The 55,776-nt window shown below is 70.8% G+C and carries 54 protein-coding genes and 1 pseudogene (1 of these 55 only partly in view); 29 read left to right on the top strand and 26 right to left on the bottom strand.

Going from position 1 to position 55,776, the window contains the following annotated elements:
* Both AC07FA_RS18590 and AC07FA_RS18585 read left to right on the top strand, forming a co-directional pair.
* Nucleotides 1–1,347: the 3' portion of a basic amino acid/polyamine antiporter gene (locus AC07FA_RS18590; RefSeq protein WP_479076697.1), read on the top strand. 108 nt of this gene lie to the left of the window's left edge; 1,347 of the gene's 1,455 nt are visible here — the last part of the coding sequence; the start codon falls outside the window, past its left edge; the stop codon is at nucleotides 1,345–1,347.
* Between the two features lie 53 nt (nucleotides 1,348–1,400).
* Complete coding sequence (locus AC07FA_RS18585) at nucleotides 1,401–2,666, top strand: arginine deiminase (protein WP_479076695.1); 1,266 nt, start codon at nucleotides 1,401–1,403, stop codon at nucleotides 2,664–2,666.
* Here AC07FA_RS18585 and AC07FA_RS18580 read toward each other — a convergent pair.
* Nucleotides 2,663–3,529 (bottom strand): phosphotransferase enzyme family protein, encoded by an 867-nt coding sequence (locus tag AC07FA_RS18580; RefSeq protein ID WP_479076694.1) that lies wholly within the window; start codon nucleotides 3,527–3,529, stop codon nucleotides 2,663–2,665. The genes AC07FA_RS18585 and AC07FA_RS18580 overlap by 4 nt on opposite strands.
* A 99-nt stretch (nucleotides 3,530–3,628) precedes the next feature.
* On the opposite strand from AC07FA_RS18580, the gene AC07FA_RS18575 reads away from it, so the two are divergent.
* The 8 genes from AC07FA_RS18575 to AC07FA_RS18540 all read left to right on the top strand — a co-directional run bounded on the left by AC07FA_RS18575 (nucleotide 3,629) and on the right by AC07FA_RS18540 (nucleotide 11,434).
* Nucleotides 3,629–4,603, top strand: a complete 975-nt coding sequence (locus AC07FA_RS18575; RefSeq protein ID WP_479076692.1) for a carbohydrate ABC transporter permease — start codon at nucleotides 3,629–3,631, stop codon at nucleotides 4,601–4,603.
* Complete coding sequence (locus AC07FA_RS18570; protein ID WP_479076691.1) at nucleotides 4,600–5,439, top strand: carbohydrate ABC transporter permease; 840 nt, start codon at nucleotides 4,600–4,602, stop codon at nucleotides 5,437–5,439. Before AC07FA_RS18575 ends, AC07FA_RS18570 begins: the two co-directional genes overlap by 4 nt.
* Nucleotides 5,439–6,734, top strand: coding sequence for an ABC transporter substrate-binding protein (locus tag AC07FA_RS18565; RefSeq protein ID WP_479076689.1), 1,296 nt, complete (start codon nucleotides 5,439–5,441; stop codon nucleotides 6,732–6,734). Before AC07FA_RS18570 ends, AC07FA_RS18565 begins: the two co-directional genes overlap by 1 nt.
* Before the next feature lie 53 nt (nucleotides 6,735–6,787).
* Nucleotides 6,788–7,987, top strand: a complete 1,200-nt coding sequence (gene mgt, locus AC07FA_RS18560; RefSeq protein ID WP_479076687.1) for a macrolide-inactivating glycosyltransferase — start codon at nucleotides 6,788–6,790, stop codon at nucleotides 7,985–7,987.
* Nucleotides 7,988–8,303: 316 nt separating this feature from the next.
* Nucleotides 8,304–9,506: a S8 family peptidase gene (locus tag AC07FA_RS18555; RefSeq protein WP_479076685.1), complete on the top strand. Its 1,203-nt coding sequence runs from the start codon at nucleotides 8,304–8,306 to the stop codon at nucleotides 9,504–9,506.
* 201 nt (nucleotides 9,507–9,707) lie between these two features.
* On the top strand, nucleotides 9,708–10,091 hold the full coding sequence (locus AC07FA_RS18550; protein ID WP_479076683.1) for a nuclear transport factor 2 family protein: 384 nt from the start codon (nucleotides 9,708–9,710) through the stop codon (nucleotides 10,089–10,091).
* A gap of 62 nt (nucleotides 10,092–10,153) precedes the next feature.
* The gene (locus AC07FA_RS18545) at nucleotides 10,154–10,738 is read left to right on the top strand and encodes a TIGR03086 family metal-binding protein (protein ID WP_479076682.1); all 585 of its coding nucleotides are present in this window, start codon (nucleotides 10,154–10,156) and stop codon (nucleotides 10,736–10,738) included.
* 69 nt (nucleotides 10,739–10,807) lie between these two features.
* Nucleotides 10,808–11,434, top strand: coding sequence for a mycothiol-dependent nitroreductase Rv2466c family protein (locus AC07FA_RS18540; RefSeq protein WP_479076680.1), 627 nt, complete (start codon nucleotides 10,808–10,810; stop codon nucleotides 11,432–11,434).
* A 12-nt stretch (nucleotides 11,435–11,446) separates the two neighbouring features.
* Here the strand turns inward: AC07FA_RS18540 and AC07FA_RS18535 are convergent, their stop codons facing one another.
* The 15 genes from AC07FA_RS18535 to AC07FA_RS18465 form a co-directional block, all read right to left on the bottom strand.
* Nucleotides 11,447–12,193, bottom strand: a complete 747-nt coding sequence (locus AC07FA_RS18535; protein ID WP_479076678.1) for a sirohydrochlorin chelatase — start codon at nucleotides 12,191–12,193, stop codon at nucleotides 11,447–11,449.
* 8 nt (nucleotides 12,194–12,201) lie between these two features.
* Complete coding sequence (locus tag AC07FA_RS18530; RefSeq protein WP_479076676.1) at nucleotides 12,202–13,080, bottom strand: ABC transporter permease; 879 nt, start codon at nucleotides 13,078–13,080, stop codon at nucleotides 12,202–12,204.
* The gene (locus AC07FA_RS18525) at nucleotides 13,067–13,858 is read right to left on the bottom strand and encodes an ABC transporter ATP-binding protein (protein WP_479076675.1); all 792 of its coding nucleotides are present in this window, start codon (nucleotides 13,856–13,858) and stop codon (nucleotides 13,067–13,069) included. The genes AC07FA_RS18530 and AC07FA_RS18525 overlap by 14 nt, the downstream gene beginning before the upstream one ends.
* Before the next feature lie 43 nt (nucleotides 13,859–13,901).
* Nucleotides 13,902–15,017, bottom strand: coding sequence for an aliphatic sulfonate ABC transporter substrate-binding protein (locus tag AC07FA_RS18520; RefSeq protein ID WP_479076674.1), 1,116 nt, complete (start codon nucleotides 15,015–15,017; stop codon nucleotides 13,902–13,904).
* Nucleotides 15,018–15,251: 234 nt separating this feature from the next.
* Nucleotides 15,252–16,604 carry a sulfate adenylyltransferase subunit 1 gene (locus tag AC07FA_RS18515; protein WP_479076673.1) on the bottom strand — a complete coding sequence of 451 codons (1,353 nt, stop codon included), beginning with the start codon at nucleotides 16,602–16,604 and terminating at the stop codon, nucleotides 15,252–15,254.
* Nucleotide 16,605: 1 nt separating this feature from the next.
* Nucleotides 16,606–17,541, bottom strand: coding sequence for a sulfate adenylyltransferase subunit CysD (gene cysD, locus AC07FA_RS18510; RefSeq protein WP_479076672.1), 936 nt, complete (start codon nucleotides 17,539–17,541; stop codon nucleotides 16,606–16,608).
* Nucleotides 17,538–18,107: an adenylyl-sulfate kinase gene (gene cysC / locus AC07FA_RS18505; RefSeq protein WP_479076670.1), complete on the bottom strand. Its 570-nt coding sequence runs from the start codon at nucleotides 18,105–18,107 to the stop codon at nucleotides 17,538–17,540. The genes cysD and cysC overlap by 4 nt, the downstream gene beginning before the upstream one ends.
* Nucleotides 18,107–18,823 carry a phosphoadenylyl-sulfate reductase gene (locus tag AC07FA_RS18500; RefSeq protein ID WP_479076669.1) on the bottom strand — a complete coding sequence of 239 codons (717 nt, stop codon included), beginning with the start codon at nucleotides 18,821–18,823 and terminating at the stop codon, nucleotides 18,107–18,109. The genes cysC and AC07FA_RS18500 overlap by 1 nt, the downstream gene beginning before the upstream one ends.
* Nucleotides 18,820–18,999: a hypothetical protein gene (locus AC07FA_RS18495; protein WP_328906565.1), complete on the bottom strand. Its 180-nt coding sequence runs from the start codon at nucleotides 18,997–18,999 to the stop codon at nucleotides 18,820–18,822. Before AC07FA_RS18495 ends, AC07FA_RS18500 begins: the two co-directional genes overlap by 4 nt.
* Nucleotides 18,996–20,693: a nitrite/sulfite reductase gene (locus AC07FA_RS18490; protein WP_479076667.1), complete on the bottom strand. Its 1,698-nt coding sequence runs from the start codon at nucleotides 20,691–20,693 to the stop codon at nucleotides 18,996–18,998. The genes AC07FA_RS18495 and AC07FA_RS18490 overlap by 4 nt, the downstream gene beginning before the upstream one ends.
* 114 nt (nucleotides 20,694–20,807) lie before the next feature.
* Nucleotides 20,808–20,891 carry a putative leader peptide gene (locus AC07FA_RS18485; protein ID WP_309486338.1) on the bottom strand — a complete coding sequence of 28 codons (84 nt, stop codon included), beginning with the start codon at nucleotides 20,889–20,891 and terminating at the stop codon, nucleotides 20,808–20,810.
* 119 nt (nucleotides 20,892–21,010) lie between these two features.
* Complete coding sequence (locus tag AC07FA_RS18480; protein ID WP_479076665.1) at nucleotides 21,011–21,607, bottom strand: GNAT family N-acetyltransferase; 597 nt, start codon at nucleotides 21,605–21,607, stop codon at nucleotides 21,011–21,013.
* Nucleotides 21,608–21,694: 87 nt separating this feature from the next.
* On the bottom strand, nucleotides 21,695–22,924 hold the full coding sequence (locus tag AC07FA_RS18475; protein ID WP_479076663.1) for a M23 family metallopeptidase: 1,230 nt from the start codon (nucleotides 22,922–22,924) through the stop codon (nucleotides 21,695–21,697).
* A 144-nt stretch (nucleotides 22,925–23,068) separates the two neighbouring features.
* Nucleotides 23,069–24,280, bottom strand: a complete 1,212-nt coding sequence (locus tag AC07FA_RS18470) for a helix-turn-helix domain-containing protein (RefSeq protein ID WP_479076662.1) — start codon at nucleotides 24,278–24,280, stop codon at nucleotides 23,069–23,071.
* A 279-nt stretch (nucleotides 24,281–24,559) separates the two neighbouring features.
* Nucleotides 24,560–26,197: an acyl-CoA dehydrogenase family protein gene (locus AC07FA_RS18465; protein ID WP_479076660.1), complete on the bottom strand. Its 1,638-nt coding sequence runs from the start codon at nucleotides 26,195–26,197 to the stop codon at nucleotides 24,560–24,562.
* 104 nt (nucleotides 26,198–26,301) lie between these two features.
* On the opposite strand from AC07FA_RS18465, the gene AC07FA_RS18460 reads away from it, so the two are divergent.
* Together AC07FA_RS18460 and AC07FA_RS18455 are read left to right on the top strand one after the other, a co-directional pair.
* Nucleotides 26,302–27,360, top strand: coding sequence for a YihY/virulence factor BrkB family protein (locus AC07FA_RS18460; RefSeq protein ID WP_479076659.1), 1,059 nt, complete (start codon nucleotides 26,302–26,304; stop codon nucleotides 27,358–27,360).
* Between the two features lie 13 nt (nucleotides 27,361–27,373).
* A complete protein-coding gene (locus AC07FA_RS18455; RefSeq protein ID WP_479076657.1) occupies nucleotides 27,374–28,123 on the top strand; it encodes a helix-turn-helix domain-containing protein in 750 nt (249 codons plus the stop codon).
* On the opposite strand, the gene AC07FA_RS18450 is transcribed toward AC07FA_RS18455, so the two are convergent.
* The 4 genes from AC07FA_RS18450 to AC07FA_RS18435 all read right to left on the bottom strand — a co-directional run bounded on the left by AC07FA_RS18450 (nucleotide 28,063) and on the right by AC07FA_RS18435 (nucleotide 31,868).
* Entirely contained in the window at nucleotides 28,063–28,455 is a 393-nt protein-coding gene (locus AC07FA_RS18450; protein WP_479076656.1) for a VOC family protein, read from the bottom strand. The two genes, AC07FA_RS18455 and AC07FA_RS18450, sit on opposite strands and share 61 nt — an antisense overlap.
* Nucleotides 28,456–28,560: 105 nt before the next feature.
* Nucleotides 28,561–30,099 carry a 3-hydroxyacyl-CoA dehydrogenase gene (locus tag AC07FA_RS18445; protein WP_479076655.1) on the bottom strand — a complete coding sequence of 513 codons (1,539 nt, stop codon included), beginning with the start codon at nucleotides 30,097–30,099 and terminating at the stop codon, nucleotides 28,561–28,563.
* Between the two features lie 36 nt (nucleotides 30,100–30,135).
* Nucleotides 30,136–30,915, bottom strand: a complete 780-nt coding sequence (locus tag AC07FA_RS18440; RefSeq protein WP_479076653.1) for a CoA-transferase subunit beta — start codon at nucleotides 30,913–30,915, stop codon at nucleotides 30,136–30,138.
* Between the two features lie 35 nt (nucleotides 30,916–30,950).
* A complete protein-coding gene (locus AC07FA_RS18435; RefSeq protein ID WP_479077224.1) occupies nucleotides 30,951–31,868 on the bottom strand; it encodes a CoA transferase subunit A in 918 nt (305 codons plus the stop codon).
* A 179-nt stretch (nucleotides 31,869–32,047) separates the two neighbouring features.
* Here AC07FA_RS18435 and AC07FA_RS18430 point away from each other — a divergent pair, with 179 nt between their 5' ends.
* From AC07FA_RS18430 to AC07FA_RS18415, 4 genes are all read left to right on the top strand, one after another.
* Nucleotides 32,048–32,971, top strand: a complete 924-nt coding sequence (locus tag AC07FA_RS18430; RefSeq protein ID WP_479076651.1) for a LysR substrate-binding domain-containing protein — start codon at nucleotides 32,048–32,050, stop codon at nucleotides 32,969–32,971.
* A gap of 148 nt (nucleotides 32,972–33,119) precedes the next feature.
* Entirely contained in the window at nucleotides 33,120–34,343 is a 1,224-nt protein-coding gene (locus tag AC07FA_RS18425; protein ID WP_479076650.1) for an acetyl-CoA C-acetyltransferase, read from the top strand.
* Nucleotides 34,344–34,477: 134 nt separating this feature from the next.
* Nucleotides 34,478–35,815, top strand: coding sequence for an MFS transporter (locus AC07FA_RS18420; protein ID WP_479076649.1), 1,338 nt, complete (start codon nucleotides 34,478–34,480; stop codon nucleotides 35,813–35,815).
* A gap of 29 nt (nucleotides 35,816–35,844) precedes the next feature.
* Nucleotides 35,845–36,312 carry a MaoC family dehydratase gene (locus tag AC07FA_RS18415; RefSeq protein WP_479076647.1) on the top strand — a complete coding sequence of 156 codons (468 nt, stop codon included), beginning with the start codon at nucleotides 35,845–35,847 and terminating at the stop codon, nucleotides 36,310–36,312.
* On the opposite strand, the gene AC07FA_RS18410 is transcribed toward AC07FA_RS18415, so the two are convergent.
* Both AC07FA_RS18410 and AC07FA_RS18405 read right to left on the bottom strand, forming a co-directional pair.
* Complete coding sequence (locus tag AC07FA_RS18410; protein WP_479076646.1) at nucleotides 36,289–37,506, bottom strand: FAD-dependent monooxygenase; 1,218 nt, start codon at nucleotides 37,504–37,506, stop codon at nucleotides 36,289–36,291. The genes AC07FA_RS18415 and AC07FA_RS18410 overlap by 24 nt on opposite strands.
* 164 nt (nucleotides 37,507–37,670) lie before the next feature.
* A complete protein-coding gene (locus tag AC07FA_RS18405; RefSeq protein ID WP_479076645.1) occupies nucleotides 37,671–38,435 on the bottom strand; it encodes a chaplin in 765 nt (254 codons plus the stop codon).
* A gap of 312 nt (nucleotides 38,436–38,747) precedes the next feature.
* Between AC07FA_RS18405 and AC07FA_RS18400 the strand changes: the two genes are divergently transcribed.
* The 6 genes from AC07FA_RS18400 to AC07FA_RS18375 all read left to right on the top strand — a co-directional run bounded on the left by AC07FA_RS18400 (nucleotide 38,748) and on the right by AC07FA_RS18375 (nucleotide 41,718).
* Complete coding sequence (locus tag AC07FA_RS18400; RefSeq protein WP_479076644.1) at nucleotides 38,748–39,149, top strand: rodlin; 402 nt, start codon at nucleotides 38,748–38,750, stop codon at nucleotides 39,147–39,149.
* A 227-nt stretch (nucleotides 39,150–39,376) separates the two neighbouring features.
* Entirely contained in the window at nucleotides 39,377–39,610 is a 234-nt protein-coding gene (locus AC07FA_RS18395; RefSeq protein WP_479076642.1) for a chaplin, read from the top strand.
* Between the two features lie 250 nt (nucleotides 39,611–39,860).
* Entirely contained in the window at nucleotides 39,861–40,151 is a 291-nt protein-coding gene (locus AC07FA_RS18390) for a hypothetical protein (protein WP_479076641.1), read from the top strand.
* 187 nt (nucleotides 40,152–40,338) lie between these two features.
* Entirely contained in the window at nucleotides 40,339–40,749 is a 411-nt protein-coding gene (locus AC07FA_RS18385; RefSeq protein ID WP_479076640.1) for a rodlin, read from the top strand.
* Nucleotides 40,750–40,987: 238 nt separating this feature from the next.
* Nucleotides 40,988–41,188: a hypothetical protein gene (locus tag AC07FA_RS18380; protein WP_479076638.1), complete on the top strand. Its 201-nt coding sequence runs from the start codon at nucleotides 40,988–40,990 to the stop codon at nucleotides 41,186–41,188.
* Between the two features lie 119 nt (nucleotides 41,189–41,307).
* Nucleotides 41,308–41,718: a rodlin gene (locus tag AC07FA_RS18375; RefSeq protein WP_479076636.1), complete on the top strand. Its 411-nt coding sequence runs from the start codon at nucleotides 41,308–41,310 to the stop codon at nucleotides 41,716–41,718.
* A gap of 134 nt (nucleotides 41,719–41,852) precedes the next feature.
* Here the strand turns inward: AC07FA_RS18375 and AC07FA_RS18370 are convergent, their stop codons facing one another.
* The gene (locus AC07FA_RS18370) at nucleotides 41,853–42,353 is read right to left on the bottom strand and encodes a DUF5949 family protein (RefSeq protein WP_479076634.1); all 501 of its coding nucleotides are present in this window, start codon (nucleotides 42,351–42,353) and stop codon (nucleotides 41,853–41,855) included.
* Between the two features lie 360 nt (nucleotides 42,354–42,713).
* Here AC07FA_RS18370 and rsgA point away from each other — a divergent pair, with 360 nt between their 5' ends.
* Both rsgA and AC07FA_RS18360 read left to right on the top strand, forming a co-directional pair.
* The gene (gene rsgA, locus AC07FA_RS18365; protein WP_479076633.1) at nucleotides 42,714–43,868 is read left to right on the top strand and encodes a ribosome small subunit-dependent GTPase A; all 1,155 of its coding nucleotides are present in this window, start codon (nucleotides 42,714–42,716) and stop codon (nucleotides 43,866–43,868) included.
* A gap of 74 nt (nucleotides 43,869–43,942) precedes the next feature.
* Nucleotides 43,943–45,385, top strand: a complete 1,443-nt coding sequence (locus AC07FA_RS18360) for a DNA-3-methyladenine glycosylase 2 family protein (RefSeq protein ID WP_479077223.1) — start codon at nucleotides 43,943–43,945, stop codon at nucleotides 45,383–45,385.
* Here AC07FA_RS18360 and AC07FA_RS18355 read toward each other — a convergent pair.
* Complete coding sequence (locus AC07FA_RS18355; protein WP_479076632.1) at nucleotides 45,310–45,792, bottom strand: DUF456 domain-containing protein; 483 nt, start codon at nucleotides 45,790–45,792, stop codon at nucleotides 45,310–45,312. The genes AC07FA_RS18360 and AC07FA_RS18355 overlap by 76 nt on opposite strands.
* Nucleotides 45,793–45,863: 71 nt before the next feature.
* Complete coding sequence (locus AC07FA_RS18350; RefSeq protein ID WP_479076631.1) at nucleotides 45,864–46,853, bottom strand: helix-turn-helix domain-containing protein; 990 nt, start codon at nucleotides 46,851–46,853, stop codon at nucleotides 45,864–45,866.
* 204 nt (nucleotides 46,854–47,057) lie between these two features.
* Between AC07FA_RS18350 and AC07FA_RS18345 the strand changes: the two genes are divergently transcribed.
* The 4 genes from AC07FA_RS18345 (at nucleotide 47,058) to AC07FA_RS18330 (ending at nucleotide 55,257) form a co-directional block, all read left to right on the top strand.
* Complete coding sequence (locus AC07FA_RS18345) at nucleotides 47,058–50,825, top strand: S8 family peptidase (protein WP_479076629.1); 3,768 nt, start codon at nucleotides 47,058–47,060, stop codon at nucleotides 50,823–50,825.
* 114 nt (nucleotides 50,826–50,939) lie between these two features.
* Nucleotides 50,940–52,589: a protein phosphatase 2C domain-containing protein gene (locus tag AC07FA_RS18340; protein WP_479076628.1), complete on the top strand. Its 1,650-nt coding sequence runs from the start codon at nucleotides 50,940–50,942 to the stop codon at nucleotides 52,587–52,589.
* Nucleotides 52,590–52,654: 65 nt separating this feature from the next.
* Nucleotides 52,655–54,397, top strand: a complete 1,743-nt coding sequence (locus AC07FA_RS18335) for a pyruvate dehydrogenase (RefSeq protein ID WP_479076626.1) — start codon at nucleotides 52,655–52,657, stop codon at nucleotides 54,395–54,397.
* A 39-nt stretch (nucleotides 54,398–54,436) separates the two neighbouring features.
* Nucleotides 54,437–55,257, top strand: a protein-coding gene (locus tag AC07FA_RS18330) for an IS5 family transposase (RefSeq protein WP_479077222.1) whose coding sequence is annotated in 2 segments (ribosomal slippage) — nucleotides 54,437–54,784 and nucleotides 54,787–55,257 — 819 coding nt in all. Because the reading frame shifts where the segments join, the coding sequence is not laid out codon by codon here.
* Here the strand turns inward: AC07FA_RS18330 and AC07FA_RS18325 are convergent.
* Nucleotides 55,247–55,603: a hypothetical protein gene (locus tag AC07FA_RS18325; RefSeq protein WP_479076625.1), complete on the bottom strand. Its 357-nt coding sequence runs from the start codon at nucleotides 55,601–55,603 to the stop codon at nucleotides 55,247–55,249. The two genes, AC07FA_RS18330 and AC07FA_RS18325, sit on opposite strands and share 11 nt — an antisense overlap.
* Before the next feature lie 89 nt (nucleotides 55,604–55,692).
* On the opposite strand from AC07FA_RS18325, the pseudogene AC07FA_RS18320 reads away from it, so the two are divergent.
* Nucleotides 55,693–55,776 (top strand): annotated as a pseudogene (locus AC07FA_RS18320) (IS5/IS1182 family transposase); the annotation flags it as partial.

The raw sequence follows: 55,776 nt of genomic DNA, 5'->3' as shown, positions 1-55,776 counted from the left end.
GGCGTGTTCTCGCTGCCACGGCGCTTCGCCCAGGAGACCGGCGTCGCCGGCGCCCTCATCGCCTGGGCCATCGCGGGCACCGGCATGCTGATGCTCGCCTTCGTCTTCCAGGCGCTCGCGATCCGCAGGCCCCGGCTCGACGCGGGCGTGTACGCCTACGCCAAGGCCGGATTCGGCGAGTACCTCGGCTTCTTCGCCGCGTTCGGATACTGGGCGAGCGCCTGCGTCGGCAACGTCACCTACTGGGTCCTCATCATGTCGACGGTCGGGGCGGTCTGGCCGGCGCTCGGCGAGGGCGACACCCTGCTCGCGGCGGCGCTGTCCTCGGTGGGGCTGTGGTGCTTCTACTTCCTCATCCGGCGGGGCATCAAGGAGGCAGCGGCGATCAACAGGATCGTGACGGTCGCCAAGGTCGTGCCGATCCTGGTCTTCGTCCTCCTGGCCCTGTTCTCCTTCGAGGCCGACGTCTTCGCGGACAACTTCGCCGGCGCCGACTACGCGGGCTCCCTCTTCGACCAGGTGCGCGGCACGATGCTGGCCACGGTGTTCGTCTTCCTCGGTGTCGAGGGCGCCAGCGTCTACTCACGCCACGCCAGACGGCGGGAGGACGTCGGACGGGCGACGGTCCTCGGCTTCCTCAGCGTCTTCGCCGTCTTCGCCTCGGTCACGATCGTCTCGTACGGCATCATGCCGATGAGCGAGATGGCCGAACTGCGACAGCCGTCCATGGCCGCCGTCCTGGAATCCGCCGTCGGCGCCTGGGGCAGCGTCTTCGTCAGCGTCGGCCTGATCGTCTCCGTACTCGGGGCCTACCTCGCCTGGACGCTGATGGCCGCCGAGGTGCTGTTCGTCGCCGCGAAGGACGACGACATGCCCCGGTTCCTGCGCCGCGCCACCGCTGCCGACGTTCCCCTGCCCGCGCTCCTGATGACGACGGTGCTGACGCAGGTCGTACTGGTCATCACGTTGTTCTCCGACGACGCGTTCAACTTCGCGCTCGATCTGACCAGTGCCCTGACCCTGATCCCGTTCCTGCTCGCCGCGGGTTTCGCGGTCAGGATCATGCTGAGGCCCCAGGAGGACGACGCGAGCGCCGGCCGCCGGCGCGACCTCACCGTGAGCGTGATCGCGACGCTCTACACCGCGTTCCTGCTCTACGCGGCAGGTCTGAAGTTCGTCCTCGTCTCCTTCATCGTCTACGCCCCGGCCACGATCCTCTTCGTCATGGCCAGGCGGGAGCAGGGCAAGCAGCTGTTCTCCCCGCGCGAGCTCGTCATCCTCGCCGTCTCCGTCGCCGGAGCGGTCCTCGGTGTCGTCGCCCTCGCCGCGGGCTGGATCAGCCTCTGACCGCTCAGGCCACCGGCCGCGCCGCCACCCGAGCCACTCCGGAAAGGCACACCGTGACAAGCCCCGACACCACCACCGCCACCACACCGTACGGCGTCCACTCGGAGGTCGGCCGGCTCCGCAAGGTCCTGGTCTGCGAGCCCGGGATGGCGCACCGGCGCCTCACCCCCACCAACGCCGACGACCTGCTGTTCGACGACGTCATGTGGGTCGAGAACGCCCAGCGCGACCACGCGGACTTCGTCAACAAGCTCCGGCACCGGGGCGTCGACGTCGTCGAGCTGCACGATCTGCTCGCGCAGACCATGGCGGTCCCCGAGGCCAGGGACTGGCTGCTCGACCGGAAGATCACCGCCAACGAGGTCGGCGTCGGGCTCATCGACGACACCCGCGCCTTCCTGGAGACGCTCACCCCGCGCCAGTTGGCCGAGCACCTGATCGGCGGCCTCGCCACCACCGACCTGCCGGACGAATTCCGCTCCGGCTACGTGGCGCTGGTCCGGGAGTCCACCGGTGTCCGCGAATACCTCATGCCGCCGCTGCCGAACACCCTCTACACCCGGGACACGACCTGCTGGCTGTACGGCGGTGTGACCCTCAATCCGCTGTACTGGCCCGCCCGGCACGACGAGACGCTCCTGATGAAGGCCGTCTACCTCTTCCACCCCGACTTCATGGACTCCACCGTGTGGTGGGGCGATCCGGAACGGGACTGGGGCCAGGCCACGTTCGAGGGCGGCGACATCATGCCGGTGGGCAACGGCGTCGTCCTCATGGGCATGAGCGAGCGCACCTCTCGCCAGGCCATCACCCAGGTCGCCCAGTCCCTGTTCGCGAACGGGGCGGCCGAGCACGTCGTCGTGGCGGGCATGCCCAAGCTGCGGTCCGCGATGCATCTCGACACCGTCTTCACCTTCGCCGACCGCGACATCGTCACGCTCTACCCGGCGATCATGGACGCCGTCCACACCTTCTCGCTGCGACCGGGCGACAAGGCCCCCGGACTCGACATCACCGACGAGGGATCACGCCCCTTCGTCGACGTGGTCGCCAAGGCGCTCGGGCTGCCGGAGCTGCGGATCATCGAGACGGGCGGCGATGTGTACGCCTCCGAACGCCAGCAGTGGGACAGCGGCAACAACGCGGTCGCCCTGGAGCCCGGCGTGGTCTTCACGTACGACCGCAACACCCAGACCAACACGCTGCTGCGCAAGGCGGGTGTCGAGGTCATCACCATCGTCGGCGCCGAGCTCGGCCGGGGCCGCGGGGGCGGGCACTGCATGACCTGCCCCCTGATCCGCGACGCGGTGACCTTCTAGAACGGGTACCAGCGGACCTCGGCGTCGCCGTCGCGGAGCGAGGCCACTCTCCGGCGGAACTCCGCCAGCGCCTTCGGGTTCGCCGGGGCGTGCTGCGCGACCCAGGCGCAGCTCGCCGTCTCCCGGGCGCCGCGCAGGAGCGCACAGCCGTCCCACTCCCGCACGTCCCAGCCGTACGCAGCCGTGAACGCGTCGTACGCCGGGGCGGGCAGGCCGTAGCGGTCGCGGGACAGGGCCAGCACCACCAGGTCGTGCTCCCGGAGATCCGTGGAGAACGTCTCCAGATCGACCAGGACCGGTCCGTCCGGACCGACGTGGACATTGCGCGGGAGCGCGTCGCCGTGGATCGGGCCCGGCGGCAGACGCGGGGTCAGGGCGGCGGCCGCCGCCGCGAAGGCGTCGCGGCGCTCGCGCAGGAAGTCGGCGTCGGCCTGATCGATGGCGTCGCCCGCCAGCATCAGCCAGCGCTCGACACCACCGAGCAGTTCACGGCGCGGCAGCACGAAACCCTCCGGTGCGCCCAGCGCGTGCACGCGGGTCAGGAGCGGCGCCAGATCGCGCGGCTCGGCGGGGCGGACGGCAGGCAGGAGCCGGTGCCACAGCGTCACCGGGTGGCCGTCGACCAGCCGCGCCCCGGGCTCGGCGGCCCGTACGGCGGGGACGCCCGACGCGGCGAGCCACTGGGCGACGGCCAGTTCGCGTTCGGCCCGCTCCCGCAGCTCCGGGTGGAGCACGGCGTCCCGGCCGACCTTGGCCACCAGGTCGCCGGCGGCGAACACCGCGTTCTCGCCCAGCGCGATCAGTTCCGCGTCGCCGGGCAGCCCTGCGGCGCTCAGTACCTCGCGCGCACCCATTTCGTCCATGCTCACGATTTTCGCATCTCCGCAGGCCACCTTGACGAACGGAGGGCCCGTCAGCACGATGGCGGAGGCCACCTGGGCGGCCAGACCGGAATGAATCCGATGCAATGGAGCAAAGGGGTCGAATCCGTGACACTGGCGACCGCAACGGAGCGGTCCGGGCACAAGGGTCCACGCGGGAGACAGCCCGGCCGGGACCGGCGGGCCGGACGGGACGGAGCCGCCTGGTTCCTGGTGCTCCCGGCCCTGATCCCGATCCTGGTCCTCAGCGTCGGACCGCTGCTCTACGGCATCGCGCTGGCCTTCACCGACGCGCAGTCCGGGCGCACCCGCTCCACCCAGTGGATCGGCGGCCTCAACTTCCAGGACCTGCTGCACGACACACTGTTCTGGGACTCGTTCCGGATCGGCCTGCTGTGGGCGGTCGGGGTGACCGTCCCGCAGTTCGTGCTCGCGCTGGGCCTCGCCCTGCTGCTCAACCAGGAACTCCGGATGCGCTGGCTGGCACGAGCACTGGCGATCATCCCGTGGGCGATGCCCGAAGTGGTCGTCGGCATCATGTGGCGGCTCGTCTACAACCCCGACGCGGGCATCCTCAACGAGACCATCCGCGACCTCGGACTCGGGGACGGCCGGGACTGGCTCACCGGCCTCGCCACCGCGCTGCCCGCCGTCATCGTCGTGGGCGTCTGGGCCGGCATGCCCCAGACCACGGTCGCCCTGCTCGCCGGCCTCCAGAACACCCCGCACGAACTCCACGAGGCGGCGGCTCTCGACGGCGCGGGGGCCTGGCGCCGCTTCCGTACGGTGACCTGGCCGGCCCTCAAGCCGGTCGCCCTCTCCATCACCGCACTCAACTTCATCTGGAACTTCAACTCCTTCGCGCTGGTCTACGTCCTGACCAGCGGCGGCCCCGGTGGCCGCACCCGCCTGCCGATGCTCTTCGCGTACGAAGAGGCGTTCCGCTACGGCCAGTTCGGCTACGCCGCCGCGATGGGCTGTGTGATGGTCGCGGTGATCTCCGTGATCCTCGCCTGCTATCTCGTCGGCCGTCTCAGGGGAGGCGAGGACACGTGAGCCTCCGTACCAGCAGATCCGCCCGTGCCGGGCAGTACGCCGCCCTCCTGTGCTACCTCGTGTTCCTGGCGTTTCCGTTCGCCTGGCTGGTCTCCACCGCCCTCAAACCCGCCCGCGAACTGGGCTCACTGCACCCCACCTGGATTCCCGGCCAGCCGACCCTGGACAACTTCCGCCAGGCGTTCGACGAACAGCCCCTGCTCCAGGCCGCGGGCAACTCCCTGATCGCGGCCGTCTCCGCCGCCCTGATCGCGGTGGTGATCGCCACCCCCATGGCGTACGTGATGGCCCGCGACCGGGGCAGGCTGTCGACCGCCGCGACCGGCTGGGTCGTGGTCAGCCAGGCGTTCCCGTTCGTCCTGTTGATCATCCCGCTGTTCCTGATCCTCAAGAACCTGCATCTGATCAACTCGCTGTGGGGGCTGATCCTGGTGTACGTGGTGTGGTCGCTGCCGTTCGCGCTGTGGATGCTGGCGGGGTACGTACGCGCCGTGCCGCCCGAACTGGAAGAGGCGGCCTCGGTCGACGGGGCCGGAAGGCTGCGGACCCTGGTCTCCGTCGTCGCCCCGCTGCTCGCGCCCGGGATCGTCGCCACCGCGCTGTTCGCCTTCGTCACCGCGTGGAACGAGTTCTTCTTCGCCCTCGTCCTGCTCAAGGCCCCGGAGAAGCAGACCTTGCCGGTCGTACTCACCCACTTCCTCGGCGCGGAGGGTGTGGCCGACCTCGGCCCGCTCGCGGCCGCCGCCTTCCTCGCCACCCTCCCCTCCCTCGTACTCTTCGCCGTCATCCAGCGGCGGATCACCGGTGGCATGACGGCCGGGGCGGTGAAGAGCTGATGCGCGCACTCACCCGGGCCGCCGCAGCGGCGGCCACCGCGTTCACCCTGCTGCTCAGCGGCTGTGCCGACGACCGGGACGGCCGGGACGCGAACGGCACCATCAGGCTGAGCTTCCAGTCCCTCGCCTGGCAGAAGGAGTCCGTTGACGCCAACAAGCAGCTGGTGAAGGAGTGGAACGCCGCCCACCCCGACATCCAGGTGGACTACGTCCAGGGCAGCTGGGACAACGTCCACGACCAGTTGCTCACCTCCTTCGAGGGCGGCGAGGCGCCCGACGTCATCCACGACGCGTCCGACGACCTCGCCGACTTCGCGTACGGCGGCTACCTCGCCGACCTGCGCACCCTCCTGCCGGACCGGCTCATCGCGGACATCCCGGAGCAGTCCTGGCGCACCACCACGTTCGACGGCGGTGTCTACGGCGTCCCGTTCCTCCAGGAGCCCCGCGTCCTGATCGCCAACACCAGGATCCTCAAGGCGTCCGGGGTCCGCGTCCCGACCCCGGAGAAGCCGTGGAGCTGGCCGGAGTTCCGCCGGGTCACCGAGCAGCTGACGGAGAAGGGGAGGTACGGGGTCGCCTGGCCGCTCAAGGAACCGGTCTCCGTCACCCTCAACCTCGGCCTCTCCGCGGGCGGCCAGCTCTTTCACCGGGACGCGGACGGCAAGGTGACCATCCGCTTCGACGAGGGCGACCAGGTGGTCCCCGCAACCATCCACGACCAGGTCGGCACCGACCACAGCGCCGCCCGTACGGCCCTGGGCATGGGCGGCTCCGACACCCTTCCCGGATTCTTCGGCGGCACGTACGCCATGGTCCCGCTGGGCTTCGCCTACCGTCAGCAGATCGTCGAGCAGGCGCCCGAGGGCTTCGAGTGGACGGTCCTGCCCGCCCCGGCCGGCTCGGCCGGACTCGCCCAGGGCGTGAGCCCGCAGACCCTCTCCGTCGCCGAGGACAGCCCGTACAAGAAGGAAGCGATGCGGTTCATCGACTTCCTGCTGCGCCCCCCGAACATGGTCCGGCTGGCCAAGGGCGACTGGATGCTCCCGACCGGAACCGAAGCCCTTGCCGACCCCGCCCTGCACACCACCGAGAACGGCTGGGCGACCGGCACCGCGCTGGCGAAGGCGCTGCGCCCGGCGCCCGCCCAGTCCGTGCGCGGCTACCCCGAATGGAAGGACAAGGTCGCGACCCCGGCTCTCCAGGAGTTCTACAACGGGGCGATCGGCATCGAGGAGCTGAGGAAACGCCTGGTCGACGACGGCAACCGGGTCCTGGCCCGCTACCAGCGCTGAGCGGCCCACGCAATACCGTAGACGAGACGTCTCGTCTCACCTAAGGTGAGCACATGACGGAATCGCCGCGTGCCCACATCGCCATGTTCTCCATCGCCGCCCACGGGCACGTGAACCCGAGCCTCGAAGTCATCCGGGAGCTCGTCGCCCGTGGGTACCGCGTCAGTTACGCCATCCCCGCCGCCTTCGCCGAGAAGGTCGCGGCCGCCGGAGCCGAGCCGGTGCTCTACACCTCGGTGCTGCCCACCGACGACGACCCGGATGCCTGGGGCACCGAACCGATCGACCACGTCGAACCGTTCCTGAACGACGCCGTCCAGGCGCTGCCCCAGCTCGCCGCCGCATTCGACGGGGACGAGCCGGACCTCGTCCTGCACGACATCACCTCCTATCCCGCCCGCGTCCTCGCCCACCGCTGGAGCGTCCCCGCCGTCTCCCTCTGGCCCAACCTGGTCCCCTGGGACGGATACGAGGAGGAGGTCGGCGAGCCCATGGCCGCCGCGCTCAGGCGGACGGAGCGGGGCCGGGCCTACTACGCGCGCTTCGCGGCCTGGCTCGACGGGAACGACCTGGGTGACGTGTCGTCGGACGACTTCGTGGCCAGGCCGCGCCGCGCGCTCGTCCTCATCCCCGAGGCGCTCCAGCCGCACGCCGACCGGGTGGACCGCACGGTTTACACCTTCGTCGGCGCGTGTCAGGGCGACCGCGCCGACCAGGGGGAGTGGCATCGCCCGGCCGGGGCCGAGAAGGTGCTGCTGGTCTCCCTCGGCTCCTCGTTCACGAAGCAGCCCGTCTTCTACCGCGACTGCGTCGAGGCCTTCGGTGATCTGCCGGGCTGGCACGTCGTGCTCCAGATCGGCGCCCATGTCGACCCGGCCGAACTCGGGGACGTTCCCGCCAACGTGGAGGTGTGCTCCTGGGTGCCGCAGCTCGCGGTGCTCAGGCAGGCGGACGTGTTCGTCACCCACGCGGGCGCGGGCGGCAGTCAGGAGGGGCTCGCCACCGGCACGCCGATGGTCGCCGTTCCGCAGGCCGTCGACCAGTTCGGCAACGCCGACATGCTCCAGGCGCTCGGCGTCGCCCGGCACCTCCCGATGGAGGAGGCGAACGCGGTGACCCTGCGCGAGGCCGTGCTCGCGATCGTCGACGATCCGAGCGTGACGGACCGGGCCGCCGCCATACGGGCACAGATGGCGCAGGAGGGCGGGACCGGGCGGGCGGCCGACCTCATCGAGGCCGAACTGCCCGTGTGACTCCCATGCATGGGCGTGATCAAGCCGTCTCCTGATGCCCCGCGCCGAGGCCGTGGGTGCGCCCTCTCCGCGGGAGCGGAGGGGGCACACCCCGCCTTCGCTGTACAAGCCCCCTACACATAGCGCTAGTTGGCGGCCGTGTCCGACTTGGTCGGGCGTGGCCGATTTTTTATTACGAAACCTTGTTGAGTAAGTCACAGCTGCATGAAGGTCTTGATCTGAGCGTGTCAATCGGTCAGGGTTTCGAGCCAGCCCCCGGAGATCTTCCGGCCGAGGGCCAATCCCCCCACAAAGAATGACGAGGAGCTCCCTCTTCATGGCAATTCACAAGCGCGCACGCCGGACCAAGCTGACCGCCGCGATCACCGCAGTGGCAGCGGCAGCCGGAGTCACCCTTCTCTCCACCTCGTTCGCGGGAGCCTCACCGGCCCCGGCGACGGGCACGGTCTACGGCGCGGACGCGGCAACCGCCGTCTCCGGCAGCTACATCGTGATGCTGGACGAGAAGGCGGACAAGGCGGAGCTGGCCGAGGAGTACGGCGGCACGCTCAAGCGGAACTACAAGTCCGCCCTCAACGGCTTCTCCGCCAGCGGCCTTTCGGAGACCGAGGCCAAGCGCCTCGCCGCCGACCCGGCCGTCGCCAAGGTCGTCCAGAACAAGAAGTTCACCATCAACGCCACTCAGGAGAACCCGCCGTCCTGGGGGCTCGACCGGATCGACCAGGCCGCGACCGCCGGTGACAAGGCGTACACCTACCCGGACGCCGCGGGCGAGGGCGTCACCGCGTACGTCATCGACACCGGTGTCCGCGTCACGCACGGCGACTTCGAGGGCCGCGCCACCTCCGGCTTCGACGCCGTGGACAACGACGGCAACGCCGACGACGGCAACGGCCACGGCACGCACGTGGCCGGCACCATAGCGGGGGCCGCCCACGGAGTCGCCAAGAAGGCGAAGATCGTGGCCGTCCGCGTGCTCGACGACGCAGGCTCCGGCACCACCGAGCAGGTCGTCGCGGGCATCGACTGGGTCACCGCCAACCACAAGGGCCCGTCCGTCGCCAACATGAGCCTCGGCGGCAGCGCGGACCCGGCACTCGACGCCGCGGTGCAGAAGGCCATCGCCTCCGGTGTCACCTTCGGGGTGGCCGCCGGGAACGAGTCCAGCGACGCGGGCGAGGGCTCGCCCTCCCGTGTCCCGGAGGCCATCACGGTCGCCTCGTCCACGGTGGACGACGAGCAGTCGTCGTTCTCCAACTTCGGTTCCGTCGTGGACATCTACGCCCCCGGCTCCGACATCACGTCGGCGTGGAACGACAGCGACAACGGTACGAAGACCATCTCCGGTACGTCCATGGCGACCCCCCACGTCGTCGGCGCCGCCGCCGTCTACCTGGGCGGACACCAGGACGCCACCCCGGAGCAGGTCGCCGCGGCGCTGACCGGGGGAGCCACCCCCGACGCCATCACCAACGCGACCGAGGGCACGGCGAACAAGCTGCTGAAGGTCGTCGAGTAACCGGCCGGCGAGCACAGGCCGGGCGGCGGCCGGCAGCCGCCGCCGCCCGGCCGCACCGAATCCGCGGCCGCCGTGCCCTCCCCCACGGGGCGCGGCGGTCGCCCGTGCCGGGAACATCGTCCTATGGTGTGCCCATGACCACGACGACGCGCGTGGCCAGAACGCCCCTGTAGGACCCGTGGAACCAGTGGAGATGAACACGTGACCGAACCGTCGCCCGCCGTGGCCGCGGCCATCGACGGAGAGCTGCGCCTCCTCGACCCCGTGGTCCGTGCCTCCTCGCAACTCCTCGTCTCGTTGCTCCACGCCGAGTTCCGCGAGATCGGCACCAGCGGCCGGCTCTGGAACCGGGACTCGATCATCGCCGCGCTGACCGCCGCCGACGCCCCGAGCCCCGGTCCGCTGACGGCGTCACGGATGCAAGGCGTCCAGCTCTGCGCCGACTTCGTGCACCTCACCTTCGACACGGAGTCCAAGGGCCTGCACTCCCACCGCAGTTCCCTGTGGCGGCGCACCGAGGCCGGCTGGCTGCTCTACTTCCACCAGGCCACACCGTACGTCGACGATCCGTTCGCCGAGATCTGACGACGAGGGCCCCTGTCGCGTTTTTTCAAGACCCGACACGGGCCCGCGCATAGCGTGACGGCATGAAGAACGAGCACGCACACATGGTCGAATGCGCCGCAGAGGCGGCCCGGATCGCCCGCACCATCAGCCCCGCACAGCTCGACGCCTCCGCCACGCCCTGCGCCGGCTGGGACGTCCGCGCCCTCGTCAACCACTGGGTGCTGTACACCTCGCACGGCCTGGAGCACCGCGCGCTGCGCACCACGCTCCCCGAGGAACTCACCGCCCGCGACTTCACCGCCGACCCCGACTGGGCCGACAGCTACGCGGCCCAGCTGGACCGGGCCGTCGCCGCCTGGTCGGACCCGGCGGTCTGGGAAGGCGACATCGACCTCGGCGGCGCGCCGTCCCCGGCGGCCGAGATCGCGGCGATGCTCATCGAGGAGACGGCTCTGCACAGCTGGGACGTGGCGCGGGCCACCGGGCAGGAGCTCAGGCTCTCCGGCGGGGCGGCCGCGTACCTCCTGGAGACCGTCGAGGGCTCGGCCGCGCTCTACCGGCAGTACGACGGCTTCGCCGGCGAGGTGACGGTGCCGGCCGACGCCTCCGTCCTCGACCGGGCTCTCGCCGCCAGCGGACGCGACCCGCACTGGACCGCGGCCTGAAAGTGGCCCAGCCATCGCGTCGGTGATTGGACCGGGCGGGCGCGCCAATCGCTGCCTAGCCTGGTCCTCATGACCACGCACAGGAACACCACCACGGGCAGGACCCTCGTCGACTTCTACGTCGACCCGGCCTGCCCGTTCGCCTGGATCGCCTCCCGGTGGATGCTGGAGGTCGAGCAGCGGCGCGACATCGAGCTCCGCTTCCACCTCATGAGCCTCCACCTCCACAACACCGGCAACGAACTCCCCGACTGGTACCGCGATCTCGTCGACAGATCCATCGGTCCGGTACGGGTCGCGGCCGCCGCCGGTCACGGCGAGGGGGTGCTGCGCGACCTGTACACAGCGCTCGGCACCCGCATCCACGAGCAGAAGAACGAGGACTTCGACGCGGTGACCGCCGAGGCCCTGGCCGAACTCGGCCTGCCCGCCGGTCTGGCCTCCGCCGCGCACGAGGAGACATGGGACGAAGCCGTCCGCCGCAGCCACGACCGGGGGAAGGACCCCGAGGCGGACGCCTATGTCGGCACACCCACGATCCACGTCGACGGCACGGTCTGGTTCGGGCCCGTACTCAACGCGATCCCCCGGGGCGAGGAGGCGGCCCGGCTCTTCGACAGCTTCCGGGTCCTCGCGAACCACCCGGGATTCTTCGAGCTGAAGCGTGCCCGCACGGGCAGCCTCTCGTTCGACTGACGGCCGGCCGGTTCAGCCGGCCGCCGCGAACCGCTCCGCGGTCCGTGCCTCGTCGTACCGCCGCACCAGCAGCCGCGCCAGCTCGGGCGCGGCACCGAGGACACCGGCCACCACGTCCGCCTCGGCCGCGCCCGCGAGGATACGGTCAGGAAGGCGGCCCGGCGCGATGACGTACGGGGCCACCGCCACCCGACGTACACCCTCGGCGCGAAGGGCCCGTACGGCGTCCTGCGTACGGGGAAGAGATGCGGAGGCGAACGCAGGCCGCACGGCGCACCAACCGGTGTGCCGCAGCTCCCGCGCGATTTCAGCGATCACTGCGATCGCCTCCGGGTCCGTGGAGCCCGCCGAGGCCAGGACGAGCCCGGTCGAGCCTCTGTCGCCGGGGGAGACCCCGGCCTCGTACAAGCGCTGTTCCAGCGCCGCGTTCAGCAGCGGCGACGGGCCCAGGACCTCCGCCTGACGGACCCGCAGCCTCGGCAGGCGGGTGCGGGCCTCGCGCAGTACCGAAGGGATGTCGGTCTTGGCGTGGAAGGCGCGGGTGAGGAGCAGCGGCAGCGTGACGACATCCTGCGCACCCTCCGCGGCCAGGCGCTCCAGCAGCCGGGGCACGGAGGGCGCGTTGAACTCCAGGAAGCCCGTCTCCACACGCAGCCCCGGCCGCAGCGCCCGTACCCGCTCGGTGAGCGCGTGCACGGTCGCCGCGTGCCGCGGATCGCGACTGCCGTGGGCGATGACGAGGAGGACGGGGGACGGCATGCCGGGGCTCAGCTCTTCACGAGGAGGCCGCGGCTGCGCAGGACCCACCGCTCCAGCGGACTGAAGATCAGCAGGTCGATCGCGATGCCGACGAACAGGATGAGGAGGATCGAGAGGAAGATCCCCGGCATGTCGAAGTTGTTGCGTCCGTTCTCCAGCAACTGACCGAGCCCGAGCCCGAGATCGGGGGACGAGGCGATGATCTCGGCGGCCATCAGGGAACGCCAGGAGAAGGCCCAGCCCTGCTTGAGGCCCGCCAGATAGCCGGGCAGTGCGGCGGGCAGCACGATGTGCCAGGTGCCGCGCAGCCCGGTCGCGCCGAGTGTGCGGCCCGCCCGGAGGAACAGCGGGGGCACCTGGTCGACGCCGGAGACCAGACCGTTGGCGATCGAGGGGACCGCGCCCAGCAGGATCACGGCGTACATCATCTTGTCGTTGAGCCCGAGCCAGATCACGGCCGGCGCCACCCAGGCCACCGAGGGCAGGGACTGCAGACCGGACAGGATCGGCCCGATGGCGGACCGGACGAACTTCACCCGGGCGACCAGCAGCCCCAGCGGCGTCCCCAGGGCGACGGCCAGCAGGAATCCGAGCAGACCACGCGAGACGCTGGTCCAGATGACCTCCAGCAGGGTCCCCTGGAGCCACATCTCGACCGCGCTGTCCCAGACGGCGGACGGCGGCGGCAGCTTGTAGTCCTCGGTGACCTGCGCCGTGACGAGCAGCTGCCAGGCCGCCACCACCAGCACCACCGCGAGCAGCGGCGGCAGGACCTTGCCGACCAGGATCTCGCGCACCGGGGTCCGCCGCACCTGCACGGCGTCCAGCGCGTCGAGACCGGCTTCGAGACCGGCCAGATCGTCGGTCTTGATGTCAGTGCTGGCCATGTCGGCGGATCTCCCCACGCAGTTGTTCGGTGATCTCGACGGACAGCTCCGCCACCGCGGTGTCCTCGATACGACGGGGATGCTCGATGCCGACCGACCACTCCCGGGCGATCCGGCCCGGCCGGGACGACAGCAGGACGACCCGCTGGGCGAGGCGCACCGCCTCGCGCACGTTGTGGGTGACGAAGAGGACCGAGACGTTCGTCTCGCGCCAGATCCGGGTCAGTTCGTCGTGCAGCACATCGCGGGTGATGGCGTCGAGCGCGGCGAACGGCTCGTCCATCAGCAGGAGCCGGCTGTCCTGGGCGAGCGCGCGGGCCATCGCGACCCGCTGCCGCATACCGCCGGAGAGTTCGTGCACCCGCTTGCCGAACGCCCCGCCGAGACGGACCAGTTCGAGCAGCCGCTCGGCCTCCGTGCGGCGTTCCTGCTTCGGAACCCCGCGCAGCCGCAGGGCGAGCTCGATGTTCTTGCCCGCGGTCAGCCACGGGAAGAGCGCGTGCTCCTGGAACATCAGGGCGGGCCGCCCGCCGGGGGTCTCGATGGACCCCGCGGTCGGGCGGTCGAGTCCGGCCACCAGATTGAGCAGGGTCGACTTTCCGCACCCGGAGGCTCCCAGGAGGGTGACGAACTCGCCGGGAGCGACATCGAGCGTGATGTCGTCCAGGACGAGCTGCTGACCCGTGGGTCCTGCGAAGGACTTCGAGACGTGCGAGAGACGAGCGGCGTGCTCGACCGTCGCACGGTCCTCGGCCTTGGTGAGGGTGGTGGTCGCCATGGTCGTCACCTCCTGGGAATCCTGGAACGGATGGGCGGTCGGGCTACTTGACGCCGAGACCGGCGTCGCTGACCCCGGGCTTGCCCGCGGCCTTCAGGATCTTGTTGAGCGGCTTGAGGTCGTAGATGCCCGTCAGGTCCGTCTTCTCCAGGAGACCGGCCTTCACGGCGTGCTCCGCCTGGGCGTCGAGCGTGGCGGCCAGCGGGTCGTCCGTGAACTGGACGGACTTCCACGCCGGGTCGAGGACCTCGGGGGCCAGCGGCTTGCCGCTGAGCTCCTTGAGCGCGGCGTTGGCCGACGCCTTCGCCTTGTCCGGGTTGGCGTTGATCCACGCGTTGGTGTTCACCGAGCCCCGCAGGACCGCCTCGACGACGTCCGGGTGCTCGGAGAGGAACTTCTGCGACACGATGATGTTCGTGATCACGAACTTGTTGTCCGGCCACAGGGAGGACTCGTCGAGGAGCACCTTGCCGCCCTCGGCGACCAGCTTGGACGCGGTCGGCTCCGGCACCCAGGCGCCGTCGAGGGAACCCGCCTTGAAGGCGTCCGGTGTCACCTTGTTGTCCGAACGGACCACGGAGACGTCGCCCTTGCCGCTCTGGGCGTCGACCTTCCAGCCCTTCTCGGAGATCCAGTTGAGGAACGCCACGTCCTGGGTATTGCCGAGCTGAGGAGTGGCGATCTTCTTGCCCCGGAGGTCGTCCAAGGTCTTGATCTTCTTCGGGTCGACCACCAGCTTGACGCCGCCGGAGGCCGAACCGCCGATGATCCGCAGGCTCTTGCCCTCGGACTTGGAGAAGCCGTTGATGGCGGGGGAGGGGCCGATGAACCCGATGTCGATCGAACCCGCGTTGAGCGCCTCGATCTCGGAGGGCCCCGCGTTGAACGTCGAGGGCTTCACCTCGGTGCCGCCCAGCTCCTTGGCGATCAGGCCCTCCTGGATACCGACCAGGGCGGTGGCGTGTGTGAGGTTCGGGAAGTAGCCGATCTTCACGCTGTCCGCGGAGAGCTTCTTGCCGCCGGCGGCGAGATTCGCCTTCTTGGCGTCGTCGTCCTTGGCCTCGGAGCCGTAACCGCAGGCGGTGAGCACCACGGCGAGCAGCGGCAGGGCGGCGGCAGCGGCAAGGCTGCGGCGGACGGTGGAACGTGGGGCAGACACGGGAGGCTTTCCTCTCGTCGGCCCGGTGCTCACGTCCCCCGGAGGTCCGGGGACGCGGCCGGGCGGTCGGCAGGTCTTCGTCTGAACGGGCGGTGCGGTTGGTGCGAGCGGGCGCGCAGGCAGTGCGCGTACGTCATCACGCACATCGCCCGACGCCGCCCTGGCCGCTGCCGAGGGCGCCGCTGCCGACCCGGCCGCCCTCCTTCGCGAAGGTCGAGAAGACGTCGATGCCCATCAGAAGTCCCACTCGGCGTCGTCGCCCGCCGGGGCCTCGTCCTGTGCGGCACCGGCCACCTCGGCGAACGAGGCGCCCGCCATGCCGGCGGAGAGCGTCGTGCCGTCCGCGGGATCGATCAGCAGGAACGAGCCGGTGCGCCGGGAGTCCGCGTACGCGTCGAGCGCGAGCGGTTCGGCGGTGCGTACGACGACCCGGCCGATGTCGTTCGCGACCAGCTGCCCCGGAGCGGGGTGCTGGGACAGGTCGTCCAGGGTCAGCCGGGACGGGATGTCCTTGACGATCGCCTTGACCGTGCGGGTGGTGTGCTTGAGCAGCACCCGCTGGCCCACCGAGAGCGGCTGGTCGGCCACGTGGCAGACGGTCGCCTCGACGTCCTGCGTGACCGCGGGCGCGTCACCGACGGGAGCGATCAGGTCACCACGCGAGACGTCGATGTCGTCGGCCAGCCGGATGGTGACGGACTGCGGCGCCCACGCGACGTCGACGCTCTCGCCGAGCGCGTCGATCCCCGCGATCGTCGAGGTGCGCCCCGAGGGCAGGACCGAGACGGTCTCACCGACCCGGAACGCTCCCGCGGCGATCTGTCCCGCGTAACCGCGGTAGTCGGGGTGCTCGGCGGTCTGCGGGCGGATGACGTACTGGACGGGGAACCGGGCGTGGCAGGCGGTGAGGTCATGGCTGACCGGCACCGTCTCCAGGTGCTCCAGCACGGTCGGGCCGCCGTACCAGTCCATGTTCGCCGAGGGCTCCACGACGTTGTCACCGGCGAGCGCGGAGATCGGGATCGCGGTGATCTCCGGGACGCCGAGGGACGCCGCGTACGCCGTGAACTCCTTGGCGATGGCGGCGAACACGGGCTCCGCGTACTCGACGAGGTCCATCTTGTTGACGGCGAGGACCACGTGCGGGACGCGCAGGAGCGCGGCGACGGCGGCGTGCCTGCGCGTCTGCTCGACCACACCGTTACGGGCGTCGACCAGGACCACGGCCAGTTCGGCGGTCGAGGCGCCGGTGACCATGTTGCGGGTGTACTGCACATGGCCGGGGGTGTCGGCGAGGATGAACCGCCGGGCCGGCGTCGCGAAGTAGCGGTAGGCGACGTCGATGGTGATGCCCTGCTCGCGCTCGGCCCGCAGTCCGTCGGTCAGCAGCGCCAGGTCGGGCGCCTCCTGGCCCCGGTTGCGGGACGCGTGCTCGACGGCCTCCAACTGGTCGGTGAGGACCGACTTGGAGTCGTGCAGAAGCCGTCCCACGAGGGTGGACTTGCCGTCGTCGACCGATCCCGCGGTGGCGAACCGAAGCAGCGTGGTGGTCGACACCTGGCCGGCCTGCTGGGTGGGTGTGGTCATGTTAGAAGTACCCCTCGCGCTTGCGGTCTTCCATCGCGGCCTCGGACATCTTGTCGTCGGCGCGCGTCGCGCCCCGCTCGGTGAGACGGGAGGCGGCGATCTCGGTGATCACGGCGTCCAGCGTGGTGGCGTCGGAGTCGACGGCGCCGGTGCAGGACATGTCGCCGACCGTGCGGTAGCGCACCAGCCGGGTCTCGACCGTCTCGTGCTCCTTGGGGCCGCCCCACTCGCCGGCGGTCAGCCACATCCCGGAGCGGTTGAAGACCTCCCGCTCGTGGGCGAAGTAGATCTCCGGGAGCTCGATGCCCTCGCGCTCGATGTACTGCCAGACGTCGAGCTCGGTCCAGTTCGAGATCGGGAAGACCCGGACGTGCTCACCGGGAGCGTGGCGGCCGTTGTACAGCTGCCACAGCTCGGGGCGCTGACGGCGCGGGTCCCACTGGGAGAACTCGTCGCGCAGCGAGAAGACCCGCTCCTTGGCGCGCGCCTTCTCCTCGTCGCGGCGTCCGCCGCCGAACACCGCGTCGAAGCGGTGCTGCTGGATGGCCTCGGTCAGCGGCACCGTCTGGAGCGGGTTGCGTGTGCCGTCGGGGCGCTCGCGGAGCTTCCCGGCGTCGATGTACTCCTGTACGGAGGCGACGTGCAGCCGCAGCCCGTGCTTCTCGACGGTACGGTCCCGGTACTCCAGGACCTCGGGGAAGTTGTGCCCGGTGTCGACGTGCAGCAGCGTGAACGGCACCGGCGCGGGCGCGAACGCCTTGAGCGCCAGGTGCAGCATCAGGATGGAGTCCTTGCCGCCGGAGAACAGGATGACCGGCCGCTCGAACTCACCCGCCACCTCGCGGAAGATGTGCACCGCCTCGGACTCCAGGGAGTCCAGGTGGCTGAGCGCGTAAGGATGGACGGTGCCTTCCGGCACAGTGGCGACGGTCGTCACGCCAGGCCCCTCTCGGTGAGCAGCGCACGAAGCGCGCTTGCGGACTCCTGCACGGTCTGCTGGTGCGACTCGATCCGCAGATCGGGCGACTCGGGTGCCTCGTAGGGGTCGTCGACCCCGGTGAGGCCACTGATCTCGCCCGCTGCCTGCTTGGCGTACAGCCCCTTCACGTCACGCTCGGAGCACACCTCGACGGGGGTGGCGACGTGCACCTCCAGATAGGCGGTGCCCTCGGTGCTGTGGCGCTTGCGGACGGCGTCACGGCTGTCCGCGTACGGCGCGATGACCGGGACGAGCACCTTCACGCCGTTGGCGGCCAGCAGTTCGGCGACGAAGCCGATCCGCTGGACGTTGGTGTGGCGGTCCTCGCGGGAGAAGCCGAGCCCCGCGGAGAGGAACTCCCGGATCTCGTCGCCGTCGAGCACCTCCACCTTGTGCCCGTCACCGCGCAGCCGGCCCGCCAGCTCGTACGCGATGGTCGTCTTGCCCGCGCTCGGCAGACCGGTCAGCCAGATGGTGGCCCCTGTCTCCGTCACGCTCATCGAAGTCTCCTGATCCGTTGTCATCAGCCGTGCAGTCCGCACTCGGTCTTGCCCCGTCCGGCCCACCGGCCGGCCCGTGCGTCCTCGCCCTCCAGCACCCGCCGGGTGCAGGGTGCGCAGCCCACGGAGGCGTACCCGTCCATGAGCAACGGGTTGGTCAGGACGCCGTGTTCGGCAACATAGGCATCCACGTCCTCCTGCGTCCAAGAGGCGATTGGCGAGATCTTGACCTTGCGCCGCTTCTCGTCCCAGCCGACCACCGGAGTGTTCGCGCGGGTCGGGGATTCGTCCCGCCGCAGGCCGGTGGCCCAAGCGGTGTACGACGTCAGGCCGTCCTCAAGGGGCTTGACCTTCCGCAGGGCGCAGCAGAGGTCGGGGTCGCGGTCGTGCAACTTCGGCCCGTACTCGGCGTCCTGCTCGGCCACGGTCTGCCGGGGAGTGAGCGTGATGACGTTCACGTCCATCACCGCGTCCACCGCGTCCCGGGTCCCGATGGTCTCCGGGAAGTGGTAACCGGTGTCGAGGAACACCACGTCCACACCGGGCGCGACGCGCGAGGCGAGATGCGCGACCACCGCGTCCTCCATCGAGGACGTGACGCAGAACCGCGTCCCGAACGTGTCGGTCGCCCACTTCAGGATGTCGGGCGCGGAGGCGTTCTCCAGCTCGCGGCCCGCCCGCTCGGCCAGTTCCCTCAGAGCCTCGTCGGTGAGCTCGGCCGATTGCAGAGTGTCCGTCATATCCCGTCCCCTTCAACGTCGTTGCGCTTCAGGCCCTGGGACAGCAGCCCCAGGAACTTCAGCTGGAACGCGCGATTGCAGGAGGCACATTCCCAGGCGCCGTGCCCGGTCTCGTGCGGACGCAGGTCCTCGTCGCCGCAGTACGGGCAGTAGAAGGGCGCGGCTCGTTCGCTCATGACAGCGACTCCGCACTGGCCCTGGCGGCCCAGGTCGCGAAGCGCTCGTCGTCCTCGCGCTCCTCCTGGAAGCGGCCGAGGACCCGCTCGACGTAGTCGGGCAGTTCCGCCGAAGTGACCTTGAGACCACGGACCTTGCGGCCGAAGCCGGCCTCCAGGCCCAGGGCGCCGCCGAGGTGCACCTGGTAGCCCTCGACCTGGTTGCCCTCGTCGTCGAGCATGAGCTGGCCCTTGAGACCGATGTCGGCCGTCTGGATACGGGCGCAGGCGTTGGGGCAGCCGTTGATGTTGATCGTCAGCGGCTCCTCGAACTCCGGCATGCGGCGCTCCAGTTCGTCGATGAGCGAGGCGCCGCGCGCCTTCGTCTCGACGATCGCCAGCTTGCAGAACTCGATACCGGTGCAGGCCATCGTGCCGCGCCGGAACGGCGACGGCTTCACCTGGAAGTCCAGCGCCTCCAGGCCCGAGACCAGCGAGTCGAGCTGGTCCTGTTCCACATCGAGGATGATCATCTTCTGCTCGACGGTGGTACGGAGCCGGTCCGAGCCGTGGGCGGCCGCGAGGTCGGCGATCTTGGCCAGCGTCGAACCGTCCACGCGTCCCACCCGCGGGGCGAAGCCGACGTAGAACCGGCCGTCGCGCTGCTGGTGGACGCCGATGTGGTCGCGCCAGCGGGAGGAGGGCTGGGCGGGGGCGGGACCGTCGAGCAGCGGGCGCTTGAGGTACTCGTCCTCCAGCACCTGGCGGAACTTGGCGGGACCCCAGTCGGCCATCAGGAACTTCAGGCGGGCGCGCGTCCGCAGCCGGCGGTAGCCGTAGTCGCGGAAGATGCCGACGACTCCGGCCCAGACGTCCGGGACCTCGTCGAGCGGCACCCAGGTGCCGAGCCGCTCGGCCAGCCTCGGGTTCGTGGAGAGCCCGCCGCCGACCCAGACGTCGAAACCGGGACCGTGCTCGGGGTGGTCGACGCCGACGAACGCGATGTCGTTGATCTCGTGGACCACGTCCTGCACCGGCGAGCCGGAGATGGCGGTCTTGAACTTGCGGGGCAGGTTCGAGAATTCCGGGCTGCCGATGTAGCGGTCGTGGATCTCGTCGACCGCGGGCGTGCCGTCGATGATCTCGTCGGCGGCGATACCCGCCACCGGGGAACCGATGATCACGCGGGGGCAGTCACCGCACGCCTCGGTGGTGGAGAGCCCGACGGCCTCCAGCTTCTCCCAGATCGCCGGAACGTCCTCGATGCGGATCCAGTGCAGCTGGACGTTCTGCCGGTCGGTGATGTCGGCGGTGCCCCGCGCGTACTCCTGCGAGATCTCACCGATGACCCGGAGCTGTGCCGTGGTCAGCCGGCCGCCGTCGATGCGGACGCGGAGCATGAAGTAGCGGTCGTCCAGCTCCTCCGGCTCCAGGATGGCGGTCTTGCCGCCGTCGATGCCGGGCTTGCGCTGGGTGTAGAGCCCCCACCAGCGCATGCGTCCCCGCAGGTCGTTGGGGTCGATCGAGTCGAAGCCGCGCTTGGAGTAGATCGTCTCAATGCGTGTCCGCACGTTGAGACTGTCGTCATCCTTCTTGAACTGCTCGTTCCCGTTGAGCGGGGTGAAGTGACCCATCGCCCACTGGCCCTCGCCACGGTGGCGTCCGGCCTTGCGGCGTGGCGCGGTGGTCGCAGGCTGTTCCGGGGTGGCGGCCATGACAATACGTCCTTCGGGACTGCGGGAGGGCGGCTCTGAACAGCACACTCGCGCGGAGGCGCGGCGGTGCGCTGGGTCAGCAGAGGTAAAGGGATCGCGGCGGTGCTGGGTGTCTCAGCTCGCCGGACAGATGGCGCTGGACATGCGGCCGAGGTCGACGTGCCGCCGACTCACCAAGGCAATTCCAGTTCCAGACATGACGGAAGCCTGTCACGCGCAGTTCCGAGCAGTCCACCACGATCCACGATGTGGACGACATGGTCTCGAAAAGTGAGACGCTGTGTCGTCCGTCACTCCCGCGGGGCCGACAAGTCGACTCAGACGGCGTGCGCACCGGGCCAGGGGCCGGGCGTCTCCACCTCGGGCTCCTGCTCGATCCGGGTGTCGAAGAGCCGGAAACCCCGACGCAGATAGTTGTCCATCGCGTGCGGGCCGTCCTTGGAACAGGTGTGGAGCCAGACCCGCTTCGTCGGCGTCCGCTCGGGCCAGCGCTCGGCCAGGTCCCAGGCGCGCGCCGTACCCACCGAGAGGAGGTGCCCGCCGATCCGCCGGCCCCGGAAGGCCGGGATCAGCCCGAAGTACATGATCTCCACGGCGCCGTCGTCCTGCGGGTCGAGCTCCACGTACCCGGCCGGGGTGCCGTTCTCGTACGCCACCCAGGTCTCGACGCCGGGCCTGTCCAGCGCCTCCTGCCACTGCGCGTACGACATCCCCAGCCGGTCGGTCCACCGGATGTCGCCGCCGACCGCCGTGTAGAGGAACCGGCTGAACTCCGGCAGCGGCCTCTCGGCGCGCACGACCCGCACATCGCCCCCGGGGGCGGCGGAGGGCCGCAGGTCGGCGGGCGAGGTCTGCTCCAGGGACCAGATGGTCACCGCCGTGGTGGCGGTGACCGGGCGCGATGGGTTGCTCATACGGTCAGGGAATCATGCCGTTCGATTTCGGCCAAGGCGGGTCCGGGGGTGTCCAGAACGTGGACCCCCCTCGCCCGCCGGTGAGGCTCAGCAGTAACCGTTGACCGGTCCGTTGACGCCCGTCCACATGTAGGCGTCGCTCACCCACGTACCGTCCGAGAGCCTGTTCCAGAGGCTCGTGGTGCCGTAGCGGCCGGTGTGCGAGGTGCCGTTGCTGGAGCAGGACACCGTGACCGTGGCGCCGTCCGCCACGGACCCGTTGAGGGCGTAGCCGGTGCCCGGGCCCGTGCGTTTGTTGACCGAGCCGCCGCCGTTGGCGTCGATGACGCCCTGGTTCAGGCCGAGGGCGCCGTAGTTGTAGAGGTTGCCCCCGGCACCGACGCGGACGCTGCCGTGCAGCGCGGAGCCCTGGTAGGCGGCGCCGCCGTTCTCCATGACCCACTTGCCCAGTCCGTGGCCGGCGAGCCCGACGTAGGCGCTGTTCTGCCGCAGCCCGAAGTGGACGTGACGCCCGTACGCGGCGCCGCCGCACGTGACGTCCGTGCCGGTGTAGCCGAGGTACGCACCGGCGCCCACGGCCGTACCGTTCGCGCTGATGTTGTTCCACAGGTGGTAGTAGTCCGTGGAGTAGCCGCGGTCGTGGATGACCCGGACCCAGCCCGTGCACATGGTGTACGCGGTGCCTTGGCGCGTCGCGCGCACCGCCTCGTCGCCGCCCGCGAAGTCCGCCGAGCTCCAGGGGGTCTCCGATCCGCCCCAGCCGTGCGGTCCGGAGGTCATGGTCCACGTCTGGCCGCCGGCCCAGGGCAGGGCCATGCCCGTACGGAAGTCGCTCCCGGCGAGCGGCGTGATCCCGGTGGTACGCGCGGCCGGCTGTCTGCCGTCCTGTGCGGCGAAGAGCGGCTTCTCGGCGGCCTTGGTCAGGGTGGAGCGGGCGGAGAGCTCGGCGAACCGCGGCTCCCCGTCGAACGCGACCTGCCAGGAACCCTTCTCCCGGTGGGCGACGAACAGCCAGCCCTCCGGCATCCGCTCGGAACCGGGCTCCGTGGCCAGGACGGCCGTGCCGTGGGCCCAGGCCCCCGCCTCGCGCGTCACCGAGACCACCGGCCGGTCCTGCGAGGCCGCGATCCCGGCCCGCTGCTCGCCGCGCTCGTGCAGATACTCGGTCACCGCGGCCTCGGGGCCGGGGGCGGACGCGGCCGCCCCCGGCCCGTCGGCCACGGACGAGCCCACGGTGAGCAGCGTGCTCGCCGCTGCCACCGCCAGGGTCGCCATCATTCTTGCGATGGACGGGGTGCGGCGTCTTCGATGCGACATCTGAATTCCTCCGACGAGGCACAGGCCGTTCCGCAGGGAAGGGTCTACGCGCATGGACAGGTGGGAATCAGGGTCCCGGGAAGTGCTGTACATGACAAGATGGCCTCGTCGCCCCGCCCGGGCGACCCTGTGTCTACGGGCGTCCTACAGGCCCGCGGACCCGCGCGCCCCGACCACCACCGGCGCCTTCGAATGCGGCAGCAGATCCGCCGGGTCCTCCGGGTGGATCACCTCCACCTCCACCCCCTCGCCGAAGCGGTACGGGCGGTGGGCGAGCACCTCCGCGAGATGACGCCGCAGCCGCGAGATCTCGGCCCGGACCGTCACCGTCCTGGTCGCGTCCCCGAAAATGTCCTGCGCCAGCTCCGCCGCCGTACGCCCCTCCCGGTGCAGCGCCAGCGCGTACAGCAGCTCCGCGTGGCGCGGCGAGAGCCGCTGCGTCCAGGTGCCCACCGGGTTGATGACATGGACCGCCAGCCCCCGGGCCCTGCTCAGATCCAGGACCACCCGGCGCGGCGGCCCGTCCTGGGCCGAGTCGGCCACCTCCACCAGCCAGCCGCCCGGCAGCGGCTCCACCCGGCACATACCCAGCGACGGCAGCCACACCTGGCCCGGCTTCAAGGACTTCGGCAGCGGCAGCCGGTCCACCGGCGGCATGCCCGTGACCGCGGCCAGCCAGCCCTGGCCGTCGACCGCGAGCGCCCGGCCGCTCAGCCGGCACAGGATCGGCGCGGCCACCGACCGCAGCCGCTCGATCGCGACCAGATGCCGCATCCGTATCTCGCTCTCGGCGAGCTTGGCGACCGAGTCGACCAGCGCCAGCGTGGCCGGGTGGAAGGTGCGGGCGGGCCCGCTGATGTCCAGGATGCCCACGAGTCTGCCGTCCCGCGGGTCCCGGACGGGAGCGGCGGCGCAGGTCCAGGTGTGCAGCGAGCGGACGTAGTGCTCGGAGGAGTGCACCTGGATCGGCTTGCGCGTGGCGAGGGTCGTCCCGATGGCGTTGGTGCCCGTGATCGTCTCCGACCACGCGGCGCCCTCCTCCAGACAGATGCCGTCGGCCTGGCGCAGCACCGCCGCGTGCCCCTGGCGCCACAGCACCCGGCCGTCCACGTCGGTGACGACCATGATCTGCTGCGAGGCGTCGGCGATGGACGCGAGACCGTTGCGCAGCAGCGGCATCACCTCGCCGAGCGTGGAGGCGTTGCGCCGGTGCTCGATCTCGTTCGACCCCAGCAGCTCGCTCTCGGTGGACTGGTCCGGGTCGATGCCGCTGCGCGCCACCCGGTCCCACGAGGCGTCGATCTCCGCACGCGGGACGGCCCCACGCGACTGCCCGGCGCGGCTGCTCCGCATCATCCGTTCCCCCTCATCACTCTTCCCCTTGTCCCGGCCGTGGGGTGGGGGCCCTCCGGCCGGCCGTGGCCGGGCGGGTCCCATCCTGCCGCTGCCCGGTGTCGCGTGTCACCAATGCTTGCAACCCCCTGCAACTCTGGTCAGCGGGTACAGGTCCGGACGAGAGTGGCGGAACACCGCACCGCGGGGCCTGTGCCCCGTGGCCAGGTGTGGAACAAGCATGGAGGGTGGTGCCGTGTCGGCGCAGCACCACCCTCCGTCGCTTTCCGCGGAACCCCGTTCCTACCGGTCGTAGGCCCGCGCGCGCTCCACCACCGAGGCGAGAGCCAGTTGGTGCGGCAGCGTCCCGAACGCCGAACCCCAGTCCCCGCCCAGCCGTGAGGCGCAGAACGCGTCGGCGACCTCCGGCGGCGCCCAGCGGATCAGCAGCGAACCCTGGAGCACCAGCGCCATCCGCTCGACGAGCCGCCTGGCCCGCGCCTCGACCGCTTCCAGGTCCGCCAGTTCGGTGAGTAGATCCTTGATCGCCGCGTCGAGCCGGTGATCGGCGCCCCGCGCCCTGCCGATCTCCTGGAGGAACGCGTCGAGCGCCTGCGGTTCGCGCTGCAACGCCCGCAGCACGTCCAGCGCCTGTACGTTCCCCGAGCCCTCCCAGATCGAGTTGAGCGGCGCCTCACGCAGCAGGCGGGGCATGCCCGACTCCTCCACGTACCCGTTGCCGCCGAGGCACTCCAGCGCCTCGCCCACCACCGGGGTGCACCGCTTCGTCACCCAGTACTTGGCGGTGGGCACGGCGATCCGCAGGAAGGCCCGCTCCTGCGGCGTATCGGCGTCGTACGCGGCGGCGAGCCGCAGCGCGAGCGTCGTCGCCGCCTCCGACTCCAGCGCCAGATCGGCCAGTACGTTGCGCATCAGCGGCTTCTCGATCAGCACCCCGCCGAACGCGCTGCGGTATGCCGTGTGATGGATCGCCTGCGCCACCGCCTGCCGCATCAGCGCGGCCGAACCGACCACACAGTCCAGCCTGGTGGCCGCCACCATCTCGATGATGGTGCGCACCCCGCGCCCCTCCTCGCCGACCCTGCGTGCCCACGTCCCGTCGAACTCGACCTCACTGGATGCGTTGGACCTGTTGCCCAGTTTGTCCTTGAGCCGCTGGATGGCGAACACGTTGCGGGTTCCGTCCGGCAGGATCCGCGGCAGGAGGAAGCAGGTCAGCCCCCCGGGAGCCTGCGCGAGCACCAGGAAGCCGTCGGACATCGGCGCGGAACAGAACCACTTGTGGCCGGTGAGCAGATACTCCCCGTCCCCGGCCAGCGGCTCGGCGCGGGTCGTGTTGGACCGCACGTCGGTGCCGCCCTGCTTCTCGGTCATGCCCATCCCGAAGAGCACACCGGCCTTCTGCGACGGGGGCCGCAGACCTTCCTCGTACACCTTCGACGTCAGCAGCGGCTCCCACTCGGCGGCCAGCGCCGGGTCGGTCCGCAGGGCGGGCACCGCCGCGTGGGTCATCGACAGCGGGCAGCCGTGGCCCGCCTCGCTCTGCGTCCACACCAGGAATCCGGCCGCCCGCCGGACATGACCGCCGGGCCTGCCCCAGGCGTCGGTGAGACCGGCCGACACCGCGTGCCCCAGCAGCCGGTGCCAGGCCGGATGGAAGTCCACCTCGTCGACGCGGTTGCCGTACCGGTCGTGCGTACGCAGTCTCGGCGGGTTCTCGTTCGCCTGCGCACCCCACTCCTGGGCATGGGCCGAACCGGCGGACCGGCCGAGCGTGCCGAGCTCCTCGCGCACCGTGGAAAGGAGATCCGGCGCGATATGCCGCTCCACGGCCTCGGAGAGGGCGAGATCGGCGTGGAAGACGTCATAGCCGACCAGCGGTGGAACCTGGTTGGTCACTGTGTGGGTGGTGGCTGCCATACAGCTACGGTAAGGAGGTGCAGGCAGCAAATGAAACACCCGAGCGGCCATCGGGTCGGCTCCACCGGGCTCGCGTCCTCTACCGCAACGTATCCAAGCGGCAGATGGCATGGCAGTTGCTCAAGGACACCGTCAACTCGTGCATCGAGTACCGCATCCTCGGCCTCGCGGCCGAGGCCGCGTTCTTCACCCTCTTGTCACTGCCGCCGCTGCTGCTCGGTCTGATCGGGCTGCTCGGATACGTCGACGAGTGGACGTCCACCACCACGGTCGCCTCCATCGAGCGCAACATCCTCAACGCGGCGCAGACGGTCCTCTCCCAGCGCGGCGTCAACGACTTCGCCAAGCCGCTGCTGGACGACGTGACGACGGGCGCCCGGCCCGACGTCATCTCCATCGGCTTCGCGATCGCCCTCTGGTCCGGCTCACGGGCGGTGAACGTGTTCATCGACACGATCACCGTCATGTACGGGCTCGACGGGGAGCGCGGCATCGTCAAGACCCGGCTGCTCGCCTTCCTGCTCTACGTCATCGCGCTGCTGCTCGGCGCGGTGGTGCTGCCCCTGCTCGTGGTCGGCCCCGACCGGGTCGTGGAGTTCGTCCCCTGGGGCACCGAAGTGATAGCGGTCCTGTACTGGCCGCTCGTCATCGTGCTGACCATCGCCTTCCTCACGACGCTCTACCACGTGTCGGTGCCGGTCCGTTCGCCGTGGATCGAGGACGTGCCGGGGGCGCTCGTGGCCCTCGGCATGTGGGTCCTGGGCAGCTTCCTGCTGCGGATCTACCTCACCAGTACGGTCGAAGGCCCCACGATCTACGGGTCGTTGGCGGCTCCCATCGCTGTCCTGTTGTGGATCGGTATCTCCGCTTTCGCGGTATTGGTCGGTGCTGCGGTCAACGCCGCGATCGACCGGGTGTGGCCCTCGCTCGCGACCTCCGCGGCCCGTGCGGCCAACGAGCGCGCCCGCGCGGCGCAGGCGGCCGAGTTCGTGGCCCGCGCCTGGGCCGCCGTCCCGGGCGGACCATGGGAGGACGAGGACGAGGAGGACGATGTGTACATGCCGTCCGAGTTCCCGGAGCGGTGGTCGCGGTTCCTGCCGCCGGACGACGTGAAGTCCCGGCTGCACGGTCCCCGCGACAAGGAGACGAAGCCAGGCCAGTAGGGGGTGGTCCGGAATGTACGAGGAGTGGGCTTCGCGCGTCGACGGGGCGGTCGTCTGGACCGTGCGCCGGCAGGGCGGCCCCGCCAGGCCGGTCCTCCCCGACGGGTGCATGGACCTGCTGCTGACCGGTGGCGGCCTCCAGGTCGCCGGGCCCGACACCCACGCGTTCCTGGTGCCCGCCGAGTACGCCGGTCCCTGCACCGGGATCCGGTTCGCCCCCGGGACGGCGCCCGCGTTCTTCGGCGTACCGGCGCACGAACTGCGGGACCGGCGCGTCGCCCTCGACGACCTCTGGCCCGCCGCCCACGTCCGCCGGCTCACCGAACGCGTCGCGGAGGCGGCCGACCCCGTCGCCGCGCTGGAGCGCCTCGCCCTGCGCAGAGCGGCCGACGCCGGACCGCCGGACCCGCTCATGCTCTCCGTCGCCGCACAGCTGCGACGGGGCCGGTCGGTCGCCGGCACGGCCGGAGCCGTGGGCCTCGGCGCCCGCCAGCTGCACCGCCGCTCCCTGGCCGCGTTCGGCTACGGGCCCAAAACGCTGGCCAGGGTCCTGAGACTGCAACGCGCGCTGAGCCTCGTACGGTCCGGCACATCGTACGCCGAGGCCGCGTACGCCGCGGGCTGCACCGACCAGGCGCACCTGGCCCGGGAGATGCGGGACCTGGCCGGCACCACCCTCAGCGACTATCTGCGCGGCGCGGGCTACGAGGCGTCGGCGAAGAGGGACACCGCGCTGCCGTCCGGGTCGAGCACCACCGCGTAACGCTGCCCCCACACCGCGTCCCACGGCTTGAGATGGCCCTCGTACCCGGCACCCGTCAGCTCGTCGTACACGGCGTCCACCTCCGCCGGACCGTCACAGCGGAAGGCGAGCCCGACACGTTCCCCGCCGGCCGTTCCGGCCCAGTCGGGATCGAACGAGCGGACGACGTCCTCGGTGTCCCACAGCAGCCGCATGCCACCCGGCAGCGTCACTTCGACATGGGGAGCGGATTCCGCGCCGGCGGGGACGGCGAGCCCGAGCCGGCGGTAGAAGGCGAGCGATGCGCCCAGGTCCGCGGTGGTGATGCTGATCGCGTCGAGTCGTGGAGTCATGCACCGAACCTAGGCCGCAACCGGCCCGCCGTCTTGTACGAAACGGTCATGGCCATACGGGGCCGGATGCCCGGGAGTACGTCCTCCCGGGCACCCGGCGCACCGTCACGCGCAGTCGGCGGGGGAGACGCCCGGAGCCGTCAGCGCGAGACCGAGCTGAGCGCGTTCGGTGACCCAGCGGGTCGGGCGGTGGCGCGGGTCACCCGTCGAGGCGTGCAGCGCCCGGTGCAGATCCAGCATCCGCCCGGCGCCGACGCGCTCACCCCAGGCCAGCGGCCCCACCGGGTAACCGAGCCCGGCCGTGACCGCCAGATCGATGTCCGCGGGAGTGGCGAGGGAGCGTTCCGCGATCGACGCGGCGACGGAGACGACGGAGGCGAGCAGCCGCTGCGCGACCGACCCCGCCGTGTCCCTGACCACCGACACGGCCCAGGGCTCCTCGCCGTCCGCCGCCCGGGCGAGCACCGCGCGGGCGTCGCGCGCGGCGGCCGGGTCCGCGGCGGGCGTCACGGCGAGCACCCGGCGACGGCCCGCCGGGGGCAGCGGGTCCACGCCGAAGGTGCGGCCGGCGGGCAGCCCGTGCGCGGCGACGGCGGCGGCCACCGTGGTGCCCCACACCGGCACGAGGACGACGTCGTCCTGGCCCGGCACCGGGCCGGTCACCACGCGCGCGCCCGCCGAGGCCAGCTCGGCGCGCAGCCGGGCCGCCTCCGGGTCCGACGCCTCGCCCACGACGTACACCGGACGGTCCGCGTCACCCGTGACCGGCGGCTCGGCCGCCGGGGCGGGCGCCCCGGGACCGTACGCGAACCAGCCCTGCCCGGTCTTGCGGCCGTGCAGACCCGCCGTGACCCGGTTCGGGGTGAGGTAGGAGGGCCGGAGGCGGTCCTCATGACGGAAGCCCTGCCAGATCGAGTCGATCACCGCGGCCGTCACATCGAGACCGGTGAGGTCCATCAGCTCGAACGGGCCCATCCGCAGCCCCAGCACCTCCCGGGCGATCCGGTCGATGCCCGCCGGATCGGAGACCGACTCCTCCAGCAGCGCCAGCGCCTCGGTCACCAGACCGCGCCCCGCGTGGTTGACCAGGAAACCGGGGGTGTCCGCGACCGTGACCGCGCGGTGCCCGCAGCTCTCCACCAGCGCGGTGAGGGCCGGCGGGATCTCCGGGCGGGTGGCCGCGCCCGGCACCACCTCGACGATCTTCATCAGCGGTACCGGGTTGAAGAAGTGCAGCCCCGCCAGGCGCGTCGGGTCCTGGAGCGTCGCCGCGATCCCGGTGACCGACAGGGACGAGGTGTTCGTCGCGAACACGGCCGAGGCGGGCAGCGCCCGCTCCAGCCTGCCGAAGACGTCCGCCTTGGTCGCCGGGTCCTCCCGTACGGCCTCGATGACGAGCTCCACATCGGGGCCCGCCGCCCACGGGTCGTCGAGCGGCACCAGACGCCCGACGGTGGCCGCGCACTCCTCGGCGGACAGACGCCCCTTGCGCACGGCGCGCTCCAGCATGCCCGTCACGAACTCCAGGGCGTCCTTCACCGCCTCGGCGCGCACGTCGCACAACTCGACGGTGTGTCCCGCGGTCGCCGCCCACTGGGCGATGCCGCGGCCCATGGCTCCGGCACCGACGATCCTGATCCGCATGGCAGTTACGGTCCTTCCGGTAGGTCAGATTTCGGCTCAGCGAAGATAGACGCGTTCGGGGTCGACATCGTCGCGCAGCAGGCGCAGCTCGTCGGCGGTCGGGGGTGCGATCGTGGTGACCGTGTCGGCGACCTGGAGGTCCCAGCCGGTCGCGGCCCTGACCTGGCCGACCGTGACGCCCGGCTGGACGGCGACCAGCCGCAGCTCGTGGCCGATGCCCTCACGGGCCAGGATGCCGAGTTCGGTGATGACCCGGGTGACGCCGACACCCAGCGGCCTGATGCCCTCGGCGAGCGCCCGGTCGGGGCCCGGCGTCGTGCAGAAGTCCAGCGGATCGGTGAAGGAACGCGGAGTGTGCCGGCGCATCACCACGAACACCTCGCGCGCGTTCGCCATCACCTCGACACCGCCACCCGACCCCGGCAGTCGCACCGACGGGCTCTCCCAGTCACCGATGACCGACGTGTTGAGATTGCCCCAGCGGTCGATCTGGGCGGCCCCGAGGAAACCGACGTCGATGTGCCCGCCCTGGAGGACGCAGCCGAACAGCGTCGGCATCGAGATCACCGCCTCGGCCCCCGTGATCAGCACGGCGTCGGCGATCGTCTCCGGCAGATGCGAGGGGTGCGCGCCGCACACCCCCGACTCGTACACCACCTCGATCTCCGGGGCGACCGTCAGATGCGCCAGCTCGGTGGCGAGCGTCGGCAGCCCGATGCCCGCGAACACCGTCCGGCGCGCGACGAGTTCGCGGGACGCCACGACGGACAGCAGCTCCGACGAGGTGACGGGGGTGTCCTGTGCGGTGATGGTCATGGGAGGCTCCTTCTCGTATCCCGTACTCGCGGTCGTCACAGCCGGCGTCCGTAGTTCACCGGCTCGCTCAGCGCCTCGCCGACGGCAAGGCCCGCCCAGAACTCCTCGCCCAGCTTCGCCACGTACTCCGCGTGGTCGGCCGTGCCGCGCACCCACTCGTCCAGCCACGCCTGGATGCGGCCGGGGTCCTGGCTGATCTGCGACCAGGCCCGGTAGAAGGCGTTGTCGCGGTCGTAGTACCCCTGCGCGAACGAGGGGTGCGCGCCACGCGGGCAGACGACGACGGCGTGGACCGCGTGGGCGGGGACGAGCGTGCGGTTCGGGTCCGAGCGGATCACCTCGTCGCCGACGAGCTCCTCGACCACGACGACCGCCTTCTTCGCCGCGTACACCGCCTCCGCCTGGATGCCCGTCAGCCCCCACATCTGGGTGTTGCCGCTCCGGTCGGCGCGCTGCGCGTGGATGAACGTCACATCGGGGTTGACCGGCGGCACGACGTAGATCTGCTCCGGTTCGCCGTCCGGCCCCGGATAGGGCGAAGTGACCTTCCGCAGATCGCTGTTGACGCTCGGCAGATCGCTCCCGCCGTACGAACGCAGCGGATAGAACGGCAGCCGCTGGGAGCCGGCGAGATACCGGCAGATCATCCCGTAGTGGCTGTACTCCTCATAGGCGAGCGGCGCCGGATCGGCGCTCTCGATGCGGCGCCGCAGATTGCCGAGCGATCCGGCGGACGAGTTGCCGACGAAGGAGGAGACCAGGCGGGAGACACAGCCCGCCGCGAGCATCTGGTCCACCACGATGTCGGCCGTCATCCGGACGACCGTGAGGTCCTTGCGGCCCTGGCGGATGATCTCGTGTCCCGCGGCGGTCGGGATGAGATGGGTGAAGCCTTCGAGGCAGACGGTGTCCCCGTCATGGACGAAGGCGGCGACCGCCGCCTTCATCGTCATGACCTTGTCGGTCCTGTCCGGCCGGTCTGTCCTGTCCACGGTGCTCCTCGGGCGGTACGCATGCGGGTCGCCCCACCGTGTCAGCGGCCATTGATTGCTGTCCAATACCAAATTAAGGTCGCATCCAGACCGCTGATTAATGAATCCCGGTCATCAGCCGAAAAGCAGTGAGGTGTGACATGGAACTGCGACATCTGACCGCGTTCGTCGCCGTGGCCGAGGAACTGCACTTCGGCCGGGCCGCCAAGCGACTCCAGATGGCCCAGCCCCCGCTGAGCCAGCAGATCCGCCAGCTGGAGAAGCAACTCGGAGTGCAGCTCTTCGAACGCAACACCCGCTCGGTACGCCTCACCAGCGCGGGCGAGTCGTTCCTCGGACCGGTACGCACCGTGCTCGACGATCTCGACACGGCGGTACGGGCGGCCAAGGCCGCGGGGCGCGGTGAGTACGGGCGGGTCACCATCGGATTCGCCGGCGCCTCCAGCCACGAGACGCTGCCCCAGCTCACCCGGGCGGTGCGCGCCGCCCACCCCGGCCTGGAGCTCGTCATGACCGGCCAGACGTACGCCAACGTCGCCCTGTCCAGGGTCGCGGACGGCTCGCTCGATCTCGGCTTCGTCCGGCTGCCGGTGACCCAGCCGGGCGTGACCCACCGGGTGATCGACGAGGAGGAGCTGATCTGCGCCCTGCCCTCCGACCACCGGCTCGCCCAACTGGACCGCGTTCCCCTGGCGGTGCTGGCCGAGGAACCGTTCGTCTCGTTCCCCGCCAACACCGGATCGACCGTGCGGGACGCCATGGTCGAAGCCTGCGAGGCCGCCGGGTTCAACCCCCGCGTGGTCCAGGAGGCCCCCGACTCGTACACCATCCTGGCGCTGGTCGCCGCCGGGGTCGGCGTCACCCTGACCGTCACCTCCTGCCGGCACATCCAGCAGAACGGCCTGGTCTACCGGCCCCTGGCCGGACCGCCCATCCGCCGTCAGGCGGCCCTCGCCTGGCGTCAGGACAACCCGTCGGCCGCGCTCCGCGCGGTGCTCGCGGTCGCGGAGGAGGCCCTGCCGACCCCCGCACCGGCGGGGGGAGACACCCGCCCACCCGATTGAGACGCCGCACGTCTCGAATCAGGGTGAATTCAATATTGGACCGAATCAGTCACCTGATGCGAGGGTCGCCCCACACCTCCACACCCCGGCCCACCCCACCTCACGCCCCGGCCCGCCCCGTCCCGGCCACCCTCCGAAAGGCCCTGCCGTGCCCGACCAGCTCGATGTCGTCATCTGCGAACCCCTGCGCACCCCCATCGGCCGCTTCGGCGGAGCGTTCGCACAGCAGACGCCGGCCTCGCTCGCCGCGCGCGTCATCGCTGAGGTCGTCGCCCGCACAGGCGTCGACCCCGCCCGGGTCGACGAGGTGATCCTCGGCCACGCCTACCCCTCCTCCGACGCACCCGCCATCGGCCGGGTCGCAGCCCTCGACGCAGGACTGCCCGTCTCCGTCACCGGCGCGCAGATCGACCGGCGCTGCGGCTCCGGCCTCCAGGCCGTCCTCGACGCGGCGATGCAGATCAGGGCCGGCTTCAGCGACATCGTGATCGCGGGCGGCGTCGATGTGATGAGCGCCGCCCCCTACTACACGCACGACGGGCGCTGGGGCATCAAGGGCCCCGGCCTCCAGCTCCACGACTCCCTGGCCCGCGGCCGGGTCACGGCGGGCGGCGTCAACCACCCCGTACCCGGCGGCATGATCGAGACCGCTGAGAACCTCCGCCGCGAGTACGCGATCAGCCGCGCCGACCAGGACGCGCTGGCCCTGCGCTCGCAGCAGCGCACCGCACACGCCGTCGCCGAGGGCCGGTACGACGCGGAGACCGTGCCCGTCACCGTACGGACCCGCAAGGGCGAGACCGTCGTCACCGCCGACGAACACCCCCGCCCGGACACCACCGCCGAGCAACTGGCCGCGCTGCGCCCCGTGATGGGGAAGTCCGACCCGGAGGCCACCGTCACCGCGGGCAACGCCAGCGGTCAGAACGACGCGGCGGCCGCCTGCCTGGTGACCAGCGCCGCCACCGCCGAGCGGCTCGGCCTCACCCCGCTCGTACGCCTCGTCTCCTTCGCCCGCGCCGGAGTCCCCGCCTCGACCATGGGCATCGGCCCCGTCCCGGCCACCCACGCCGCACTCGGCCGGGCCGGGCTCACCCTCGCCGACCTCGACCTGATCGAGCTCAACGAGGCATTCGCCGCCCAAGTGCTCGCCTGCACCCGCGAACTGGGCCTGGGCGACAAGGACCACGAGCGGATCAACGTCAACGGCTCAGGAATCTCCCTCGGCCACCCCGTGGGCGCCACGGGAGCCCGCATCCTCGCCACCCTGACCCGCGAGATGCACCGCCGCGAGGCCCGCTACGGGCTGGAGACCATGTGCATCGGCGGCGGACAGGGCCTCGCCGCCGTCTTCGAACGCATCGCGGCCTGACCCCACTTCACCTCCTGACCCCTGCCTGCCCCCTCACCACCCTCCCCGGCATTCCCCGGCGGGCCCGCGTCCCGGGCGACGTGGCTTCGCCATGCCCTCATCCGCTTGATCAACGACGTTCACCGGGAGCCACCATGAGTGCGTCCACCGCGCGAGAGCACACAAGAGCCGCCAACCGTGCGGGATTCGGAGCCTTTATCGGCTCGACCATCGAGTGGTTCGACTTCTACATCTACGGCACCGCGGCCGCCCTCGTCTTCGACAAGGTCTTCTTCCCCGAACTCGAAGGCCCCTTGGGTACTTTGGTCGCCTTCGGGACCTTCTGGGTCGGCTTCCTCGCCCGCCCCATCGGCGGCATCGTCTTCGGCCACTACGGCGACCGCCTCGGCCGCAAGAAGACCCTCGTCATCACGCTCCTGATGATGGGCATCTCCACCACCGCGATCGGCCTGCTCCCCGGCTACGCCTCCATCGGCATCGCCGCACCGATCCTGCTGGTCGCCATCCGCATGATCCAGGGCATCGGCCTCGGCGGCGAATGGGGCGGCTCGGTCCTGATCGCCTCCGAACACGCCCCGAAGGGCAAGTCCGTGCTGTACGGGGCGTTCGCCCAGCAGGGCTCGCCCGTCGGCAACACCCTCTCCACCCTGAGCTTCCTGGCCATCAGCCAACTGCCCGACGAGGCCTTCGTCTCCTGGGGCTGGCGGGTGCCGTTCCTCGCCTCCGCCGCGCTGGTCATCGTCGGCCTCCTCGTACGGCTCAAGGTCTCCGAGTCCCCGGCCATGGCGAACATCATCGAGAAGAAGAAGGTCGTCAAGCTCCCGCTGACCGAGGTCCTGCGCACTCAGCCCATGCTGATCGCCCTCGGCATCGGCGCCTGCACCATCGGCCTGTCGGCCACCTACTTCAAGTCGACGTTCGCCCTGTCCTGGGCCACGACCTCGCTCGGCTTCGACCGCAGCTCGTTCCTGACGATCATCCTGGTCGCCAACATCACGCAGATCATCGTCCAGCCCTTCGGCGCGGTGCTGGCCACCCGGATGAAGAGCTGGTCCCGGGCCGTGACCGTGATGCTGCTGCCCGAACTGATCCTGATGCCCCTGATGTTCATCCTCATCAGCACCGAGAATTACGGCCTCGCGATGCTCGGCGTAGCCGTCGCCACCATCCCGCACTGCCTCTACTACGCGGCACTCGCCGGCATGCTCGCCAGCCGCTTCCCGGCCCACCTGCGCTACACCGGCATCTCGCTCTGCTACCAGCTCTGCGGCACGCTGCTGGGCGGCACGACCCCGATCATCGGCCAGTTCCTGCTGAACCGCACCGGATCGATCACCGCCGTCATCGCGTACGCGATCTTCCAAGTGGCCCTGACCCTGGGCTGCATGCTGCTCCTGCTCAAGCGCCCCAACCACGACGAGCAGGCAGCGGAACCGCTCTCCGCACGGACCACCGCCCCCGCCACCGCCTGAGCCAGGCCAGACCGAACGGAGAACGGACCGTGCCACCGGCCCCACTGACCGTGAACGGCATCCCGGAGATCCTCGCCCTGAACGGGCGCGACCTCGGGCACTCCGGCTGGAAGGAGATCACCCAGGAGCTCATCGACGCGTACGCGTACGTCTCCGGCGACCACCAGTGGATCCACACCGACATCGAACGCGCCGCGGCCGGACCGTACGGACGCACCATCGCCCACGGCTACATGGTGCTCAGCTGGGGCATCCCGATGTTCGGCGAACTGCTCCAGGTACGGGGCGTCGGCCGCGCCCTCAACTACGGTGTCAACCGGGTCCGTTACCCCGCACCCGTGCCGGTCGGCAGCCGCGTCAGGCTGCACGCCTCGGTCGCCGGAGTACAGGAGGTGGCACGCGGCGGCGTACAGATGACGCGCGCGTTCACCTTCGAACTGGAAGGCTCGGCGAAGCCGGCCTGCGTGGCCGAATCACTCACGCACTTCTACCCCTAGGCCGCCGAACAGATAGCTCGTCGAGCCGTCCAGGACGGCGCGGCTCCAGACGTCCACGTCGCCGGGACCCATGGAGTGCCACTGCGGCGTCCGCTCCACCTGAGCACGCCCCAGCCGCCGTCCCAGCTCCACCAGACGGGCCCCGGCGGCGGTGCGCTCGTCCGCGTACCGCCGCAGCGCCTCCTCCGCCGACGCGGACCCGCGCAGGACCCGTTCCAGGCAGAGGGCGTCCTGAAGAGCTTTGACCGCACCGCTCGCGGTGTGCGGCCGGGTGATCGCGGCGGCGTCCCCGGCGAGCAGGAACGGCGGGTCCGCGGCCCGGGGCACCTGGACGTCGGCCACCGGGTGGCACACCAGGGAGAGGTGCTCGCCCCGGGCGACGACATCGGCCCACTCCACGGGGAAGTGCTCGTCGGCGAGGGTCCGTACGTACGCGGTCACCGCTTCCCCCCGGTGCCCGGCCGCCGGGGCGGGCGGATATCCGTAGATCGCGTAGGCGAGCAGCCGTCCCCCGCCCGCGCCGCCGGCCCCCTTCGGAGCGCGCGGGATCAGGTAGAAGACCCCGTGCCCGCCCGTGAACGCCACCGTGACCCAGGCGCCGCGCAGCAGCTCCAGCTGCTCGGGCCGAGCGGCGAACGCGCTCAGAGCGACGGTGCCGCGCCACACCAGGTACCCGGCAAGCGTGGGCCGCAGCCCCGGCGCGAGCAGCCCCCGGGTGACCGACTGATGGCCGTCCGCGCCGACGACGATGTCGTACGGCTGCGCCCCGGCGGCGGTACGGATGAGGGCGCCGCCCGAACGCTCCCGCTCGACGGAGGTGACCGGCAGCCCCCGGTGGTAGCGGACGTCACCGGCACGCGACCGCAGGGAACGCCACAGCATGCCCCAGTTGCACGGCACCACCGCGCTCGGCTGCCTGCCGAACTCGTGGGCCGTTCGCCCGTCCGGATGGCGGGTGACCCAGACACGGGTCCCGACCGGCGCCGTGTCCATCGCGGCGTCGAGATATCCGGCCGTGAGAAGTTCCTGATGCAGGGCCGGCGGGATCACGATGCCGAGTCCGCGGTCCTGGAGGTCACCGTTGCTGCGCTCGTAGACGGTGACGTCGGCACCGGCCCGGATACCCGCGATCGCCATGGCACAGCCCGCGATGCTGCCGCCGACCACGCCCATCCGTACGCCTGTTACCGCCACGCCGATACCGCCTGTTCCGCTACGGGGAGGTGCTGGACGCCCTCATGCCGGCAGCCGGAGCACGGGCGCCAGCCCCTTCCGGCCGGTGCCGCCGACGCGGAAAGGGTCCGTCCGGACAGCGACAGCCGTCAGGACGGACCCCTTTCACCGTTCCGGCGCCCGGCTCAGTTCTGCGAGGCGCGGGTGCGGCGCAGCAGCACCGCGCCGCCGAGCATCAGTGCGGCACTCGCGCCGGCGGCCAGACCCAGACCGGCCGAGCCGGTCTCGGCGAGCGAACCGTCGCCCTGCGGGCCGTGGTCGGCGGGGGGCTGCTCGGCCGGCGGCTCGGAGGCCGGGGGCTCGTTGGCGGGCGGCTCCTCGGTCGGAGGCTGGTGGGCCGGGGGCTCCTCCGTCGGCGGCTCACCGGTGGGCGGCTCCTCCGTCGGGGGCTCCTCGGTGGGCGGCTCCTCGGTCGGCGGCTGGTGGCCCGGACCGCTGACATTGGCGCAGTTGTTGCCGACGGCGGGGTTCAGCGCACCGACGACGTCGACGGTGTTGCCGCAGGCGTTGACCGGCACGTGCACGGGGGCCTGGATCAGGTTGCCCGACAGCACGCCGGGGGAGTTGATGGCCGCCCCGTCGGCGGACGCGCCGCCCTGGGAAGCACCGTCGCCGCCACCGTGGCCGCCGTCGTCGTCCTTGCCGGAGCCGACGTTCGCGCAGGTGTTGCCGAACGCGGGGTTCAGCAGCGCGATCACGTTGACGGTGTTCCCGCAGAGGTTGACCGGGATGTGCACCGGCACCTGCACGGCGTTCCCCGAACCGACACCCGGCGAACCGACAGCGGCACCATCGGCTGATGCGTCGGCATGTGCATAACCGCCGGCCGCGGACAGAATGCCCGAAGCCGCCGCCATGACGATCATGCTTTTATTCAAAACCTGCCGCATTACTTGTCCTTTCCTAGGACATTCCACAGGACATTCCGTGTGGGCGATCCAGCTGCACGCTGGACGACACCCATAACGAAGGAGAGATGCGCGGGAAACTTGAAGACGCGTGGAAATTATGTAACCACCCGAACGGGTGACGTATGCGCGTTCGGGTTTACGCGGGGGGCGCGGGGCGCCCCGTTTCACGTCCGGCCGTGGCCCGGCGCGCCGAAGTGTGCGGCATTCGGGTGAATGCACGGAACCAAACGTGCCGCCGCGAGTTGGGCAGGGCGCTCCGGCACGGGGCAATCGGTACGAGAAGGGTTAATCGTGATCAAGAAGGTTCTGGCTACGGGTGCCGTCGCCGCCTCCGTCCTCGGTCTCTCGGCTACGCAGGCCATGGCGATCGGTGACGACGGAGGAACGACCTCGGTCAACGGCAACGGCGCCTCGCAGGCGTTCGGCAATGCCGAGACGCACGGTGACTGGAGCCCCCAGTTCGGTCTGGTCCAGGGCTCGCTCAACAAGCCGTGTGTCGGTCTGCCGCTCAAGGGCAACGTCGGTTCCCTCATCGGCCTGGTGCCGATCGCGGTCCAGGACGTCAACGTCCTGTCCTCGCCGCAGAACCAGCAGTGCACCGAGAACTCCACCCAGGCCAAGGGCGACGAGCCGCTGTCGCACATCCTGGACAACATCCCGGTCCTCTCCGGGAACGGCGCGCACAACAGCTGACCCGGCCGCATCACCGGCCCGGGCCGCCGGCACTCCTCCTCCGAGCGGCCCGGGCCTTCCGCTGTGCCAATCGGGGGGATTTCCGAGAATCTGCTCAGAAACGAGTTTCGATCTCGGCCGCAGGTCGTTACGAATTACAGCTTCGGAGTTACGAGCGATCAGGACAGCGCTCGTGCGGCACGAAAGTCGTGGCCGCTCCGGACTCCGCTGCGAGAAAGGGACGAAAAGTGAAGTACACCAAGGTTGCCGCCGTCGCCGCCGGAACCCTCATGGCGATGGGCGCCGCCGCGCCGGCCATGGCCGACTCCGGTGCCGAGGCCATCGCCGCGCACTCCCCGGGCGTGCTGTCCGGCAACGTCGTGCAGGTTCCGATCCACATTCCGGTCAACGTCTGCGGCAACACCGTGAACGTCATCGGTCTGCTGAACCCGGCCTTCGGCAACACCTGCATCAACGACTGAACGATTGCAGGGTGAGCTGACAGCTCGCCATCGGTGGGCCCCGCATCGCACACGCGATGTGGGGCCCACTCCGTTTTATCCGGATCCCGGCGGCGATCCCGAGCGGGCCGAGAAATCCGACGCCATCCAGTTGCCGGTTCGCTGCGTGATCGTTACTCCTCATGAAAGCGGCAGAAGTCACAGCTAAAGAAGGCTCGTGCGGCGCGGGAACGCGACCGAAACAGATGCCGCTGCAGAAGGGAACCTGAAAGTGAAGTACGCGAAGACCGCCGCGCTCATTGCCGGTTCCGTGGTTGCTCTCGGAACGGCTGCTCCCGCCTTCGCCGTTACTGAAGCCACGGCCCCCAACTTCAGCCTCGACAGCGGCCTGAACCAGGTCATGGCCGCCGCCCCGCAGGCGGTCGACCCGCTGGTCGAGACGGTCGGCGGCGCCGCCGAGTCGGTGCAGGAGGACGGCGCCGTCGGCAAGCTGGCGGGCGAGGCCACCGGTGCGGCCCAGGGCGCCGCCCCGCTGCTCGGCGGCGTCCCTCTCGGCGGCTGATCCTTCGGCGCGACGGCAATTCCTGCACGGCTCCGCAATTCCTCCGGTGCGCGGGCTCCCGTATTTCGGCGGCCGCCCGGCAGGAAAAGCACCGTTCGAGTGAATGAGCACAACTAATCCCGCCGGAACGAGTTGATCAGGACGCTCCGGATAGGCGGGCAAGAGAATACCTCGGAAGGGTTATTTCATGATCAAGAAGATTCTGGCTTCGGCGGCTGTCGCCGCTTCGGTCGTCGGCGTCTCCGCCGCGGCGGCCCCCTCCGCCATGGCCATCGGCAACGACGGCGGCACCACGTCGATCAACGGCAACGGCGCCTCGCAGGCGTTCGGCAACTCCGCCACGCACGGCGACTGGAGCCCGCAGTTCGCGCTCATCCAGGGCTCGCTCAACAAGCCCTGCATCGGCCTGCCGGCCAAGGCCAACATCGGTTCGCTCATCGGCGTCGTGCCGATCGCGGTCCAGGACATCAACGTCCTGTCCTCGCCGCAGAACCAGCAGTGCACCGAGAACTCCACCCAGGCCAAGGGTGACGAGGCCCTGTCGCACATCCTGGACGACATCCCGGTCCTGTCCGGCAATGGTGTCGGCAACAACTGAGGTCGCGTAGTTCCGGGCCCGCACCGCTGAATTCCTCGAGCTCGTCGGGGCCGGCCCGGGACCCGTTCGTCCGAAGTGCGTGAAACGTGGGGCCAGTTCATCCGTACGGCTGCCGATCCCCGGTGGCCCGGATGGACTGGCCCCTCGTCGTGCGTCCGGGGGTCGGGCCGGATGACCGTTGGGCCGGATGGCCCAGCCCCAGGCTGCCCGGATTCGCCGGACGGGGTAGAGGCCCTTCATGGATCAGTACGACAGTCAACAGCCGCCGGGCGGCAGACGGTCCGCGGACGACAGCACACCGATCTACGACCGCCTGTTCGCGGAGTGGTGCGCGGCCGGCCGCAGCGTCGCGTCCGGCGGGCCCCCGCACCCCGCACCGCGCCCCGCGGGCGGCTTCGTCCCGGCGGCCCGCACGTCCGGCGAAGCCGCCCGTGAGTGAACACGAAGCGTCCACCTTGCGCCAGATCGAACCCATTTGAGTGGTCCTGCGGAACTGAAACCTCCGAATGAGGTTGATCAGTACGTTCCACAACGGGACGCTCCGAAAGGTGAAGCTTGATGAAGAAGATGATGGCCGGCGCGGCAGTGGCCGTGTCCCTGGTCGGTCTGTCCGCCGCTGCGGCCCCCTCGGCCATGGCGATCGGCAACGACGAGGGCACCACGTCGGTCAACGGCAACGGTGCCTCGCAGGCGTTCGGCAACGCCGTCACCAAGGGTGACTGGAGCCCGAACACCCAGCTGGTCCAGGGCACGCTGAACAAGGCGTGCATCGGTCTGCCGGTCAAGGCCAACGTCGGTTCGCTCGTCGGCCTGCTCGTGCCCGTCGCGATTCAGGACATCAACGTCCTGTCCTCGCCGCAGAACCAGCAGTGCGCCGAGAACTCCACCCAGGCCAAGGGCGACGAGGCCCTGTCGCACATCCTGGACGACATCCCGGTGCTCTCGGGCAACGGCGTCGGCAACAACTGACGTTCCATGGCGTGCGGGTGGTCCGGACATGGTCCGGGGCGCCCGCACTTCCGTGTGCGGCACCGTGCACGACGATGCCCACCACTCCACGGGGGGTGGTGGGCATCGTCGCGCGCGGACGGGGGAGAGACCGGTCAGCCCAGGCTGCGTACCGGCAGGAGGCAGAGCGCCGACGTCTTCACGACGTCCTCGTCCGCGGCGAACGAACGCAGCATCTCCTCGCTCACCGGCCGGCCCGGCACGGCCTCCGGCCAGGGGCGGGTGGCGAACATCCCGTAGACCTCGCCCTGCGCCTCCGCGGCGGCCAGCCACTCCGGCGGTACCTGGTACTGCGCCTTGAAGTGAGGCATCGTCAGCACGGCCTGGCCTGCCTGGACGAGGAGCTTCACCGGGAGGCCCGGCGTCTCGGACGCCCTGGTGAGATCCCCGCCGACGGTGAGGCCACTGCGCTCCAGCGCCGTACGCATGGCCGCCTCGCCTGCCTCCGGGCCGTCCTGCCCGTCGCCGAGCGAGTAGGTGAGCAGGAAGGCGACATCGCGGTCGCCCTCGGGGTGCCGGCCGCTCCAGCCGATCAGGATCTGGGTGCCCAACTGGGCTTGTGTGAACGTGCCGGTGGCGGTCTGGGGTGTGGTCATGCTCGGCACCATAACGGCCCGGGACCGGTCGTTGTGCACGCGTATCACCCGATCGGGGAAGCCTTCGGGATAACTCCGACGGAACGGGTCCCTTTCGGTTCCGCGGGAAATTCCGTTGACGTCGGCAGGTGACTCCGGGCTAAGGTTGGTGACGTCAGCACAGCGGGCCGGGAAAACCCGGCTGTGTGCGTCGGCCGTGAAGAACCAGGAGGTGAGGACATTGATGACTGTCGTTGCGATGGGCGCTGCCCACAACCAGAAGAGCATCGTTCTCACCCCCGTGGCCACCGGCTGACCTTTCTCTCCATCACTTCCGCGTCGACGCACGCGGTGCCGGGGCCGCCCTTCGAAGGGTTTCCCTTGTCTTTCTCCATTCTTCCGGTTCCGACCTCGTCGCACGCGCTGTCTCCGTACGGCTGGGACGAGGACTGGGCCGCCGCATTCGCTCCGTACGCCGAGCAGGGCCTGCTGCCCGGCCGTGTGGTGCGGGTGGACCGCGGTCAGTGCGACCTCGTCACCCCCAACGGCCCGATGCGGGCGGACACCGCCTTCGTGGTGCCCCGCGACCCGATGCGCATCATCTGCACCGGGGACTGGGTGGCCGTCGACCCGGACGGCGACCCGCAGTTCGTACGTACGCTGCTGCCGCGGCGCACGGCCTTCGTCCGCTCGACGTCGTCGCAGCGGTCCGAGGGCCAGGTGCTCGCCACCAACATCGACCACATCGTCATCTGCGTCTCACTCGCGGTCGAACTCGACCTGGGGCGCCTGGAGCGGTTCCTCGCGCTCGCCATGTCCAGCTCCAGCGGTGACGCGCTCCTCGGCGCCGGCCCCGCCGGCGGCGCGGCCGACCCCCAGCCGCTCGTGCTGCTGACCAAGGCCGACCTCGTGCCGGACGTCGCCACGCTGTCCCATCTCGTCCAGGACATCGAGGCCATCGCGCCCGGGGTGCAGGTGCTGCCCGTCAGCTCCGCCACCGGGGAGGGCATCGACGTGTTCCGCGCCGTCGTCTCCGGCGGTACGAGCGTGCTGCTCGGGATCTCCGGCGCGGGCAAGTCCACCCTCGCCAACACCCTGCTCGGCGAGGACGTGATGGACGTCAAGGCCGCCCGCGACGTCGACGGCAAGGGCCGGCACACCACCACGACCCGTAACCTCCTCGTCCTGCCGGACGGTGGCGTACTCATCGACACCCCCGGTCTGCGCGGCGTCGGGCTCTGGGACGCGGAGGCCGGTGTCGGCCAGGTCTTCTCCGAGATCGAGGACCTGGCACAGCAGTGCCGTTTCCACGACTGCGCCCACGAGGCCGAACCGGGCTGCGCGGTGCTCGGCGCGATCGAGGACGGGACCCTGGCCGAGAGGCGCCTGGACAGCTATCGCAAGCTGCTCCGGGAGAACCACCGGATCGCGGCCAAGACCGACGCCCGGCTGCGCTCGGAGACCATGCGCGAATGGAAGCGCAGGGGCGCCGAGGGACGGGCCGCCCTGGACCTCAAGCGGGGCCGGATGCGGTAGCGGACGGTGGTACCGGTTCGACGTCCGAAAACCGCGAGTGCGGCACCGGCGGGTGCCGCACACTGGACGGTGTGATGGACGAAGAGACCAGGTACGAGGCGGTGAGCAGCCGCGACGCACGGTTCGACGGACAGTTCTTCTTCGCCGTCGCGACCACCGGCATCTACTGCCGGCCGAGCTGCCCCGCCGTCACCCCCAAACGCAAGAACGTGCGGTTCTACCCGACCGCCGCGGCAGCCCAGGGCAACGGATTCCGGGCCTGCAGACGCTGCCGCCCCGACGCCGCGCCCGGCTCCGCGGAGTGGAACGTGCGCGCCGACGTCGTCGGCCGTGCCATGCGGATGATCGGTGACGGCGTCGTGGACCGGGAAGGCGTGCCCGGTCTCGCCGGGCGGCTCGGCTACAGCCCCAGGCAGGTGCAGCGCCAGCTCAACGCCGAGCTCGGCGCCGGGCCCGTCGCGCTCGCCAGGGCCCAGCGCTCCCACACCGCCCGGGTCCTCCTCCAGACCACCGACCTGCCCGTCACCGAGATCGCCTTCGCGTCCGGCTTCGCCAGCGTCCGCCAGTTCAACGACACGATCCGGCAGATCTACGCCCGTACCCCCAGCGCCCTGCGCGACGAGTCGGGTACCGGTCTGGGCGGAGGCCTACGGGAGGGGAACCGGGCCGGGATCCCGCTCCGGCTGGCCCACCGGGGGCCGTACGCGGCCCGGGAGGTCTTCGACCTGCTCGCCGCCGGGACGGTCGGGCGGATCGAGGAGATCAGCGGCGTGCCCGGCCGCCGCACGTACCGGCGCACCCTCACGCTGCCGTACGGCGCGGGCATCGTCGCCGTCGACGAGGCGTCCGCCGGACCGTGGCTGGAGGCCCGCATCCACCTCACCGACCTCCGCGACCTGACCACCGCCGTGCAGCGGTTGCGCAGGCTGCTCGACCTGGACGCCGACCCCTGCGCCGTCGGCGAGACGCTCGGCGCCGATCCGCTGCTCGCACCGCTGGTCGCCGCCCGCCCGGGACTGCGCTCGCCGGGCACCGCCGACCCGGACGAGTTCGCCGTACGGACGCTGGTGGGCCGTGCGGCGGCCGGCGAACTGGTCGAGCGGTACGGAAAAGTCCTCGACGTACCCTGCGGCGGACTCACCCACCTCTTTCCTGAGCCGGGGGTGCTGGCCGGCGGTGCGGAGGACCCCGCCCTGCGGGCCCTGGCCGCCGCGCTGGCCGGCGGCGAGGTGCGGCTCGACGCGGGCGCGGACCGCGACGAGGCCGAGCGGGCCCTGCTCAGGCTGCCGGGAATCGGCCCCGGAACGGCGGCGCTGATCAGGATGCGGGCACTGGGCGACCCCGATGTGGACCCGGAAGGGACGCCGGGAAGCGAAGCGTGGCGGCCCTGGCGCTCGTACGCCGTACGCCATCTGGCACTCGCCGGCCCCAGGGCGCGATGTCAGCCCCAGACGACGGCGGCCAGCCACGCGCCCGCCACCAGCAGGCAGGCGTACAGCTCCACCAGCACCGAGTAGCCGGTCGCCCGCATGACGGAGCGCACCGAGGCCAGGCCCGCGCCCCGGCTGCCCAGCCTCAGCCGCTCCGCGCCGTAGATCGCCCCGACGTACCCGACGACCGCGCCCACCACCGGCACCACGAAGAACCCGGCGATCGCCGCGATCCCGCCGAGCATCAGGGTCCCCCGCGGCGCCCCCGACGTGGCCGGTCGGCGCGGGGGCAGCAGCGGTTTGAGCGCCTGGTTCAGCAGGAGCAGCGCCGTTGCTCCGATCAGTACGACCCAGGCGTCCCGGCCCACGTCCGTCAGGGCCCACCACAGCACCGCGGCCCAGACCATCGCCGGCCCCGGCACGCCCGGCACCAGCACGCCGACCAGTCCGAGCAGCATGACCACCCCGACGGCGACGAGCTGCCACACACCCATCCCACCAGCCTGCCGGAACCGGCGGGTTCCCGCCTGTCAGCGCAGGTCCGAGCGGGTGCGGCGCCCCACGGTCAGGCTCGTGGCGTACGGGCCACCCAGCCCCGTTCGTACGCGTGCCAGCCCAGTTGCAGCCGCGTCGACACCCCCGTCAGCTCCATGAGGCCCTTGACCCGCCGCTGGACGGTCCGCAGCCCCAGATCCAGCTGCTTCGCCACACTCGCGTCCGTCAGCCCGGCCAGCAGCAGCGACAGGATCTCCAGATCGGTCGGATCGGGCCCCGTCGCCTCCTCCCGCACCCAGCCGCTCTCGCCGAGCCGCAGCGGCATCGCGTCCCGCCACACCGCCTCGAACAGGCCCATGAGCGACTCCAGCAGTCCGCTCGCGTGGACGACCAGAGCGGCCGGCTCCGCCCCGCGCCCCGTCAGCGGCACCATGGCCAGACTGCCGTCGGCCACCACCAGTTTGGTCGGCACCCGGTCGACCACCCGGCACTGTTCGTCACGGCTCAGGGCCGCGGACAGCTCCAGGATTCCCGACGGCAGCGCGAGTACTTCGCGCTCGACCACGACCCGGTAGGACACCCCGCGGTTCGCCGCGCGCTCCTCCGACTCGTTCTCCATACCGCTCACCGCGATCGGCTTTCCGGTGACCAGCGCACAGACCTCCGACACCGCACCGAGCTGCAACTGATGGAAACGGTGGGTCACCGCGCTCGCGCCGGTCACCACCTCCACCAGATCGTGCACGGCCGGCTCGCTCGCCTCCGCCCGGTACTCCTCGGCGAGCAGGGCCGCCGCCAGCTCCGCCTGCTCCAGCTCGTGCCGCTGCTGGATGAGCAGGGCGCCCAGGGCCACTCCGGGCGGGGCGGCGACCCAGCGCCCCGGCCGCGCCGACGACTGGGCCGCCAGGCCCTGGTGTTCCAGCCGGCGCAGCGCCCGTTCCGTATCCGTCTGCGGGAGCGCCAGCCGGTGCGCCAGGTCGGAGACCTCCGCCGCCCCCGCAGCGACAAGTGCGCGGTACGTCGCTTCCTGTCTCTCGTCGAGACCTATCGCACCCAGCATCCTCGATCCTCCCCGGGCGTGGTGGTCGCACAACGTGCGTCCCGGACGGCCTGCGTGGCGGGAAAAGGCCACGGCGTAAACCCGCCGCAGACATCATCCCCCGTACCGGTGGTCACTCTGCCAATGTGGCGCCACCGCAGCACCAACCACCTCCGGAACGTGGCGGCTTGTGCTGCTTCGGTTCGAAATGACCTGGGGAGAGCGATGCGCCCGATATCGCGTACGGCACTGGGAGTGGCCACCGCCGCCGTCCTGGCCGTCACCGCGACCGCCCCGTCCGTGGCGGTGCCACAGGACGACGCGACCGCCAACAGACCGCTGACCGGCAGCGCGGCCGCAGCCGCCGAACGCGCCGAGCCGGTCACCGTCACGCTCGTCACGGGCGACCAGGTCCTGGTGAGCACCGACGGCGCGGGCACCGCGTCCGCCACGGCACTGCCCCGCGAGGACGGCACCGTCCCGCTCGTACAGACCCGGCAGTCCGGCAAGGACCTGTACGTCTACCCCGAGGCCGCCGCCGAGGCCCTCGCCGCGGGCACGGTCGACGAGGAACTCTTCAACGTCACCGGCCTCGTCCGCCAGGGCTACGACGACGCCCACTCCACCACCGTCCCGCTCATCGCCACCTACACCGGTAAGGCCGCGCGCAGCACTCCCGTCACCCCGCGCGGCGCCGAACGCGGACTCGGTCTCGCCGCCATCGACGGCGTCGCCCTCAAGGCGGACAAGAAGCACACCGCCGCCTTCTGGGCCGATGTCACCGGCACGCGGTCGCGCGCGGCGGCCGGACTCAAGAAGCTCTGGCTCGACCGGCAGGTCGAAGCCAGTCTCGACAAGTCGGCCAAGCAGGTCGGCGCCGACCTCGCCTGGGTCGCCGGCTACGACGGCAAGGGCACCAAGGTCGCCGTCCTGGACACCGGCGCGGACGCCGGGCACCCCGACCTCAAGGGCCGGATCGCCGGCGCCGAGAACTTCACGGACTCCGACACCACCGACGACCGGCAGGGCCACGGCACCCACACCCTCTCCACCGTCGGCGGAAGCGGCGCGGCGAGCGGCGGGAAGAACAAGGGCGTCGCACCCGGCGCGGACCTCCTCGTCGGCAAGGTCCTCAACGACAGCGGCTCCGGCGCCGCCTCCTGGATCATCGCCGGTATGCAGTGGGCCGTGGACAACAAGGCCGACGTCGTCTCCATGAGCCTCGGCAGCTCCACACCCACCGACTGCACCGACCCGATGAGCGTCGCCGCCGAGGAACTCGGCCGCGGCACGGACACCCTCTTCGTGGTCGCGGCCGGCAACGCGGGCCCCGCACTGAACACCGTCTCCTCACCCGGCTGCGCCCCCAGTGTGCTGACCGTCGGAGCCGTCGACCGCGACGACTCCACCGCGTCGTTCTCCAGCCGCGGCCCCGCCATCGGCGCACACACCCTCAAGCCCGAGATCGCCGCCCCCGGCGTCGCCATCTCGGCCGCCGCGGCAGGCGGCCGCGGCCCGTACGCGTACCAGGCGATGTCCGGCACGTCGATGGCCACCCCGCACGTCGCGGGAGCGGCGGCCATCGTGAAGCAGCGGCACCCCGACTGGACCGCACAGCAGATCAAGTCCGCCCTCGTCTCGTCGGCGACGAGCGACATCCCCGGCGACGTACGGGAGACAGGCGGCGGACGGCTCGACGTCAAGGCCGCCATCGACACCGAGGTCACCGGTGCCCCCGCGGTCCAGGGCGGCACCTTCAACTGGCCGCAGGACGCGAGCGACCGCACCACCGTCGACGTCCCCTACACCAACGAGGGCACCAAGCCCGTCCGGCTCTCCCTGCGCGTCGCGGGCGTCACCGGCAACGACGGCACCGCCGTCCGCTCGGCCGTCGCCCGGCTCGGCCAACGCACCGTCACCGTCCCGGCCGGAGCCACCGTCACCGTCCCCCTGACGATCGACCCGGCCGCGCACCTCGCCCGCAGCCAGTACGGCGATGTCACCGGGCGCGTCCTGGCCACCGCATCCGGCGGCGTCACGGTCTCCACCCCCTTCTCGCTGTACGTCGGCGCCGAGACCGTCACCCTGCGCGTCAAGCTCGTCGACCGCACCGGCAGCCCCGCGGCCGGCTCCTCCTCGCTCGACGTCATCGGGACCGACACCGCCACCGGCGAACGCCGCTTCAACGACGGCGCGGCCGACCAGGTGTACCAACTGCGCCCCGGCGCGTACTTCGTCTCCGGCTTCGTCATCTCGCCGGACCCGAAGGACGCCACCGGCAGAATGGCCGAGTCCGTCGGCTACCTCGCCAGGCCGCAGCTGAACCTCACCAAGGACACCACCCTGGTCCTGGACGCCCGCAAGGCCCACCGGCTCCAGGTGCGGACGGAGGCGCGCGCGTCCGAGAACCGCTCGACGACGCTCACCTTCGGACGCAGCTGGGACGACGTCTGGCTGCACTCGGGATCCATCAGCGGCGGACGCGCCGTCAAGAACTACGTCGTCGACATCCAGGGCAGGGCGGCTGACGGCGACTTCGAGTTCGCCAGCTACTGGCGCGCCTACGCTCCGCTGATCGAGAAGCTCTCCGTCGTCGGCGGTGGCGAACTGCACCCGCTGACGGCGAGCACCGGCTCCGTCAACCTCGACGGGACGGGCGAGGCGCAGCTCGTCGACGCGGGCACCGGCACCCCCGCCGAACTGGCCGCCGCCGGTGCCGAGGGCAAAATCGTCCTGGTCCAGGTCGCCGACGACGGATACATGACCGGCCAGGCACGGAACGCCGAGGCCGCCGGCGCCAAGGCGATCATCGTGCACCGGCCGTCCGCCGGCCCCTGGCTGCCGTCCGTCGGCTACGGCCAGGCGCCGCTGCCCTCCCTCGGAATCCAGGCGAGCGAGGCCGCCGGCCTGACCGCCGCGCTCGCCGACGGTCCCGTGACGCTGCGGTGGAAGGGCACCGCCGCCAGCCCGTTCGTCTACAACCTGGGCTTCCCCGAGACCGGCCCGGTCACCTCCGACCGTACGTACACGGTGCGCGACCACAAGCTCGGCAAGTCCACCGCGACGTACGAGGCGATGGGCGTGGCCGCCGACTACGTCGACTCGATGGTGATCAACCGGCCGTACGGCTCCCGCTTCTCCGTCGGGATGTTCGACACCGTCGCCGTCCCGGGCAAGCGCACCGAGTACTACTCGGCGGGCGACACCGGCTGGGAGCGGTACCTCTCCTCCAGCTTCCCCTGGGGCGAGACCATGTTCGACCGGCCCCGCACGTACAAGGCCGGCCAGCAGCGCACCGAGAGCTGGTACCGGGGCATCCTCGGCCCGTCGACCCCGCTCAGCACACAGGGCGAGCAGCAGCTCGCCGCCGAGCGTCAGGACAACCTGATCGGCGTCGCCCCCGGCTTCTGGGCGGACAGCGAACACGGCGGTATGCAGGGCTCCTTCGGAGACCTGGGCAGCATGACGCTCACCAGCGGCGGTGAGGTCCTCGGCCAGTCCGGCTGGCCTTCCGGGGTCTTCACCGTCCCCGCGAAGGACGCGGCCTACGAGCTCACCATGGCCACGTTCAAGACCGGCCAGCCGGCCGCGGTCTGGAAGCGTTCGACCCGCACCGAGACCACCTGGAAGTTCCGTTCGGAGCGGGACAAGAACGCGTACTCCCAGGGAATTCCGCTGCTCTTCCCGCACTACGGCCTGGAGACGGACGGGCTGAAGACCCTGGCGGCGCAGGACGGTCAGAAGATCGAACTGAGCGTCACCGGCCACGCGGGCTACACCCCCGGCGAGCTGACGGCGGCCAAGGTCTCCTACTCGTACGACGACGGTACGACCTGGGCGCAGGCCACCACCGCGCGGAAGGACGGCCGGTGGACCGCGACCGTCGACCACGCGGACGCCACGGGTAGGAACGTCACTCTCAAGACTGAACTGACGGACGCCAACGGCAACTCCGTCATCCAGACCGTGGTCGACGCGTACGCGGTGCGCTGACCACGTCCTGACCGGTCCGCCGGGCGTCCCTCCCGTGGGGGGTGGGGCCGCCCGGCGGACCTCTTTTTCCGGATGACCCGTTTTCGTGCGCCTCTCGCGGTGGACAATAAGGGCATGAGTCAGCAGGGGGATTGGCCCGCCGCCCACGAGGACGACTGGTGGCGCAGGCTGTACGACGAGACCGCGCCGGACACCGGTCCGAGCAGCGCGGCCGACAGTCTCGACGACCGCTTCGACTCCGCGTCGGATGCGGTGGGTCCCGCGACGGACCGCATGGACGCCGGCCCGGAGCCCGGGGCGGAACGACTGATTCCCGAGCGGGGGCGGATGGCTCCCGGGCCGGAGCGAACGGTTCCCGAGGCGGGGCGGATGGTGCCGCAGCCGCAGCCGCAGCCGCAGCCGCAGCGGGTGGCGGGGCTCGTACCTGAGCAGGAGCCGAAGGCGGTGGCGGAGCGCGATCCCGCGACGCAGCCGGTGGCCGTGGGCGAACCCGCCCCGGAGGCGAAGGCGGAGCGGGCATCCGTGCCGGAGCCGGTGGCGGAGTCCGAACCCGTGCCGGAGCCCGAACCCGCCCCGCAGTCGCCCGCCACGTCACCGCCCGTCATGGCGGTCCGGGCGCCCTGGGAACCGCCGTCCGGATTCCCGCCGCCGCGCAGCTTCGCCGCGCCGTCGCCCCCGCCTCCGGCGGCCGAGGTGAGCGCGCCCACCACCCGTACCGCCACCGACACCGTGCCCGGCCCCGACCCCGCCCCTGTTCCCGCGTCCCGGCCCCCTCTCGACTACCTCGGCGACCGGCCGCCCACGTACGACGCCGAGCCCACCGCCCTCCCTGCTTCCAGCTCCATGGACCTGCACGGACTCGTTCCCGACACCGTGCTCGACGGCGCCCGGTACGGGACGTACACCCTGCGGGCCGCGTCCGTACGGGGCGACTCCGCCCGCTTCCGGGGCGAACCGCGCCGCGACGCCCTGCTCACCGCCCGCTTCGGCGCCGGGGAAGGCGCCCTCGTCCTCGTCGCGATCGCCGGAGGCGCACGGGCAGCCGAAGGCGCACAGCTCGCGGCGGCCGACGCCGTCCACTGGATCGGCGGCGCCGTCGGCCGCAGCCACGCCAGGCTCTCCGAAGACATAAGGGCGGGCCGCCGCGGCGACCTCAAATCCGGTCTGCACCGCCTCACGGACCGCACCTACGGCAAGCTGCGCGCCCGCGCGGCCGAGCTCGGCCTGGAGCCCGGCGCGTACACCGCGGGTCTGCGCTGTCTCCTCCTGTCGGCCGATCCGCAGTGCCGCACCCGGGTGTTCTTCGGCGTCGGTGCCGGCGGACTCTTCCGGCTCCGCGACGGTGTGTGGCAGGACCTCGAACCCCACGTCCCGGACGCAGCGGCACTGACCGGCGGGGCGGTGGTCGGCTTCGGTTCCGCGCCGCCCGGCGGAGCCGAGAGCGAGGAGGGGCCCGAAGGCGACCGGCTGACCATGGACCTCCAGATCACGACGCCCCCGTCCCCGTACGTCGAAAGCCCCGCCCCGCCGCCGTCCGAACCCTTCCGCTTCCGAGCCTCGGTCGCCTGCCCGGGCGACACCCTGCTGCTCTGCAGCAACGGCCTCGCCGACCCGATGCGCGGCGAACCCGCCCTCGCCAAGGAACTCGCCGAACGCTGGTCGCCCGCCGGACCACCGGGCCTGGCGGGCTATCTCGCGGACACCCAGCTCCGGATCAAGGGGTACGCCGACGACCGTACGAGCGCGGCCGTCTGGGAGGCGTGATCGCACGGGCCATGGGTTGATGGACTCCGGAAGAGCACGGAGCACAGCGGAGAGGGTGCGCACCCATGGCCAAGCAGAACGTGTCGGAGCAGTTCGTCGACATCCTCGTCCGGGCGGGGGTGAAGCGGATGTACGGCGTCGTCGGCGACAGCCTCAACCCCGTCGTCGACGCCATCCGGCGTAACGCGGCCATCGACTGGATCCAGGTCAGGCACGAGGAGACCGCCGCGTTCGCCGCCGGTGCGGAAGCCCAGATCACCGGCAGTCTGGCGGCCTGCGCGGGCTCGTGCGGGCCGGGGAACCTGCACCTCATCAACGGCCTCTACGACGCCCACCGCTCCATGGCCCCGGTCCTCGCTCTCGCCTCGCACATCCCCTCCAGCGAGATCGGCCTCGGCTACTTCCAGGAGACCCATCCCGAACTGCTCTTCCAGGAGTGCAGCCACTACAACGAGATGATCTCCAACCCGGAGCAGATGCCGCGCCTGCTCCAGACGGCCATTCAGCACGCGATCGGCCGGGGCGGCGTCAGCGTCGTGACGATGCCGGGCGACATCGCCTCCCGGCCGGCCCCCGAGAAGTCGATCGAGCACGCCCTCGTCACCTCCCGGCCGACGGTCCGGCCGGGGGACGGGGAGATCGAGAAGCTCTGCCGGATGGTGGACGAGGCGAAACGGGTGACCCTGTTCTGCGGCAGCGGCACCGCGGGCGCGCATGCCGAGGTCATGGAGTTCGCGGAACGGGTGAAGTCCCCGGTCGGGCACGCGCTGCGCGGCAAGGAGTGGATTCAGTACGACAATCCGTACGATGTCGGCATGAGCGGGCTGCTCGGCTACGGGGCCGCCTACGAGGCGACCCACGAATGCGACCTCCTCATCCTGCTCGGCACCGACTTCCCGTACAACGCCTTCCTCCCGGACGATGTGAAGATCGTCCAGGTCGATGTGCGCCCCGAACACCTGGGCCGGCGGTCCAAACTGGATCTGGCGGTCTGGGGCGATGTCCGCGAGACGCTGCGCTGTCTGACCCCGCGCGTGAAGGCCAAGTCCGACCGCAAGTTCCTCGACCGGATGCTGAAGAAGCACGCTGACGCGCTGGAGGGCGTGGTCAAGGCGTACACCCGCAAGGTCGAGAAGCATGTACCGATCCATCCGGAGTACGTCGCCTCGGTGCTCGACGAACTCGCCGACGACGATGCCGTGTTCACCGTCGACACCGGTATGTGCAATGTGTGGGCCGCGCGTTATCTGACACCGAACGGCAAGCGCAGAGTGATCGGTTCGTTCAGCCACGGATCGATGGCCAACGCGCTGCCGCAGGCGATCGGCGCACAGTTCGTGGACCGGAACCGGCAGGTCGTCTCGATGTCGGGCGACGGTGGATTCACCATGCTCATGGGCGACTTCCTCACCCTGGTCCAGTACAACCTGCCCGTGAAGGTCGTCCTGTTCAACAACTCCTCCCTCGGGATGGTCGAGTTGGAGATGCTGGTGGCGGGGCTGCCCTCGTTCGGTACGACGAACAAGAATCCGGACTTCGCCGCCGTCGCGCGGGCCTGCGGAGCCTACGGAGTCCGCGTGGAGAAGCCCAAACAGCTGGAGGGCGCGCTCAGGGACGCCTTCAAGCACAAGGGGCCCGCCCTCGTGGATGTGGTCACCGACCCGAACGCGCTCTCCATCCCGCCGAAGATCAGCGCAGAGATGGTGTCCGGCTTCGCGCTGTCCGCGAGCAAGATCGTGCTGGACGGGGGAGTGGGCCGGATGCTCCAGATGGCCCGCTCCAACCTCCGCAACGTCCCCCGCCCTTAGACGTGGTTTCTTATGGCGTGCATGCTCGTTGGTCTGTGCATGACGGATCTGGTTGAGCGGCTGGTGCCGGATGAGTTGTGGGAGTTGTTCCAGCGGGTGGTGCCGCCCACGGAGGTGCGGCGTCCGCAGGGCGGGGGTCGACGTCGGGCTGGTGACCGTGAAGTTCTGGCTGCGGTCGTCTTCGTGGCCACTTCGGGGTGTACGTGGAGACAGCTCGCACCGGTGTTCGGGCCGGCCTGGCAGACGGTCTACCGGCGGTTCGCCCAGTGGAGCGCGGACCGGGTCTGGGCCCGGCTTCACCGCGTGGTTTTGGACGAGCTCGGGGCCCGGGGTGGGTTGGACTGGTCGCGGTGCGCGATCGACTCGGTCAGTGTCCGGGCGGCAAAGGAGGGCTTCTGACGGGACCGAATCCGACCGACCGTGGCAAGTTGGGATCGAAAATCCATCTGGTCACGGACCGGAACGGACTGCCACTGTCGCTGGGTATCTCCGGCGCCAACATGCACGACAGCCAGGGCCTGGAACCGCTCATCCGAGGCATCCCACCCATCCGCTCCCGCCGCGGCCCGCGCCGCAGGCGCCCTGCGAAGCTACATGCGGACAAGGGCTACGACTACGACCACCTGCGGCGATGGCTCCGCGGACGCGGCATACGCCATCGCATCGCTCGGAGAGGCATCGAGTCCTCGCAACGGCTCGGCCGCCACCGATGGGTCGTCGAACGAACCGTTTCCGGGCTGGCCGGCTGCCGCCGCCTCCACCGCCGCTACGAACGAAAACCCGAGCACTTCCTCGCGTTCGTCGGCATTGCCGCAGCCTTCATCTGCTATCGCCGATTGGCTGTCCCACTCACGGCCTGAGCCGGTTCTGCTGTACGTCGAAGCAGACCAGGTCCATGGACCCCGCCACGGCCGCCGCGTGCGCGGACGCCTCCTCGGCCATGCTCCAGCGCATGGGGAAGTAGATCAGTGGACCACTGGCTTCGCGGATCAACGGCCCGGTTGACCAGGGCGAGGCGTCCTCCTCGTCCTCGGTAAGGTCGCACCACCGCTCAAGCAACGCAGCCACGTAGGTCGCTATGCGTTCAGACGGAGGCTCTTCAACCTCGCTGTCGATGTAGCGGTCGTACAGGTCGCTGAAGACTCGGCCGGCGGTCTTGTCATCCGTCGGCCTCTCGCCTTCCCAGACAGCAAGGTCGTAGCTCATGCCAGGAGACTCTCATGCCACTCTGACAGCCATAAGAAACGACGTCTTAAGACCGTGTCCTACGTGGTGAGGCGGTCGTTGGGCTCATCATGGGGCGGGGTACGTGGAGTTGGATTGTTCCGGACGGACTGTGGGAGATCGCGAAGCCGTTGATCCCGGCGTCGAAGGTGCGG

It is taken from the genome of Streptomyces sp. NPDC045968 (assembly GCF_056430475.1).
This window is presented reverse-complemented; position numbering and strand designations above follow the sequence as displayed.

Bases quoted from the DNA above. Each gene is read 5' to 3' on its own strand.
- AC07FA_RS18460 (WP_479076659.1), top strand. From the start codon at position 26,302: ATGGCATGGCAGTTGCTCAAGGACACCGTCAACTCGTGCATCGAGTAC.
- AC07FA_RS18385 (WP_479076640.1), top strand. From the start codon at position 40,339: ATGATCAAGAAGATTCTGGCTTCGGCGGCTGTCGCCGCTTCGGTCGTC.
- AC07FA_RS18495 (WP_328906565.1), bottom strand. From the start codon at position 18,999: ATGAGCGAACGAGCCGCGCCCTTCTACTGCCCGTACTGCGGCGACGAG.
- AC07FA_RS18360 (WP_479077223.1), top strand. From the start codon at position 43,943: ATGGACGAAGAGACCAGGTACGAGGCGGTGAGCAGCCGCGACGCACGG.
- AC07FA_RS18375 (WP_479076636.1), top strand. From the start codon at position 41,308: ATGAAGAAGATGATGGCCGGCGCGGCAGTGGCCGTGTCCCTGGTCGGT.
- AC07FA_RS18565 (WP_479076689.1), top strand. From the start codon at position 5,439: ATGCGCGCACTCACCCGGGCCGCCGCAGCGGCGGCCACCGCGTTCACC.
- AC07FA_RS18490 (WP_479076667.1), bottom strand. From the start codon at position 20,693: ATGGCCGCCACCCCGGAACAGCCTGCGACCACCGCGCCACGCCGCAAG.
- AC07FA_RS18525 (WP_479076675.1), bottom strand. From the start codon at position 13,858: ATGGCGACCACCACCCTCACCAAGGCCGAGGACCGTGCGACGGTCGAG.
- AC07FA_RS18340 (WP_479076628.1), top strand. From the start codon at position 50,940: ATGAGTCAGCAGGGGGATTGGCCCGCCGCCCACGAGGACGACTGGTGG.
- AC07FA_RS18420 (WP_479076649.1), top strand. From the start codon at position 34,478: ATGAGTGCGTCCACCGCGCGAGAGCACACAAGAGCCGCCAACCGTGCG.
- AC07FA_RS18515 (WP_479076673.1), bottom strand. From the start codon at position 16,604: ATGACCACACCCACCCAGCAGGCCGGCCAGGTGTCGACCACCACGCTG.
- AC07FA_RS18465 (WP_479076660.1), bottom strand. From the start codon at position 26,197: ATGGCAGCCACCACCCACACAGTGACCAACCAGGTTCCACCGCTGGTC.
- AC07FA_RS18325 (WP_479076625.1), bottom strand. From the start codon at position 55,603: ATGAGCTACGACCTTGCTGTCTGGGAAGGCGAGAGGCCGACGGATGAC.
- AC07FA_RS18575 (WP_479076692.1), top strand. From the start codon at position 3,629: ATGCAATGGAGCAAAGGGGTCGAATCCGTGACACTGGCGACCGCAACG.
- mgt (WP_479076687.1), top strand. From the start codon at position 6,788: ATGACGGAATCGCCGCGTGCCCACATCGCCATGTTCTCCATCGCCGCC.
- AC07FA_RS18470 (WP_479076662.1), bottom strand. From the start codon at position 24,280: ATGATGCGGAGCAGCCGCGCCGGGCAGTCGCGTGGGGCCGTCCCGCGT.
- AC07FA_RS18445 (WP_479076655.1), bottom strand. From the start codon at position 30,099: ATGCGGATCAGGATCGTCGGTGCCGGAGCCATGGGCCGCGGCATCGCC.
- AC07FA_RS18435 (WP_479077224.1), bottom strand. From the start codon at position 31,868: ATGACGATGAAGGCGGCGGTCGCCGCCTTCGTCCATGACGGGGACACC.
- AC07FA_RS18450 (WP_479076656.1), bottom strand. From the start codon at position 28,455: ATGACTCCACGACTCGACGCGATCAGCATCACCACCGCGGACCTGGGC.
- cysC (WP_479076670.1), bottom strand. From the start codon at position 18,107: ATGACAACGGATCAGGAGACTTCGATGAGCGTGACGGAGACAGGGGCC.
- AC07FA_RS18345 (WP_479076629.1), top strand. From the start codon at position 47,058: ATGCGCCCGATATCGCGTACGGCACTGGGAGTGGCCACCGCCGCCGTC.
- AC07FA_RS18475 (WP_479076663.1), bottom strand. From the start codon at position 22,924: ATGTCGCATCGAAGACGCCGCACCCCGTCCATCGCAAGAATGATGGCG.
- AC07FA_RS18540 (WP_479076680.1), top strand. From the start codon at position 10,808: ATGACCACGCACAGGAACACCACCACGGGCAGGACCCTCGTCGACTTC.
- AC07FA_RS18355 (WP_479076632.1), bottom strand. From the start codon at position 45,792: ATGGGTGTGTGGCAGCTCGTCGCCGTCGGGGTGGTCATGCTGCTCGGA.
- AC07FA_RS18545 (WP_479076682.1), top strand. From the start codon at position 10,154: ATGAAGAACGAGCACGCACACATGGTCGAATGCGCCGCAGAGGCGGCC.
- AC07FA_RS18530 (WP_479076676.1), bottom strand. From the start codon at position 13,080: ATGGCCAGCACTGACATCAAGACCGACGATCTGGCCGGTCTCGAAGCC.
- AC07FA_RS18455 (WP_479076657.1), top strand. From the start codon at position 27,374: ATGTACGAGGAGTGGGCTTCGCGCGTCGACGGGGCGGTCGTCTGGACC.
- AC07FA_RS18440 (WP_479076653.1), bottom strand. From the start codon at position 30,915: ATGACCATCACCGCACAGGACACCCCCGTCACCTCGTCGGAGCTGCTG.
- AC07FA_RS18335 (WP_479076626.1), top strand. From the start codon at position 52,655: ATGGCCAAGCAGAACGTGTCGGAGCAGTTCGTCGACATCCTCGTCCGG.
- AC07FA_RS18500 (WP_479076669.1), bottom strand. From the start codon at position 18,823: ATGACGGACACTCTGCAATCGGCCGAGCTCACCGACGAGGCTCTGAGG.
- AC07FA_RS18430 (WP_479076651.1), top strand. From the start codon at position 32,048: ATGGAACTGCGACATCTGACCGCGTTCGTCGCCGTGGCCGAGGAACTG.
- AC07FA_RS18405 (WP_479076645.1), bottom strand. From the start codon at position 38,435: ATGCGGCAGGTTTTGAATAAAAGCATGATCGTCATGGCGGCGGCTTCG.
- AC07FA_RS18350 (WP_479076631.1), bottom strand. From the start codon at position 46,853: ATGCTGGGTGCGATAGGTCTCGACGAGAGACAGGAAGCGACGTACCGC.
- AC07FA_RS18370 (WP_479076634.1), bottom strand. From the start codon at position 42,353: ATGACCACACCCCAGACCGCCACCGGCACGTTCACACAAGCCCAGTTG.
- AC07FA_RS18535 (WP_479076678.1), bottom strand. From the start codon at position 12,193: ATGCCGTCCCCCGTCCTCCTCGTCATCGCCCACGGCAGTCGCGATCCG.
- AC07FA_RS18380 (WP_479076638.1), top strand. From the start codon at position 40,988: ATGGATCAGTACGACAGTCAACAGCCGCCGGGCGGCAGACGGTCCGCG.
- AC07FA_RS18555 (WP_479076685.1), top strand. From the start codon at position 8,304: ATGGCAATTCACAAGCGCGCACGCCGGACCAAGCTGACCGCCGCGATC.
- AC07FA_RS18485 (WP_309486338.1), bottom strand. From the start codon at position 20,891: ATGTCTGGAACTGGAATTGCCTTGGTGAGTCGGCGGCACGTCGACCTC.
- AC07FA_RS18480 (WP_479076665.1), bottom strand. From the start codon at position 21,607: ATGAGCAACCCATCGCGCCCGGTCACCGCCACCACGGCGGTGACCATC.
- AC07FA_RS18580 (WP_479076694.1), bottom strand. From the start codon at position 3,529: ATGGACGAAATGGGTGCGCGCGAGGTACTGAGCGCCGCAGGGCTGCCC.